A 57,671-nucleotide genomic window follows, 5' to 3' on the forward strand; every position below is an offset into this window, starting at 1 on the left:
TTATCCCTTCGCCGCCCGGCGGGGGGGGGGGGGGGGGGGCCGGCGCCCCCCACCCCCCCCCCCCCCCCCCCCCCCCCGCCCGCCCGCCCGGCGCCCCCCCGGGGCCGCCCGCCCGCCTCGTGCACGGACCGGGGTCCGTGGGGAATCATCCCGTCGCGGAACCCGCGGACCCGCCCGTGAAGTCGATCCGGACCTCGTTCGAGCAGTGCCGCGTGCCCACGTCGCAGAGCCGGTACGTGTACACCGGCCTGCCCCGCACAGCGATCCGGTCCGTGTGGCGCCCGGTGTTGGGCACGGTCGCCACGACCCTGCCGTTCCGGACGACCTCGACCTTCGCGGTGGCCGCGCCGTCCCAGGTGAGCGCCGTGCGGTGCACGCCCCGGACCACGTCGCCCGTGGCCTTCATCTCGTACCGCGCTCCCGTCCGCACCTTGACCACCTGACCGGGGCCGGTCATCGTGCCGAAGTACGCGTAGTCGCCGCGCGGGTCGACGACACCGGAGATCAGGGCGTCCTCGTCATCGGCGAGGGTGGTGTATCCGGCGCCCTCGAAGCGCTCCAGATCGACGTTGACGACCCGTCCCGGCACGGTCAGGGTGCCGAAGGAGGCGTACCGCCCGCCCGGGTCCATCACGGCGGAGAAGAACGCCGCGCCCCCGGGCGGGGAGATCGTCCCGGCGTGCTCGAAGGCCGCGAGGTCCACCCGGGCGACCTTGCCGCCCCCGCCGCCCTCACCGGTGCCGAAGTAGGCGTACCGGTCGTCCGGGGCGATGACCGCCGAGCGCAGATAGGCCTGGTTGTCGGGCAGGGCGAGCGAGGCCGTCTCCTTCATGGCGGCCAGGTCGATCTTCGCCACGCGTCCCTGCGGGTAGGTCAGGGTGCCGAAGTAGGCGAACGCGCCCCGGGAGTCGATGACGCCGCTGCTGAGGAAGTCCTCGCCCGCGGGGAGCGTGACCGCGTCGGCCCGGGTGAAGGTGGTCAGATCGACCTTCACCACCCGGCCCGGACTGGTGCCCGTACCGAAGTAGGCGTATGTCCCCGACGGGTCGATCACGGCCGAGCGCAGATTGTCCTCGCCCGCGCCGAGCACGAGGATCTTGTCCATGGTGAACGTGGCGAGGTCGATCCGCACGACGCGGCCGGGGTTCGCCGCGACCGCGAAGTAGGCGTACGTCCCGGCCGGGTCCATCACCGCCGCCTGGAGCAGCTTCTGTCCGACCCCGACCGAGACGGTGCCCACCCGCTCGAACGTCCTGAGGTCGATCTTGGCGATGTGCCCGGGGAGCGGATCCCGCGCGTTGGAGGTGCCGAAGTAGCCGTACCGGCCCTCGGGGTCGACGACCGCGACGTCCATGTTCTTCTCCGTCCCGCGCATCCGCAGCGTCCCCGTGCGGGCCGGGATCACCGAGCCGGTGCCGCTCACGGCCACCCGGCGCGGCCGGTACGTGGCGTTGTCGAGCAGCGAGATCGTGCCCTTCCGCTCTCCGACGGCGGTCGGCCGGAAGGAGATCCCGACCGTGCAGTGCTCCTTGCGGGCCAGGGTGAACGGGGCGGAGCCGCAGGTCCCGGCCTCGTGGACGAACGCGCCGTCGTGGTCGGTGACCGACCACACGGTCACCGGGCGGCTGCCGTTGCTGGTCAGCGTGACGGTCACCGGGCCTCCGGTGGTCCCGATCGGCACCGAGCCGAAGTCCGTCCGCCCGACCGTCAGATCGAGGACCTTCCCGGGGCGGGCGCCCAGCGCGAGATCGGCGCTCTCCGTGGCGCCCTCGGCGACGGTGACGTCCGCCGTTCCCGTGGTGTACGCGGGGGCCGCGGCCGACAGGGTGTACGCGCCGACCGAGGCGGGGAACGTGTAGCGGCCGTCCGCCCCGGTCGTCCGCTCCAGGCCCACCGGGCGGCCCTCGCCGTCCCGGAGCGCCACGGTGGCACCGGCGAGCGGCTCGCCGTTCGTCGCGTCGGTGACCAGACCGGTGACGGTGCCGGTCGCCCCGCGCGGCGCCTTCGTCACGGCGGCATGGGCGTCCAGCCGGCCCTGGCCGTAGACGTTGTTGTCGCCGGCCGTGCCGCCGCACGAGACGTCGTCCACGTCCACGGCGGTCTCGTCGAGCAGCCGGCGGGTCTCCTCGATGTCACGGGCGACCGACGGCGCGGCCGACCACAGCAGCGCGATGGCCCCGGCCACATGCGGTGCGGCCATCGAGGTGCCGCTGCCGACGGCGTACTTCCCGCCGGGGTAGGCCGAGCGGACCGCCACACCGGGCGCGGAGACGTCCGGCTTGATCAGTCCGTCGCCGAAGGCCGAGGGGCCCCGGCTGGAGAAGGAGGCGACGTTCCCGTCCGGGTCGAAGGCGCCGACGCCGTAACTCTCCGGCATGTTCCCCGGGTTGCCGTCCGTGGAGCAGGCGGGTCCCTCGTTGCCGTTGGAGAAGACCGGGAAGATCCCGGCAGCCACCCAGGCCTTCACCGTCTGCTGGAACCACGGATCGTTGCCCGCGGCCGAGCTGCCCCAGGAGTTGTTGATCACGTGCGGGCGCAGATCGGGGCGCGGGTTCTTCCCGCGCGCGTCGGTCGGGGCGAGCATGAACTGCCCGGCGGCCAGCAGCGAGCGCTGGGTGCAACTGCTGAACTCGCACCCCTTGGCCGAGATCCACCGGGCCTCCGGGGCGACCCCGACATGGTTCCCGGGACCGTCGTCGCCGACCATCGTGCCGAGGGTGTGGGTGCCGTGGCCGACGTTGTCGCAGGGGGTGCTGTTGATGACGCCGCAGACGATCGCCGGGTCGTACCAGTTGTAGTCGTGGGTGAAGGTTCCGTCGCCGTTGTTGCCCCGGTACTGCTTCACCAGCGCCGGATGGTCGAACTGGGCGCCGGAGTCGATGCTGCCGACGACGATGCCCCGACCCTTCGCGCCGTACTCCTCCCACACCTTCGGGGCGCCGATCCGGTCCACGCCCCACTCCACGTCGTCGACGGCCGGTTCGGCGGCCGTGGCGGTGAGCTTCGGCAGGGCGTAGGTCCGGTCGGCGGCGACCCGCTCGACGCCCGGCAGCTTCTCGATCCGGGCGAGCAGGGCGGCGTCGCCGGTGACCTGCACGGCGTTGGCGAGCCAGTAGGGCGTGTACGTGTACGCCTCGGTGCGCGCCGGCCGGTGCGCGTCGGCGTCGCGCACCGTCTCGATGAGCCCGGCCTGGCTGGCGGACGCGGTCTCCACGAGCCGCTCGCGCACCTCACGGCCCTGCCGGGTCCGGTCCTCGATCCGGGCCGCGCCGCTCAGATCGGCACGGTCCTCGAAGTAGACCCAGAACGTCGACCGGCCCTGGGCGGCCAGGTCCTCGGTGACCTCGGACTCGACGGCGGGGCGGTCGCCCCGGGGCGCGGGGGCGGGAGCGGCCTGGGCGACGGCGGGGAGCCCGGCCGCCGCGAGTCCGACGGCCAGGAGCAGGGCCCGCAGGCGGGGTACGGCGGCGCGTCGGCGACCGGGTCCGTTCTTCCATGGGAGTGTCACAGCGGTTCGAACCCTTCCTCGTACGACTCGTGGTCGTGGGCATGGCCCTCGGGCCGGCCGTCCGGGGGCGGCAACGGGGGTTCCGGCGGGGGCGGTGGGGCGTCGGGCCCGGGGTCGGGCGCGGCGCCGTCGGGCGACGGGTGGTTCATGACCGCTCAGCCTCGGGGCGCCGCGCCCGCCGTGCGAGTGTCCGGATGACCCAATCAATGGGGGCCGCCCGTGGAATGGGCCGTCCGGGGAGGGGGAGCGGACGCGGTACGCCGCTCAGGCGGGGGCGGAGCCGTCCCCGTCGGCCGCGAGCAGTCCGGCCTCGGCCGCCGCCATGGCCGCCGCCGTCCGGGTCGTGACCCTCAACTTCCGCATGGCCGAGCCCAGATGGCGGCCCACGGTCCGGGGCGACAGGAACAGCGCCTCGGCCGCCTCACGGTTGGTCAGCCCCCGGGCCACCAGGGCCAGCACCTGGCGCTCCCTCGGCGAGAGCGCGTCCCCGTAACCGCGCCGCCCGCGCCGCCAGGGACGGACGACGTCGTCCCCCGCACCCCGCAGCACACGTGCGATCCGGTCCCCGTCCCGGGCGGCCCCCAGCGCCGTGAGCCTCGGATGCGCGGCGCGCAGCACATCGAGCCCGTCCTCGCGGCCCGCCGCGACCAGACAGCGGCCGAGCCCTTCGAGGGCCAGCAGTTCGTCGTACGGGCGGGGGAGCGCGGCCCAGACCTCGGCGGCGGCCCGGTAGTGGCCGGCGGCCCCGGCGGGGTCGCCGCCGTGCTCGGCCAGGACCGCCGCGCAGAGCGACGAAGCACCCGCCGCGGCGGGCGCGCGCGACGGGCCGGTGGCGGCACGGAACGCGGCGGCGAAGGAGACGGCCTCGGCGTCCCGCCCCGCGCGGACCAGCGCCTCGGTGTGGACGGGCGCGAGATCGGCGAACCACAGCCACACGCCCTTGGCGGCGACGGCCCGCGCGGCCGGCTCCGTCAGCTCCAGCGCCGCCCCCGGGTCCCCGTCCCGGAGCGCGCGGCGGCCGAGCAGCGCCCGGGGGAGCAGGGCGACCGGCTCGGCGATGCCCAGCGCGTCCAGTTCGCGGGCCGCGCCGCGCAGTTCCGTGCCGTCGTCGGCGGCGGCCGGTGCGGTGACTCCCGTGACCAGGCCCGCGAGCACCCGGGCCACCAGGGCGTCGTGGAGCTCCGTCGTCTCCGCGTCCGCCAGCCGGCGCATCGCGGCGGGGAGCCCGTCCCAGTCACCGGTGTGCCAGGCGAGCAGGGCCTCGATCAGCCGCGAGCCCTCGGCGACCCGGTGGTGCTCGGCGTCCGGGATGAGAGCGGCGGCCGCGCGCAGCAGCTCCCGGGTCTCGTCGTAGCGGCCCCAGGGCAGGGCGGCCGCCGCCACGTTGAGCAGACCGGTGGCCAGAACGCCCAGATCGCGCGGGCCCGCGTCCTCCGGGCGGCGCAGCTCCCGTACCGCCGTCCACGCCGAGGCGTCGCCGAGCAGCAGCAGGGTCGCGGCGCGGGCGGTGGAGACGGCGATGCGCAGATGGGCCGACTCGGCGCGCCGGGCCCGGTCCTCCGCGCGGCGCAGCCAGTCGAGATGGCGGCCGGCGGGCCAGTCCGGGACCACCGGCATGGCGAGGCTGCACATGGTCACCCCCGCCAGGTCCGGGCGGTGCCGCAGCTCGGGCACGGCCGCCTCGAACTCGGCGAACGCGGCAGGGCGGCGCCCCGCCCGCCACAGCACCCGGCCCAGCAGCAGCCGCAGTTCACCGCTGTCGGCGCGGTCCAGGCGGGGATCGTCGATGACCGAGCGGATCGCGTCCACGGCCGTGTCCATGAGGTCGCCCAGGGCCGCCCCGCCGTAGAACACCGCCTCGCCCAGCTTGGTGGCGAGCCGGCGGCGCCGGCCGGCGGGCCCCTCCACGCCGTCGCCGGGGGAGACGGGGTCCGGATCGGTGTCCAGGAGCTGGAGCAGCAGGGCGACGGCGTCGCGGTCGTCGCCGGACTCCAGCGCCACATCGGCACCGGCCTCCGCGTACCGCGACCAGGCCACCGGATCGCCGGACTCGCGGCTGTGGTGAGCGAGTCGTTCGAGTGCGTCCGGGGCCCGCCGCTGCCAGGCGGCCGCCGCACGGGCGTGCAGGGCGCGGCGGCGGGAGACGGGCATCGAGGTGCCGACCGCCTGCGCGTCCAGGCCGTGCCGGAACACGAAGCGGCCGGCCCCGCTCTCCTGGAGCAGCCCCGAGGAGAGTGCCACGGCGAGCCCTTCGGCCGTCCCCTCGGGCGTCGTCCCGGCCACCTCGGCGAGCAGCCCCGCGTCGGCCGGGACACCGAGGACCGCGGCCGCCTCCAGCAGCCCGCGCCCCGTGCCCGTGATCCGGGTGAGCCGTTCCAGGACGGAATCGCGCACGGTGGCGGGCACTTCGAGGTCGTCCAGGACCCGACGGATCCAGCGGCCCCCGCGCCGGACGACGTCGCGGCGGTCCGCCAGCAGCCGCACGCACTCCTCCACCGCCAGCGGCACCCCGTCCGTGCGCTCGCGCAGGAACGCGGCGAAGTCCGCCGAGACCCGCTCGCCGTCGAACATCGAGCCCACGAGCCGGCCGGTCTCCGCGGCCGACAGCGGTCCGAGGGCGATCCGGACCCGGCGCACACCGACCGGGGCGCGCGAGGTGAGCCGCAGCAGCGAGGGGGCCTCGGCGATCTCGTCCGGACGGAGGGTGACCACGAGCGAGCGGGTGCCGGTGCCCGAGGCGACCAGGGTGAGGAGCAGTTCGATCGTGGTGGTGTCGGCCCAGTGGGCGTCCTCGACGACCAGGACGTCCACGGCGAGCCGGTCCAGCAGTTCGGCCAGGGCGCGGAAGAGCCGGTGACGGGTGGCCCCGGCCGTCTCCAGTGGGTCGAGCGGCGGCGGGAGCAGCGCCGCCCATTCCGGGAAGAGGGGGCGCAGCGCGCCGGCGATCGGGCTGAGCCCGTCCGGGACCCGGTCGGGGCTGAGCCGCCTGACGCCGTCCACGACCGGTCCGAGCGGGAACGGTTCGGAGAGCGGCGGCGCGGTGCACCACAGCACGGTCCCGGTGGTGGCGCCGAGGACCTGGCGGACCAGCCGGCTCTTGCCGATGCCGGGTTCGCCCTCCACCACGACGAGGGCCGGGCCCCCGGCGACCGCCTCGCCGAGGGCCGCGACCTCCGGCTCCCGGCCGACGAAGTCCGGCCCGCCCCCGACCGTCACACCGATTCCCCCTCGCCGTCCCGCCCCGGGCCGTCATGCCCTCGACCGCCCGCCCGCCCGTTCCAGCGGTGATCATGACAGAGCGGCCGGGGGCGGGACAGAGGGCGGACAGAGGACCGGGCGCCGGTGGCCCGTACCCCACGAGCCGGGGGCCGGGCCGCGCGGCGACGCCGGAACGCGCTGCCCCGCGGACGAGCCGCCGTCCCGGGCCTACCCCGCCGCCAGTTCCCCGAGCAGGCGCCACGTCCGGCGGCGGTTCGCCTCCCCGGCCAGGTCCGTGCCGGAGAACACCACCTCCGTCGCCCCGGCGTCCCGGTAGCGCCGCACCTCCTCGGCCACCGCCTTCTCGCCGCCGATCACGGCCACGTCCCCGGCCCGGCGGGCCCCGGAGAGCTCGATGACCCGCGCGTACGAGGGGAACTGTTCGTAGAACGCCAGCTGCTGCGTCGCCAGCGCGCGGGCGTTCTCGGGATCGTCGGTGACCACGCCGTGGACCAGGGCCACGATGCGCGGCGCCGGACGGCCGGCCGCCTCGGCGGCGGCGGTGACGGCCGGGACGATGTGCTCGGCGAGCGCCCGGGGACCCGCGAGATAGGGCAGGATCCCGTCCGCCAGTTCGCCGCTCGCCCGGAGCGCCTGCGGACCCATCGCGGCCACGAGGAGCGGGACCCCGCCCTCGGCGCCCGGGACGCGGGCGGGGAGCGGGGTGGAGGCGGTGATCAGCTCGCCGTGGAAGTCGGCCGTCCCCTCCTCGGTGAGCTGCCGCAGCGCGGTCAGGAACTCCCGCAGCCGGGCGATCGGCCGCTCGTAGGGGATGCCGAAGCCCGTCTCCGTCAGCGGTTTCGTGCCGAGCGCCAGACCGAGGTGGTAGCGCCCGTGGGTCGCGGCCTGGGCCGTCTGCGCCTGACTGGAGACGATGAGCGGATGGCGCCCGAAGACCGGGATCGCCGAGGTGCCCACCTGGAGGCCGGGCACCTCACGGCCGACGATCGCCGCGAGCTGCGGGGAGTCGGCGCCGAAGGTCTGCCCGAACCAGGCGGACCGCAGCCCCGCGGCGGCGGCCTCCCGGGCGAGGTCCACGGTGGCGTCGATCTGGTTCTCGGACGCGGTCGCGCTGAGCGCTACTCCTAAGGTCATGCAGGGGGAACCGGGCGCCGGCACCCCCGCATTCCGGATCGCGTATGTCGGGTTCGTGTCGGTCGTATGAACCCGTTCGAACACCCCCGGCATGATCGAAAGAGCGACGGGTTACCATATGAGCGCCGCCTAGCTCGAAAGATAAACCTGTGACTGTCAATGACGACTCGTTCACCAACTGGATGCACCGCGAGGAGATCGCGGAGTCGATGATCCCGATCATCGGGAAGCTGCACCGCGAGAGGGACGTCACCGTCCTCCTCCACAGCCGCTCCCTGGTGAACAAGTCGGTGGTGAGCATCCTCAAGACCCACCGCTTCGCCCGGCAGATCGACGGCGAGGAGCTCTCGGTCACCGAGACGATGCCCTTCCTCCAGGCCCTCACCACGCTCGACCTGGGCCCCTCGCAGATCGACATCGGCATGCTCGCCGCCCTGTACAAGGCCGACGACCGCGGTCTGTCCGAGGCCGAGTTCGCCGCCGACGCCGTCGCCGGTGCCACGGGCGAGAACAAGATCGAGCGCCGCGAGTCCCGCGACGTCGTGCTGTACGGCTTCGGCCGCATCGGCCGGCTCCTCGCCCGGCTCCTCATCGAGAAGGCCGGCTCCGGCAACGGACTGCGGCTGCGCGCCATCGTCGTACGCAAGGGCAAGGGCCAGGACATCGTCAAGCGCGCCTCGCTGCTGCGCCGCGACTCGATCCACGGACAGTTCCAGGGCACCATCACCGTCGACGAGGAGAACAACCGGATCGTCGCCAACGGCAACGAGATCCAGGTCATCTACTCCGACGACCCCACGTCGGTCGACTACACGGCGTACGGCATCGACGACGCCATCCTGATCGACAACACCGGCAAGTGGCGCGACCGCGAGGGCCTCTCCCTCCACCTGCGTCCCGGCATCGCCAAGGTCGTCCTCACGGCCCCGGGCAAGGGCGACGTCCTCAACGTCGTGCACGGCGTCAACCACGACATGATCAAGCCCGACGAGCAGATCATCTCCTGCGCCTCCTGCACCACCAACGCGATCGTGCCGCCGCTGAAGGCCATGGCGGACGAGTACGGGGTGCTGCGCGGCCACGTCGAGACGATCCACTCGTTCACCAACGACCAGAACCTGCTGGACAACTACCACGGCTCCGACCGCCGCGGCCGTTCCGCGCCGCTCAACATGGTGATCACGGAGACGGGCGCCGCCTCGGCCGTCGCCAAGGCCCTCCCGGACCTGGAGGCGACCATCACGGGCAGCTCCATCCGGGTGCCCGTGCCGGACGTGTCGATCGCCATCCTCAGCCTGAAGCTCGGCCGCGAGACCACCCGCGACGAGGTCCTCGAATACCTCCGCGACGTGTCGCTGACCTCGCCGCTCAAGCGGCAGATCGACTTCACGACCGCCCCCGACGCGGTGTCCAGCGACTTCATCGGCTCGAGGCACGCCTCCATCGTGGACGCGGGCCCCACCCAGGTCGACGGCGACAACGCCATCCTCTACCTCTGGTACGACAACGAGTTCGGCTACTCGTGCCAGGTCATCCGGGTCGTGCAGTACGTCTCCGGCGTGGAGTACCCGACCTTCCCCGTTCCGGCGAACTGACCGCCGGACCCCAGGCCCCGGTGGCCCGCTCGCACGAACGGGCAGGCCACCGGACTTACCTCGCAGGTCCCGCAGGGGCCGGTCCCACCCGTCACGGGCGGGACCGGCCCCTGCCGGTGTTCAGCCGCCGGAGCGCACCACGGACGCCGCCGGAGCCGGGGCGTACCCGGCCGCCCGGGTGGTGAACGTGCCCCGGCCCTGCGTACGGCTGCGCAGCGCCGTGGCGTAGCCGAACAGCTCCGCCAGCGGCACGGTCGCCGTGACGACCACCGCACCGGCCCGCGCCGCCGAACCGGACACCCGGCCGCGCCGCGCCGCCAGATCGCCGAGCACCCCGCCCACCGACTCGTCGGGCACGGTCACGGTGACCTCCGCCACCGGCTCCAGCAGCACCATCGCGCTGGCGCGGAGCGCCTCCCGCAGCGCGAACCGCCCCGCCGTACGGAACGCCATCTCCGAGGAGTCCTTCGGATGGGTCGCGCCGTCGGTCAGCGTCACCCGCAGCCCGGTCACCGGATGGCCGCCGAGCGGACCCTCCGCCAGCGCGTCCCGGCAGCCGGCCTCGACCGCCCGTACGTACTCCTGCGGCACCCGGCCCCCGGTCACGGACGAACGGAACGCGAACTCCGTCCCACCCGCACTCCCGTCCTCCGGCGCCTCCCACGGCTCGACGTCGACGACGACATGGGCGAACTGCCCCGCGCCACCGTCCTGTTTGACATGCCGGTACACCAGACCCGACACGCCCCGCCCGACCGTCTCCCGGTACGAGACCTGCGGACGGCCGACCCGCAGCTCCAGCCCCAGATCCCGGCGGATCTTCTCCGCCGCCACCTCCAGATGGAGCTCGCCCATGCCGGAGAGCACGGTCTGACCCGTCTCCGGATCCGTGCGCACCAGCAGCGAGGGGTCCTCCTCGGCCAGCCGGACCAGCGCGGCCATCAGCCGTTCCGTGTCCGTGCTCCGCCGCGCCTCGACCGCCACCGAGACCACCGGATCGGCCACCACGGGCGGTTCGAGGACCAGCGGGGCGTCCGGCGCGCACAGCGTGGCCCCGGCCCGCGCGGCCTTCGGACCGATCACGGCGACGATGTCCCCGGCCACCGCCGTGTCCACATCGACATGGCGGTCCGCCCGGACCCGCAGGATCCGGCCGATGCGCTCCGTACGCCGCGTCCCGGCGTCCAGCACCGATTCCCCCTTTCCGACCGTGCCCGAGTACACCCGCAGATAGGTCAGCCGGCCCGTCGGCCCCGCACTCACCTTGAACGCCAGCGCCGCGAACGGCGCCGCCGGATCGGCGGCCCGCTCCTGCTCCCCGTCACCGGCCGCGCCGCGTACCGGCGGCACGTCCAGCGGCGAGGGGAGGTACGCGACGACGGCCTCCAGCAGCGGTTCGACCCCCCGGTTGCGGTACGCCGAACCGCACAGCACCACGACGCCCTCACCGGTGCGGGTCAGCTCCCGCAGGGCGGCGGCCAGTGTCGTGTCCGCGAGCGCCGCACGCGCGCAGAACTCCTCCAGCGCCTCCGGATGCAGTTCGGCGACCGTCTCCTCCAGCAGCCGTCTGCGCCGCCCGGCCTCCTCCCGCAGCTCCTCGGGAACCTCCCCCTCCTCGTACGTGTCCCGGCCGTCGGCCCAGACGAGCGCCCGCATCCGGACCAGGTCCACCACACCGGTGAAACCGTCCTCCCGGCCGATCGGCAGCTGGACCACGAGCGGAACGGTCCGCAGCCGGTCCCGGATCGAGGCGACGGCCGCGTCCAGGTCGGCGCCGGCCCGGTCCAGCTTGTTGACGAACGCGATGCGCGGCACCCCGTACCGGTCGGCCTGGTGCCAGACGGACTCGCTCTGCGGCTCCACGCCCGCGACGGCGTCGAAGACGGCGACCGCCCCGTCGAGCACCCGCAGGGAACGCTCCACCTCGTCGGCGAAGTCGACGTGCCCCGGTGTGTCGATGAGGTTGATGCGGTGACCCGCCCAGGAACAGGTCACGGCCGCCGCGAAGATGGTGATCCCGCGGTCGCGCTCCTGGGAGTCGAAGTCCGTGATCGTGGTGCCGTCGTGGACCTCGCCGCGCTTGTGGGTCGTGCCGGTGGCGTAGAGGATCCGCTCGGTGACGGTGGTCTTGCCGGCGTCGACATGGGCGAGGATGCCCAGGTTGCGCACCCGGTCGAGCGGGCTGGTGGGCTTGCGGTGGGGTTCGGTACGCACGGTCCGTGCCTTTCGGGGTGATCCGGAAGAAGACGGCGCGAATGCCCGGACGAAGCGGCCCCGGCCGGGACCGGAGGATCCCCTCGACCATCGCGCGGCACGGCGTCAAAGGCCGGTGCCGCGATGGACGGTGCGTCAGGAAGCAGGTGGGGATCAGGCGTTCGTCAGGGTGTCCGGGGCCGGCCGCGCAGCCGGCGCCGGGCGGACCTGGACACCAGGATCACCTCGTACCGCGACGGGGGCACGACGACGGCGGTGCGCTCACGCATGGCCGGTCTCCCCTCGATGATCACGGTGTGCACGGCGGCGAGCTGCCGCGGTGCGGGTGCGCAGCGAGTCTACGGAGCCGGTCGCGGCGGGGGGAACCGGTTTTCCGGCGCTGTGGCGGTCCCGTCGCCGTACGGGGACGGACCCGTGGCGCGCGGCGCGCAACCACGCCGTGCGCCCCGGGGTGTCTCCCCAACGACCGCCGAGCGCCGAGGAGGTGGGCGCCCGTGCTGCGTCTACCGGAAGCGCTGACCCGGGCGGCGCCGCCCCGCTCCCGGGCGCCGCGACAGCCCGCGCGGCGCCGACGGCCTCCACCGGCGGGCACTGCGCAGGGCGCTGCGCCCGCAGTCGCGCCATTCGGCGGGCGAGACCCCTGAGCCCTGGGGATTGCGGGTGATCAGCGCGTTGACCGGGGTGTGCGGGTCGAGCGCCAGGGTGCGGGCCACCAGGACACCGATCACCAGCGGGGCCAGGCTGACGGCCAGTGCGGTGCCGGTGCCGGCCATCTTCCGGATGCGCGCGCGGGGTGCTTCGGGAGCCATGGCCCCATTCCAGCGCCGACGGGACACGGCGGGATGGGGCGGCGTACTCAGACCGGACGGCCCGGGTACTCACCCGGGCTGTCCGCCTGCCGTCGCGGCCGTTGCGCGCTACGCGGCGGCCGTTATGCGTTACGCGCTACGCGTTGGTGCCGGGGCCCGATCCCGTGCCCGAGGCCGCCTTGATGCCCTTGGTGATCCTGTCCAGATCGGACAGGGCGGGCGCCTTCGGATTGATGTCGAAGCCGGAGCGGACGACGATCAGCATGTCGGGGGAGTGCGGCGAGGGGAAGGCCAGGGACTCCACGTACCCGTCGTCGCCGGTCTTCGTCACCACCTGCCAGCGCACCCGGTAGCCCTGCTGCCCGGCCACGGTGACGCTCTCGGACTTCAGCTGCCGGTGCGAGGTGATGCCGCCGTAGATCTTCTCGCCGTACGACTCCTCGGCGTTGGCCGCGATGTCCTTCTCGGCCGTCGCCTTCGCGGTCTTGGTGGTCAGCTTCAGCGCCGCCGCCGGAACGGAGAACACCCCGCCGCGCACACAGCTCTCGCCGCTGTCACCGGGGCAGGTGTACGTGCCGGTCGTCACCCCGGCGCCCATGCCCGACTCGCCCTTCCAGCCGTCGAGGACCGGAATGCTGATGCCGCTCGCCAGGTCCGTGGCGTAGCCGTCCTCGGTCTTCGGGCGCTGCTGGTCGGGGGCCTGGTCCCCGCCGCCGTTCCCGTTGCCCCCGCCGTCCTCGCCGCCGCCCCGGCCGCCCGGTCCGCCGGGCTGCCGGCTCGGCGCGGAGGAGGGGCCGTCGGACGGGGCCGAGGCCTTCGCGTCCGACGCCGTGGAATCGTCGTCGAGGAGCACGACTCCGCCGCCGATGGCGGCCAGGACCACCACGGCCGCGGTGATGCCGACGCCGATGCGTATCCGGCGGCTGCGGACCGCGGACGGCGGGACCCTGAGGTGATCGGTCCACTGCGTGCCGTCCCACCAGCGCTCCTGGAGGGGGCCATAACCTGTGTACCCGGGGTCTGGATGCCAGCCGGGCGGGCTCGTCTGCGTCACGCGGGCCACCGTATCCGGGCTGCGTGAGAATCCTATGAATCGGGTCGGACGGGCCGGGGTTTGCGCACCGCGACCCGGCCCGGACCGTCCGGCAGGGGCGATTTCGGGCCACTCCCGTCCGATGTCACGATTGTCCGCTTCGGTGTCTTGTCGGTGCCCGGCGCCCCGCGCATGCTGGTGCCCAGTCACCCGGCGTCGCCCCGTGTGCGCCGCGGTGGCCCCGTCGCCACGGCCGAGGCACGCCAGGGAGAGGGACCCGCATGGAATCCGGACGCTGCCCCGTCCTCGACTCGTCCGGCACCCGCCTCCACGCCGAGGCCGCCCGGCTCCGTACCGAAGGCTCCGCGACCCTCGTCGGGCTGCCCGGCGACGTCGTCGCCTGGTCGGTGACCCGGCACGACGTCGTCCGGCGGCTCGCCGCCGACCGGCGGGTCTCCCGCGACGCCCGCCGGCACTGGCCCGCGCTCGCCTCGGTGCCCCAGGAATGGTCCCTGAACGTCTGGGTGCGCGTCGTCAGCGCCTTCACCTCCTACGGCGACGAGCACCGCCGGCTCCGCAACCTCATCGCCACCGCCTTCACGCCCCGGCGCACCGAATCGCTGCGCCCCCTCGTGCGCGCCCTCGTCGACCGGCTGATCACCGGCCTTCGGACCACCGCCCCCGGCGAGAGCGTCGATCTGCGGGCCCGGTTCGCCTATGTGATCCCCACCGAGGTCATCTGCGATCTGTTCGGGGTGCCCGCCGCCATGCGGGCCCGGATGCGGCGGGTCATCGACGCCGCGCTCGACACCGGTGCCCCGCCCGAGCGCGCGGCCGCCGACTACGGCGAACTGCTCGCCTGCATGGCCGATCTGATCGCCGCCAAACGCGCGGAGCCCGGCCCGGACATGACGAGTGATCTGATCGCCGCCCGGGACGGCGAGGCGAAGCTCGACGAGGAACAGCTCGTCTCCACCCTCCTCCTGATGATCGGCGCCGGATCCGAGACCGCCGTCAACCTCATCTCCAAGGCCGTCGTCGCCCTGGTCACCCACCCGGATCAGCTCGCCCTGGTGCGCTCCGGCGGCATCGGCTGGGACGCCGTGATCGAGGAGACCCTGCGCCTCGAAGCACCCATCATGCACATGCCGTTGCGCTACGCGGTCGAGGACATCGACCTCGGGGACGTGGTGATCAGGAAGGGCGAGGCGATCCTCCTCGCCTTCGGCGCGGCGGGCCGCGACCCGGCCCTCCACGGCGACACCGCATGCGAGTTCGACGCCACCCGCGTCTCCCCGGACCATCTGGCCTTCGGCCACGGCGTCCACTTCTGCCTGGGCGCGCCCCTGGGCCGGATGGAGGCGGACATCGCGCTGCGGGCACTGTTCGACGCCTTCCCGGACCTCGCCCTGGCCGTACCGGAGGACCAACTCCGCCCGCAGGCCTCGTTCATCGCCAACGGATACCGCGAACTGCCGGTGGTCCTGCGGCCGGTGGCCGCCCCGGCGGACGCGCGCCGATGACCCGCGGGTGCGCGGCCGGGCACACCGGACCGGCCCATCTGGTCTAGACAATTGATGCGGTCGCTCGCTAGCATCCGCCGCGAAGCGGCCCGCCGCCGACGACCGCGCCGGGCCGGGCGCGGCAGGAACGAGGAACCATGGAAACGACCGCTGCCGACCGCAAGTTCGCCGAGGACTACCGGCACGCCCGCGAGATACCGCGCGACGGGCTCACCGCCTGGCGCGCCGCCGTGGCCGCCGAGGTCGATCTGCGCCCCGGCAGCACCGTCGTGGACGTCGGCGCCGGAACCGGCGCCTTCGCCTCCGCGTTCGCCGACTGGTTCGGCGCCCGGGTGCTCGCCGTGGAGCCCTCCGACGCCATGCGCGCGCTGATCCCGCGCACCGACGACATCTCCGCGCACGACGGCCGCGCCGAGGCGCTGCCCCTGCCGGACGACTGCGCCGACGCGGCCTGGCTCGGCTCCGTCGTCCACCACATCGGCGACCTGGAGGCCGCCGCGGCGGAACTGCGCCGGGTGCTGCGGCCCGGCGCCCCCGTACTCGTCCGCAACTCCTTCCCCGGCCGCTGCGCGCGTGATCTGCGCGTGCGCTTCTTCCCCGGTGCCGAACGCATCGTCGACGGATATCCGACCGTCGAGGAGACCTGCGCGGCCTTCGCCACCGCCGGCTTCTCCCGGGTCGCCCTGCACGCCGTACCGCAGGAGAGCGCGCCGAGCCTCGCCGACTTCGCGGACCGCATACGGCGCGACACCGACGCCAAGCTCCGCGGCCTCACCGACGCCGAGTTCGAACGCGGCATGCTGCGGCTGCGCAGCGCCGCCGCCGAGGAACCGGGCCGCCCGGCCGTCAGCTGGATGGACCTGCTCGTCCTCTCCTGACCCGGCGCGACGTCCGGCGAAACCCCCGTGCGCCCGGAGCGGGCGACCGCCTAGGGTCACCGCATGGACCGGATGAACCGTATGACCGAGAACGACGAGGCGGCCGTCCGGGCGGCCGTCGCGGGTGAACTGCGGCTGCTCGACCCGCGCGTGCGGGCGTCGGACGCCGAGGTGACGGCCCTCCTCGACCCCGAGTTCCTGGAGTTCGGAGCCTCGGGGCGCCGCTACGACCGCACCTCGGTCCTGGCCGTCACCTCCGCCCCCGACGACGACACCGTGCCGGCCGTCGTGAGCGAGATGTCCGGCGTGCGCCTGGCCCCGGACGTCGTCCACCTGACCTATGTCGCGGAGCACGGCGACCGCCGGGTCAGGCGAAGCTCCCTCTGGCGCTGTTCGCCGGACGCCGGCTGGCGCATGTACTTCCACCAGGGCACCCCCACCCGCGAGGGGCGCCCGACCGCCTGAGGTGGATGCGGCGGTATGCCCTTACTCCGGTCCGACCACATGATCTGTGTGACATAGTCGGATTCATGGATTCAGGCCGGAGCGGGGAGCAGGGGCGGCGGATGCCTGTCGAATGGCAGCCCGTACGGCAGTCCCGCACCCATGAACTCGTACTGCAGAGCATCGAGGAGCAGGTCTTCGCGGGGAAGCTGCGGGCCGGCGACCGGCTGCCGCCCGAGCGCGAGCTGGCCCCCGTCTTCGGCGTGAGCCGCTCCGCCCTGCGCGAGGCCCTCCGGGTCCTGGAGACCATCGGCGTGCTGGTCGCCCAGCCCGGCCGGGGCCCGGACTCCGGGGCCCGGATCGTGCGCAACCCCGACGACGCGCTCGGCCGGCTGCTGCGCCTCCACTTCGCCCTCGGCAGCTACAGCCTCCACGACGTGATGGAGGCCCGCGTCGCCCTGGAGCGGGCCAGCTTCGCCGCCGCCGCGACGCACGCGGCCGAGGAGGACCTGGCGGAGGCGGGTGCCGCGGTCGACGGCATGGCGCGTGCGGACATCGCGCCCGAGGAGTTCAACGAACTCGACACCCAGTTCCACGTCAGGGTGGCCAGCAGCTCCGGCAACGCCCTCACCTCGACGCTGACGGCCGCGGTGCGCGAGTCCGTACGGCCGCTCATTCTGAAGGCCCTCGAAGAGGTCGACGACTGGCCGGCCACCCGGGCCGCCCTGAACGGCCAGCACGCCGAACTGCTCCGGCTGGTGCGCGCCGGCGACGGGGAGGCAGCGGCGGACCTGGCCGAACGCCATATCCGAGGCTTCCACGGCACGCTGGTCGACGAGGACCGGACCGGTGCCGCCGGCGACGGGGCCGACGGCACCGCGTAGCACGGGGCCCTGCCCCGTTACGGCAGCATCCAGGACAGGACCGGCGTGGACTGGAGGTAGACCAGCACGCAGAGGACGGCCAGCATCCCGATGCTGTATCCGGCCACCTTGCGAAGCAGGATGCGCTCCGAGCCGGGCATGCCCACCGCCGTCGCCGCGATCGTGAGGTTCTGCGGGCTCACCAGCTTGGCGACCACACCGCCCGAGGTGTTGGCGGCCACCAGCAGCGTCGGATCGATCCCGGCGGTCTGGCCGGCGGTCTGCTGGAGGTTGGCGAACAGGGCGTTGGCCGAGGTGTCGGAGCCGGTCACCGCGGTGCCCAGCCAGCCGAGCGTCGGCGAGAGCAGGGCGAACAGACCGCCCGCCGTCGCCAGCCAGGTGCCGATGGCCACGGTCTGGCCGGACTGGTTCATCACGTAGCTCAGCGCGAGCACGGTGGCGACGGTGGCGATGGCCACCCGCATGTTCTTCAGCGTGCGGCCCGCGGCGGACAGCGCCATGCCCCCGGTCATCGGATAGCTGTCCCGGTCCTTGGCGAACCGGTAGACCAGCGTGACCAGGACGCCCGAGAGGATCAGCAGCGTCCCGGGGTTGCCCAGCACCTCCAGCTTGTAGATCGCGCTGGAGGACGGCTCGCCGCCGGTCGTGAGCAGTTCGCCGTAGAGTCCGGGCCACTCGATCGTCAGATTGGCGTGGGCGAGCAGCGCCGGCACGTCGATCCCGCCGACGTTCAGCTTGGCCAGCGCGAAGATGACGATGACCAGCAGATACGGCAGCACGGCGTAGACGACGCGGTGCCGGGTGAGCGCCTCCGTCTCGACCTGTGAGCGCTGGCCCTCGGGGGTGGCGGGCTTCCAGAAGCGCAGCATCAGCACGGCCGCGCCGAATCCGGCGAGCGAGGCGACGACGTCGGTCAGCTCGTACGCGAAGTGGCCGGAGCACCAGAACTGGGCCAGCGCGAAGACCGCGCCGGTGACCAGGGCGATCGGCCAGAGCTGGCGGATGCCCCGGGTGCCGTCCACCACGAAGAGCAGCAGCAGCGGAACGAACAGCGCGAGCAGCGGGGACTGGCGGCCGATGACCGCGGCGATGTCGTCGGCCGGGATGCCGGTCAGATTGCCCGCCGTGGTGACCGGGATGGCCATCGCGCCGAAGGCCACCGGAGCCGTATTGGCGAGCAGGACCGTCACCGCCGCCTTGACCGGCGGCAGACCGAGCGCCATCAGCATCACGGCGGTGATGGCGACGGGCGCGCCGAAGCCGGCGAGCGCCTCCAGCAGACCGCCGAAACAGAACGCGATCAGCATGGCCTGGACGCGCAGATCGCCCCGGCCCACCGAGCTGAACGAGCGGCGCAGGTCCTCGAAGCGGCCGCTGACGACCGTCAGCTCGTAGAACCAGATCGCCGCGACGACGATCAGCATCACCGGGAACAGGCCGAAGACGAGCCCCTGGGAGGCGGAGAGCAGGCCGAGCCCGACGGGCATCCCGAAGCCGAACACGGCCACCAGCAGGGCCGTGGCCACCGAACCCAGGGCGGACACCAGCGCCGAACGCTTCGCCACCATCAGGAGCACGAAGAACATGGCGAGAGGGATGAGGCTCACCAGCGCGGTGGCCACGAGGCTGTCCGCGACGGCATGGACATCCGGTGTGTACGAAGCAAGCACGGCGGCGGGTGGTGCGGAGGCCACGGGATGACTCCTCGCTGAGTGGTACGGGGCAGGGCGGAGCGAGCCGGGGGAGGGGCACCGGATTCCCGTTTCGGGGAGCGCGGGGGCACATGAGTGCACCGGCGGCGCGAGGTGGGGGGTGGCAGCCGGCGGCTGGTTCCGCGATCAGTAGGACACTGCATATGTCGTATGTCAATAAGGTCTGACCAATTGCCGAGTAGTTCACTTTCCGGCGGTGCGAAGGTGTCAAAGGGGAGAAAGCGCTTGCTCGCCCGGGGTTGAGCGGGAAGTCGGCTGTGCTTCGCTCTCGGCGAATCGGACGGAGGGTAGTATGGTCGGACCACAACTTGCGACCCGGGGAGACTCCTATGCGTATCGGACTCTTCGCCACCTGTCTGGGAGACACGCTCTTCCCCGAGGCGGTGAAATCCACCGCGGTGCTGCTCGCCCGCCTGGGCCACGACGTGGTGTTCCCGCCGGGGCAGACCTGCTGCGGCCAGATGCACGTCAACACCGGCTACCAGCGCGAGCCCGTCCCCCTGGTCCGCAACTTCGCGGAGCAGTTCGGCGACGCCTCCATCGACGCCGTCGTCATGCCGTCCGGCTCCTGCGCGGGCTCGGTCCGCCACCAGCACGAGATCGTCGCCGAACGGTACGGGGACGCGGCGCTCCGCGCGGGCGTGGCCACCGTCAAGGCGAAGACGTACGAGCTGTCCGAGTTCCTGGTCGACGTGCTCGACGCCACCGACGTCGGCGCGTACTTCCCGCACCGCGTCACGTACCACCCCACCTGCCACTCGCTGCGCATGCTCCGGGTCGGTGAGAAGCCGCTGCGGCTGCTGCGGGCCGTCGACGCGATCGACCTCGTCGAACTGCCCGAGGCCGACGCCTGCTGCGGATTCGGCGGCACCTTCGCGGTCAAGAACGCCGACACCTCCACCGCGATGCTCCAGGACAAGATGCGCAACATCGCCACCACGGGGGCCGCCGTGTGCACCGCCGGTGACTCCTCCTGCCTGATGCACATCGGCGGCGGACTCTCCCGGATCAGGTCCGGCACCCGCACCCTGCACCTCGCACAGATCCTCTCCTCCACCCGCACCGCGCCGTACACCCCGACGGAGGCCGCCCGATGAGCAGCAGCACCTTCCTCGGCATGCCCGCGACCCCGCCGCGCTCCCCGTACGGCACCGGAAACCTGCGCGGCGACCGGAAGTTCCCCAAGGCCGCCCACGACGAACTGGGCAACGAGCAGCTGCGCCGCAACCTCGGCCGCGCCACCCACACCATCCGCGCCAAGCGGCTGGCCGTCACCGCCGAACTGCCCGACTGGGAGCGGCTGCGCGACGCCGGTTCGGCCATCAAGACCGACACCATGAACCGCCTCCCCGAACTGCTGGAGGAGCTGGAGCGCAAGGTCACCGAGCACGGCGGCACCGTCCACTGGGCCCGCGACGGCGTCGAGGCCAACGAGATCGTCGCCCGGCTGGTCAAGGAGACCGGCAGCGACGAGGTCATCAAGGTCAAGTCGATGGCCACCCAGGAGATCGGCCTCAACGAGCACCTGGAATCCGTCGGCATCACCGCGTACGAGACGGACCTCGCCGAGCTGATCGTGCAGCTCGCCCACGACAAGCCCTCGCACATCCTCGTGCCCGCGATCCACCGCAACCGGGACGAGATCCGGGAGATCTTCCTCAAGGAGATCCCCGGCGTCGACCCCTCCCTCGACAACGTGCCCGCCCACCTCGCCGCCGCGGCCCGCGCCTATCTGCGCGAGAAGTTCATGACGACGAAGGTCGCCGTCTCGGGTGCCAACTTCGGCATCGCGGAGACCGGCACCCTCTCCGTCGTCGAGTCCGAGGGCAACGGCCGCATGTGCCTGACCCTGCCCGACACCCTGATCACCGTGATGGGCATCGAGAAGGTCCTCCCGCGCTACCAGGACCTGGAGGTCTTCCTCCAGCTGCTGCCGCGCTCCTCCACCGGCGAGCGGATGAACCCGTACACCTCGATGTGGACCGGCGTCACCCCCGGCGACGGCCCCCAGACCTTCCACCTGGTGCTCCTCGACAACGGACGCACGGCGGCCCTCGCCGACAAGGTCGGCCGGGAGGCGCTCAACTGCATCCGCTGCTCGGCCTGCCTCAACGTCTGCCCCGTGTACGAACGCGCCGGCGGCCACGCCTACGGATCGACCTACCCCGGCCCCATCGGCGCCGTCCTCACCCCCCAGCTCGCCGGGATGGACGCGGCCAAGGACGACCCCAACAGCTCGCTGCCCTACGCCTCCAGCCTCTGCGGCGCCTGCTTCGACGCCTGCCCCGTCAAGATCGACATCCCCTCGCTGCTGGTCGAACTCCGCCACCAGCACACCGAACAGGCCGGAACCACCGCGGAGAAGCTGGCGATGAAGGCGGCGGCCGGGGTCATGGGCCGGCCGGCCCTGTTCACCGCCGCGCAGAAGGCGTCCGGGCTCGGGCGCGTCATCGCCGGACGCGACGGGAAGATCTCCCACCTGCCGCCGCCGTTCAACGGCTGGAGCGACAGCCGCGACACCCCCGCACCGCCCAAGGAGACCTTCCGCTCCTGGCTCGCCTCCGACGAGGGCCGCGCCACCATGCGGGCCGCGGCGGCCGAGGGACCCGTACCGAACCGGCAGCAGGAGGAAGAGAAGTGACGACCGCCCGCGCAACCGTACTGGGCCGCGTCCGGGACGCCCTGGCCCTCGCCCCCGTGGCCGGCACCGACGTGCCGCGCGCCTACCGCACGGGCCGCACCCTCCCCGACGACGAGCGCCTCGCCCTCTTCACCGACCGGCTCGTCGACTACAGGGCCCAGGTCCGCACCACCACCGCGGACCGCACGGCCGAGGTCGTGGCCGACGTGCTGACCGGCCTGGAGGCCCGCCGGATCGGCGTGCCCCCGGGGCTCGACCCCCAGTGGCTGACCGCCTACGACGGCGAGGTCCAGCAGGACGCCGCCGGCATCCCGGCCCCCACGCTCGGCGACCTCGACGGCGTCGTCACGGCCTCCGCCGTCAGCTGCGCCGAGACGGGCACGATCTTCCTCGACGGCTCGCCCGACCAGGGACGCCGCGCCCTCTCGCTGGTGCCCGACCTGCATGTGTGCGTCGTCGATCTGTCGACGGTCGAGGTCGGCGTGCCGGAAGCCGTGTCCCGGCTCGTGCCGGAACGGCCGACGACCCTGATCAGCGGCCCCTCGGCCACGTCGGACATCGAACTCGAACGCGTCGAGGGCGTGCACGGGCCGCGCACCCTGGTGGTCGTCATCCGCACCGACGTCTGAGCCCGCGGGGTGCGCGGCGGTCGGGCCGCGCACCCCGCTCCTCCCTCTGCTCAGCCGTGGGTGACGGTCAGTGGGCCGAAGGCGATCCGGGTCCTCGCCGCGCCCCCGGCCCAGGTCACCTCCACGGTGCCGCCGTCGACGCGCACCTCGTCCACCACCGCGTCGAGCCCGGACGCGTCCGGCTCGGCGGTCAGCGAGGCCAGCGCCACGAGGATCTGCGTACCGTCGGAGTCCGCGCCCAGCCGGGGGACTACGGCCCACGGGGTGTACGCCGTGCCCTGCGGCGCACGGACCTCGTCCCGCTCCTCCCAGCCGTGCAGACCGTGCAGCGACGAAGTGAGCCCGGACTCCGGGCCGGTGGCCCAGCCCGTCTCCTCGATCCGGGCCCCGGGCGGAGCGCAGCACACCCGGTGCACCCGCAGTTCGTAACGGCCGCGCACCACCGTGACGCTCTCCACGCGCAGCCCCGGCTCGGTCGACGCCCCGTGCGGGAACACCGGCATGTGCCAGGAGGCGGCCCAGGCCCAGCCGTCACCGCCGCCCGCGCCCAGCGGACGGATCGCGCGGCGCCTGCTGCGCAGACCGTCGACGACCACGGCCAGATGGTTGTCGGCGACGTTGGCACGCGCGGTGGGGCCCGTGACCGTCGAATACGCCTGACGGCTGTACAGCGGATCGTCCTGCGCCGCGTGTTCGCCCTCGTGCGGCCGGAGGTGGTCGCTGCCGTGGTTGTGCAGCCGGACGACGCCGTCCGCCCGGGTGGACTGGACGAGCAGCCCGGGGGCCGGCAGGGCGAGCACCCGGTCGGGGCCCTCGACGGGCGCGGCCTCCTCGGTCGCCGTCCACAGCGGGTGGTCCGCCGGAGCGAGCAGCGAGACGAAGGCCTTGGACGCCCAATAGGGGGAGGCGGGGCCGGAGTAGGGCTGGAGCGTCGCCTCGTGCGGGCCGTGCCAGCCGAGGCTCAGCAGACCGTCGGTGCCGGCCGCGCCCCGGTCCAGGAAGTAGCGCAGTGCTCCGCTGATCACCCGGCGCGAGGCCCCCGCCGTCAGCGGGGTGTCCCCGGTCACCGCCCCCAGCCCGACCGCCGCACCCGCCGCGAAGCGGTAGGTCAGCGACCGGCCGAAGTACACCGGCGCCCCGTCCCCGCCGAACAGCAGGCCGAAACTCTCCAGGTGCTCCCGCAGCCGCGCCCCGTACAGCGCGGCGGGCTCCGTCTCGCCGGACAGATGCGCGTCGAGCACCGGATAGAGGTGCAGCGCCCAGCCGTTGTAGTGGTCGAAGGCGCGGCCGTCGCCGTCGGCGTACCAGCCCTGCCCCCGGTACCAGACCTCCATCAGCGCACGTGCCCGCTCCCGGGCGCGTGCCGTCTCGGCGTCGCCCCGGCCCACGGACTCCAGGAACCCGGCCACCGTGTACGGGAACAGGTACCAGTTGTTCGCCGCGGGCGTGTGCCGCAGTGCGCCCCGCAGCCACTCCTCGGTACGGTCCCGCACCGCCGGCTCCAGCCTGTCCCAGAGCCACGGGCGGGTCAGCCGCAGCCCGATGGCGACCGAGGCGGATTCGACCATGGGCTGGCCGAAGACCCTGTGGTCCCGGATCAGCGGCCAGGACTCGGCGTCGTCACGGCCGGGTGTACGGGTGCCTGCCGCGAGCCCGTCCGCGTACCGGCCGATCCAGCCGTGCGGGTCCGCGCCGCCCGCCCCGGCGACGCGGAACGCGGCGGCCAGAAAGGTGCGCGCGTACCCTTCGAGGCCGTCGGACCGCACCCCGGAGGCGGACGGGCGGCCCGGCAGGTCCAGCAGCGCTCCGCCGGGGGTGGCCCACCGCCAGGCGGCCTTCAGCAGTCCGTCTGCGGCCGCCTCCCAGTGCGCCCGGGTGTAGCCGGTCCGCGGGCTGAGCACCCGGTCGTCGGCGGGGAGTTCCAGCGGGAGGTGCGGATGCGGAGCGCTCATGCGAGGAACGCCAGCCTTTCGCGTCGTACGGGATGGGCGAAGCCGTCGCCCGCGGCCCAGCGCTCCGTCTCGGCGATCGCGAGATCGACCAGGCGCTGCCACTCGTTGCCCTGAGAGCCCGCCAGATGCGGGGTGATCAGGGCGTTCTCGCAGTCCCAGAGCGGGTGCCCGGCGGGCAGCGCGTCCGGGTCGGTGACGTCCAGGACCGCCCGGATCCGGTGCTGCCGGAGCACGTCGACGAGTGCGTCCTGATCGACGACCGCGCCCCGGGCGGTGTTGACGAGCACGGCGTCCGGCCGCATGGACAGCAGCAGTTCACGGCTGACGAGCCCGCGCGTCGCGGGCAGCAGCGGGGTGTGCACGCTCACCAGGTCGCTCTGCGCGAAGAGTTCCGGCAGTGTGACCGATCGGACGCCCAGCTCTTTCGCTTCCGTTTCGGAGACATACGGATCGTGCAGCAGCACCTGGAGGTCGTAGGGGCGCAGCAGCTCCACGACCCGGCGCCCGATCAGCGAGGCGGACAGGATGCCCACGGTGCGACCGTAGTTGCCGAGGGCGGGCGACGTGGTGAGCGAATCGTCGCGACGGCGTTCGGTCCGGTAGGCGTGTGCGCGCTCCAGGGCCCGTTTGCCGGAGAGCAGGATCATCGCGACGGTGTACTCGGCGACCGGGAGCGCGTTGGCGGCGGCGGCCGACGAGACCTCGATGCCGCGCTCCCAGCAGGCGTCCGTGATGTGGCCGCGCACGCTGCCCGCCGTGTGGACCACGGCCCGCAGCCGCGGCGCGGCCGCCAGCACGGCGTCGTCCAGAGGCGGACAGCCCCAGCCCGTGACCAGCAGTTCGGTGTCCGCGAGCACGGCCCGCGCCCGGTCGGTGGTGAAGTCGTCGAGTACGGGCAGCGGCGCGAGTTCGCACACCCGGGACAGGGCGGCCAGCGCGTCGGGGCCGAGCAGCGCGGTCGCGGTGTCCGCCCGCATGGCGAGCGCGGCGCGCGGCCGGTGGCCCGCGCCGGCCGGGACGGGAAGGGTGCCGGTCATCGTTCTCCTCCGCGGCTTCCGATGTGAAGTCACGAGGAATCCTGATCGTTTGATCGATCTTGGTCAAGCAATCGATCAAAAGAAAGTGGAAACGATCAAACGATCATTTCGAAAGGCGGGGGCCTTTCGTTCACCGATCCGCGCACCTTGAGCGTCGGCAGCAGCTCGATGCGGCAGACCGGTCCCGTGGTGCCCGGCGGTCCGGACAGCCGACGCAGCAGCAGTTCGGCGGCGGTCCGGCCGATCTCCATCTTCGGGGGCGAGACCGCCGTCAGCGGAGTGCTGCCCAACGCCGCCACCACGTCGTCGTACGCCACCACCGAGCAGTCCCGGGGCACCTCCAGCCCGTTCTCCACGAGGCGCTGCACCAGCATCAGGGCGTCGATGTCCCCGTGCAGCACGGCGGCAGTGGCCCCGCGGCTGCGCAGTGCCGCACCGAGGTCGAGCGGTGCGCCGACCGGTGTGCGCGGCGGCCCGGAGGGGCCGTGCTCCGCGGCGTCCGGCGAGCTGAGCACCACCGACCAGTCCGTCACCTCCGGCCGCTCCGCGGCGATCTCGGCGAACGCCGCCCGCACCGTCCGGGCCGTCGGACTGTCGTCGCGGGCGGCCAGCACGATCCTTCGGTGACCCGCCGCCACCAGGTGTTCCACGGCGAGATGGACTCCGTACCAGTGGTCGGAGCAGACCGAGTCCAGTGCGTGCAGGGCGCTGCCCGGACGGGGCCGCCGCTCCATCAGCACCGTCGGCACACCGAGCCGCGCGAGCCAGGCGTGGTCCAGCTCCTCGGCGTGCGTGCTCGGCCACCTCGGGGCGATCAGCAGGCCCCGCGCCCCGTCGGCCAGCGCCCGTTCCACGAGCCGCCGTTCCGCGCCCGGCCCCTGCGGTGCGATGTGCAGGGCGATCCGGATCCCGGCCTCCTCCAGTACGCTCCGCGCCCCGTGCAGCGTCTCGTGGAGATACGAGTGGCGCTCCGGGACGACCAGGGCGATCGCTCCGCCCCCGGCCGGATCGCCCACGCGTGGCGCGGGCACCGAGGCCTGAGCGGTCCGGTCGTCGAGGGGCCGGGCGACCCCGCGTCCGCGCCGCAGCAACCCGTCACGGTCCATCTCGTCCACGTCCCGCCGGGCGGTGACGGTCGATACACCCAGTTCGGCCGCGAGCGCGGTCACTTGGACGGCGCCCCGTGACTCGACCATCGCCAGAATGCGCTGACGCCTCAGTTCCATCTGCTCCTGCATGGTGCAGGCCCCCTTGCCGTGCGCTGGGCGACTTTCGTTTGGCCGCTTTCGTTTGAGCGTTTGGCCGCAGCATATCGATCAAACGAAAGGACTCGGCCCGAACCAACCCCTGCACATACGTACTACGCTCATCCCTCGGCATGGACACGCTCACCCTCTGGCAACTGGCGGCACTGGCCGCGGCATCCGCACTCGTCGGCTTCTCCAAGACGGCCGTCAGCGGTGCCAACACGATCAGCCTCGCGGTCTTCGCGGCGGTACTCCCCGCCCGGGAATCCACCGGAGTGCTGCTCCCGATCCTGATCGCGGGCGATGTGCTCGCGGTGCTCAGCTACCGGCGCCACGCGCACTGGCCGACGCTGCTACGGGTCTTTCCGGCCGTGGCCGTGGGCGTCGTGGCGGGAACGGTGTTCATGCTGTGGGCCGACGACGCGGCTGTCCGCATCTCCATCGGCGCGATCCTGCTCTTCATGGCAGGGGTGACCATGTGGCGGCGGCGCACCGCGACGGAGGCCGGGGAACCCGAGGCGGCGGGACCGCCGACCGCCGCGGGGCGGCTCAAGGCCCGCGGATACGGGGTGCTCGGCGGTTTCACCACGATGGTCGCAAACGCGGGCGGCCCCGTGATGTCGCTCTATCTGCTCTCGGCGGGCTTTCGGAAGCTCGGCTTCCTCGGGACGTCCGCGTGGTTCTTCCTCATCGTGAACACGTCCAAGGTGCCGTTCAGCGTGGGTCTCGGCCTGATCGACGCGTGGTCGCTGCTGCTCGACGCCTGCATGCTGCTGTTCGTCCTGCCGGGTGCCTGGATCGGCCGGCGCTGTGTGGACCGGATCAACCAGCGGCTCTTCGAGCGTCTCGTCCTGGGCGCCACCGTCCTCGGTGGCCTCCAGCTCCTCCTGAATCCGTGACGGGGCCCCGCCCGGCCGATGCCGGACGGGGCCCCGTCACGGGGAGAGCGGGCGGTCAGACGATGTCCTCCTCGATCTCCGCCTGCTCGCGGGCGTTGCCGTACGCCTGCGGGGTGCCGTACGAGCGCCGTGCCACGAACCACCAGACGGTGGCCAGGACCAGTACGGCGACCAGCGCGATCGACGCGTAGTTCATCGAATCGATCGTCACCGGCGAGGACTGCGGCAGCAGGAACAGCACGGTCACGATCGCGACCCAGACCACCGCGATCCAGCCGATCGGCTTCGACCACCGGCCCAGGTGCCACGGCCCCCGTTCGAAGCGGCCCCCGGCGCGCAGCTTCAGGAAGATCGGGATGGCGTACGCGGGCGTGATCCCGATGACGTTGATCGCGGTCACCGCGCCGTACGCGGTCGCCGAGTACAGCGACGGCAGGGCCAGCACCCCGGCGACGATCACCGACAGCCAGACGGCGGGCACCGGGGTCTGCGTCCGGGCGCTCACCTTGCGCCACAGCTGCGAACCGGGCAGCGCGTTGTCGCGGCTGAAGGCGAACACCATGCGGCTGGCGGCGGCCACCTCGGCGTTGCCGCAGAAGAGCTGCGCGGCGATCACGATCAGCAGCATCGCCGTGGCCCCCGAGGTGCCCAGCGCGTCGATCAGGATCTGGGCGGGCGGCACGTTCGTCGAGGTGCTCTGCGTACCCGCGTAGTCCTGGATCGCGAAGGTCAGCCCCGCGAGCAGGACGAAGCCGGCCACCCAGGACACCCAGATCGCCCGGACGATGCCCCGGGCGGCGGAGACCGAGGCGTTCGACGTCTCCTCGGACAGATGGGCGGAGGCGTCGTAGCCACAGAACGTGTACTGCGCCAGCAGCAGACCGATCGCCGCCACGTACAGCGGATTGTGCCAGCCGGTGTCATTGACGAACTCGGTGAAGACGAACGACGGCGACTGGTGGTGCGAAGGAACGATCGCCAACACCGAAACGATCACCGCGACACCGGCCAGGTGCCACCAGACGCTGATCGAGTTGAGCACGCTCACCAGACGGACACCGAAAAGGTTCAGAACGGCGTGCAGCAGCAGAATGCAGACAAAGATGATCATCGTCTTGCCCGGCGTGGGCGTGAAGCCCCACTGCAGGTTCATCAGGGCGCCCGTGAATAACGCGGCCCCGTAGTCGATTCCGGCGATCGCACCCAGGAGACCGAGCAGATTCAGCCAACCGGTGTACCAACCCCATTTACGCCCGCCGAGCCGGTCGGCCATGTAGTACAGCGCCCCGGACGTCGGGTACGCGCTGGTGACCTCCGCCAGCGCCATGCCGACACAGAGCACGAAGAGGCCGACGCCCGCCCAGCCCCACATCATCACGGCGGGCCCGCCGGTGGACATGCCGAAGCCGTACAGCGTCATGCAGCCCGACAGGATCGAGATGACGGAGAAGCTGATCGCGAAATTTCCGAAGCCGCCCATGCGACGGGCCAGCACCGGCTGATAGCCGAGCTCGCGCAGGCGCTGCTCCTCGTCCTGGGGCGGTATGGCCTCGGAGCCCTTCTGGGCCGAGGTGGTGACGGACATGGGGACCTCCGTGAGCGGTGAGCGAAAAGGGAGATTCATACGAAAGCGAAAAGGAAAACGAAAGCAAAACGGTCAAACGGAAGGAACGAGGTGCGCACCCGATGCATCCGTTCACCGTCCCGGACGGCTCAGCCGTGCGGCCCCCGCCCGGGGTCCCGCGCCGCCGTCAGCGCCCGGCTGCGGGCCCGCAGGAAGACCTCCTCGGCACCGCCCGGTTCCTTGGGCGAGCGGGTGCGGTACGCCCAGGGGAGCGACGTGAAGTACGGCCCCAGCTCGTGGAACACGGGAGCGGCGTCGGCGAAGCGCAGCGCCCCCCACAGGGCGTGCGCCAGATGGTTGAGGTCGAGCAGGGTGTGCGTGGCCGGGGGAGTGAGGCGGAACCACCGTTCCAGGGCTCGTTGCGCCTCGCGTTCGGCGTCCTCGGTGACCCAGTGGAGGTCGAGCGCCTTCTCGTGGCCGTTCTCCCGCCGGTAGCGCTCGACCCGCACATACAGCGGCAGGACGTGGAGGGCCGATCCGTCGGGTGCCGACGAGGACGCCCATTGCACGAAGTTGACGGCTTCGGAGAGCGAGCCGCCGGCCTTGCGGGCGTACACGAACTGGAGCATCCGGTGGTAGGCCTCGCGGTTGTACGGGTCGCGTTTGTCGGCCTCCGCGAGGAGCCCCCACGGTCCGGGGAAGAGCATCGGGCCCGGCGGATGGAGCCGGTGCTCCTCCAGCCGCTGGCGTTCGTCCAGTTGGGAGAGGGCCAGCAGGCACACCCACGGAACGGGGTCCGCGGGCGAGGCGTGCGCGGCCGAGCGGCAGGACTCCCAGGCCTCCTGCCACAACTGCTGGCCGCTGGGGTGGCCGGAGCGGCGGGCCCGGACCGCGCGCTCCACGCAGACCCGTGCCCGCATCACGGTCCCCGCGACGCTGCGCGGTTCCTCGGTCAGCCAGGCCTGGACCGCGTCCGATCCCGCGGCGACGGCCCCGAGCACCTGGGTGCGCTGGGTCCACAGGGTCCAGTCGGGCGTGCTCTCCAACAGGTCGCGCATGGAGATCCAGCGGCCTGTGCGTAAGTCCTGTAACGCCGAGCGCAGTGGGCTGTCGTGGCCGGCCGGGTGGTACACCGGCCGGAATTCACTGTTGGCCATTCACGTACTCGGTGTGCGGTGTCGGTGTCATCGATCCTCGGGGACGTGGGGGGTCAAGCAGCAGTTGAAATATGAACTGCTGTAAAGCGTCCGGTTGTTGCTCGGCGGTGAGTGTAGAGCCCTTCGTGCCGAACTCCCGAACGAATCCTGGATCTGCTCCAAATCATGTGCGCGGAAAGGGCGATGGGGATTCAAGGTCGGCTTCCGGGCACATCGTCCGGAGCCGCTTGACGTAGCTGCCGGGCTGCACCACTCTGGGTTCCCGCGACCGAAGATCACGATTCCGTTCAGGCCCCGTGCTTGCGTACCGCAGGAGATCCGATGTCAGGCCCGGTGCTCGCCGTGGACCAGGGAACCTCCGGGACGAAGGCGTTGGTGATCTGTCCGGAGCGCGGCGTGATCGGTTCCGGATCCGCGCCGGTGCGGCCCAGGTACGGCCCCGGCGGCGCCGTCGAGGCGGACCCCGCCGAACTGCTGGGCTCGGTCCTCGACGCCGGGGCGATGGCCCTGGCCGACGCGGGCGAACCCGTCGTCGCGGCCGGCCTCGCCAACCAGGGCGAGACCGTGCTCGCCTGGGACCCGGCCACCGGCCGGCCCCTCACCGACGCGATCGTCTGGCAGGACCGCCGCTCCGAGGAGCTGTGCCGGGAACTCGCCGAGCACGAGGACGAGCTGAGGCGGCTCACCGGCCTCCCGCTGGACCCGTACTTCGCCGCCCCGAAGATGGCCTGGATCCGCCGCGAGCTGACCCGCGACGGCGTGGTCACCACCAGCGACTCCTGGCTCGTCCACCGGCTGACCGGTGCCTTCGTGACCGACGCCGCCACCGCCGGACGCACCCAGCTCCTCGATCTCGACGAGGCCGGCTGGTCGCCCACCGCCCTGGACCGCTTCGGGCTGGCCGGCGAACGCCTGCCCGCCGTCGTGGACGCCGCCGGAACCTTCGGCACCACCACGGCCTTCGGCGACGAGATCCCGCTCACCGGACTCCTCGTCGACCAGCAGGCCGCCCTGCTGGCCCAGGGCGCGCTGGAGCCCGGCACCGCCAAATGCACCTACGGCACCGGCGCCTTCCTCCTCGCCCAGACCGGCGCCGTCCCGCGCCGGGGCAGCTCCGGCCTGGTCAGCTGCGTCGCCTGGCGGCTCGGGGGCCGTACCAGCTACTGCCTGGACGGCCAGGTCCTCACCGCCGCCTCCGCCGTCCGCTGGCTCACCGACCTCAAGGTCATCTCCGGAGCCGCCGACCTCGACGCGGTCGGCGGCGGCGTCCCCGACGCCGGCGGCGTCACGTTCGTCCCCGCCCTCGCCGGACTCGCCGCTCCCTGGTGGCGCGGCGATCTGCGCGGATCGCTCACCGGGCTGGGCCTGGACACCACCGCGGGCCATCTCGTGCGCGCCCTGTGCGAGGGCATCGCCGCCCAGGTGGTCGCCCTGGCCGACGCGGTCGCGGACGACCTCGGCGCCCCGCTGTCCGCGCTCCGCGTCGACGGCGGTCTGACCCGCTCGTCCCTCCTCATGCAGACCCAGGCCGATCTGCTGCAACGCCCGGTCGAGGTGTCCGCGCTGCCCGATGTCACCGCGCTCGGGGCCGGCGCCGTGGCCCGGCTCGGCATCGATCCCGCGCTCACACTCGCCGAGGCCGTGCCCGAGTGGCACCCGGCCGCCGTGTACGAACCGCGGATCGGTCCCGACGAGGCCGCCGAACGGCTCGCCGGCTTCCGCGCGGCCGTCGACACCCTCCTGGAACGGTCATGAACACGGCCCCGCACGACCGGAGCCCCCTCCCGCCCGCGTCGGCACGTACGGGGTCCGCACCGTGACCCCCACCGTCACCACCGCCGGCGACCCGCTCCCGGAACCGCCCGACGGCGCCCCGTACGACGTCACCGTGATCGGCGCGGGGGTGGTCGGCACCGCGCTCGCCCGCGCGCTCGCCCACCACCCGCTGCGGATCGCCCTCGTCGAGGCGTCGGACGACATCGGCACCGGCACGTCCAAGGCCAACACCGCGATCCTGCACACCGGTTTCGACGCCGTCCCCGGCTCCCTGGAAGCCCGTCTCGTTCGCGAAGGGCAGCGCAAGCTCGCCGCGTACGCCGCCGCCACGGGGATCCCCGTCGAGCGGGTCGGCGCCCTCCTCGTCGCCTGGGACGACGAACAGCTATCCGCGCTGCCCGCCCTGCTCGCCAAGGCGGAGGCCAACGGCTACCACGCGGCACGGATCCTGGACGCCGACGAGGTCGCCGCACGCGAACCCGCCCTCGGCCCGGGGGCCCTCGGCGCGCTGGAGATCCCCGACGAATCCGTCATCTGCCCCTGGACCACCCCGCTCGCCTTCGCCACCCAGGCCGTGCGCGCCGGTGTCCATCTGCATCTGGACTGCCCGGTCACGGCCATCGCCACCGGCAAGGACGTGCACACCCTGACGACCTCCCGGGGGCCGCTGCGCACCCGCTTCCTCGTCAACGCCGCCGGACTGCACGCCGACGTCGTCGACCGCATGCTCGGATACGACGCGTTCACCGTCACCCCGCGCCGGGGCCAGCTCCTCGTGTTCGACAAACTCGCCCGCGACCTCGTCCGCCACATCCTCCTCCCCGTCCCCACCGCCGCCGGAAAGGGCGTGCTCGTCGCGCCGACCGTCTTCGGCAATGTGCTGCTGGGACCGACCGCCGAGGACCTGGACGACAAGACCGCCACCGAGTCGACCGGGGAGGGCATCGCGCTGCTGCGGGAGAAGGGCCGCCGCATCCTGCCCCGCCTCCTCGACGAGGAGGTCACCGCCGTCTACGCGGGCCTGCGCGCCGCGACCGGCCAGGAGGACTACCGAATCCAGGACCATCCGGAGCGGCGGGCCGTCACCGTCGGCGGCATCCGCTCCACCGGCCTCACCGCCTCCATGGCCATCGCCGACCACGTCACCGGCCTACTGGCCGGCATCGGCCTCGACCTCGGCGAGCCGGCCGCACTCGCCCCCCTCACCATGCCGTACCTCGGCACCGACGACCGCCGCCCGTACCTGAACGCCGCGCTCGTCGCGCGGGACCCGGCGTACGGCACGATCGTCTGCCACTGCGAACGCGTCACCGAGGGCGAGATCCGCGACGCGTTCGCCGCCACCCTGCCGCCCCGCACCCCCGCGGGCCTCGCCCGCCGGACCAGGGCCGGCAACGGACGCTGCCAGGGCTTCGCCTGCGGCGCCGGACTCCGCGCGCGGTTCGAGGGGACGGGGACATGACCCACCCCGACAGGCCGAAGGAGACCGCGTCATGACGCGCCGTGAACGGACCGTCGACGTCCTCGTCGTCGGAGCCGGACCGGCCGGGCTCGGCGCCGCCGCCGCGCTCGCCGCGGCCGGTGTACGCCGGGTCGAGGTCCTGGAACGCGAACAGGCCGCGGGCGGCGTCCCGCGCCACTGCCACCACCCGGGGTTCGGCTCCACCCGGGCCGGCGGCGGCAGCAGCGGTCCCGAGTACGCCCGGCGGTGCGTCACCGCCGCCGAAAGGGCCGGGGCGACCCTGCGCACCGGCGTCACCGCCACCGGCTGGGCCGGACCCCGCACCCTCGACCTCACGGGCCCCGGCGGGCTCGAACGGATCACCGCCGGCGCCGTCGTCCTCGCCACAGGAGCCCGCGAACGCCCGCGCAGCGCCCGGCTCGTCCCCGGCACCCGCCCCGAGGGCGTCTACACCACGGGCGAACTCCAGCAGGCCGTCCACCTCCACCACCAGCACATCGGCCGCCGCGCCGTCGTCGTCGGCGACGAGCCGATCGGCGTCGCCGCCGCCGGCACCCTGCGCGCCGCCGGGGTCCATCTCGTCGCCCGCGTCACGGACCGCCCGCCCGCGCTGCCCGCCGCCCTCGCCCCGTGGCTCGGCGCCCCGCTCCTCACCCGGACCACCGTCACCGCCTTCACCGGACGCACCCGGCTCACCGGAGTCGCCCTGCGCCACGCCGACGGCCGTACGACGACCCTGGCCTGCGACACCGTGGTGTTCACCGGCGACTGGATCCCCGAGCACGAACTGGCCCGGAGCGGGGGCGTCCCGCTCGACCCCGGTACACGGGGCCCCGCCCACGACGCGGCCCACCGCACCGCCCGGCCGGGCGTCTTCGCCGTCGGCAATCTGCTCCACGCGGTCGAACGGGCCGGCACCGCGGCCGCCGAGGGCCGGGCGGCCGCCGCACCCGTACTGCGGTATCTGACCACCGGCGACTGGCCGGAGAACCGGCCCGCGCTCACCGTCGAGACCCCTCTCGAATGGATCGCACCCAACCTGATCGACCCGGAGGCGCCCCGTCCGCTCGACGGCCGCTTCCTCCTGCGCGCCTCCCGGCGGCTGACGGCCCCGCTGATCACCGCCCACCAGGACGGACGGGAGCTGTACCGGGGGAGGGTCCTGCGGGCCGTTCTGCCGGGCCGCTCGCTCCCGCTGCCCGCCCACTGGCTGGACCGTGCCGATCCGCGCGGCGGCCCGGTCCGCGTCACCGCCGGACCGCCGGCCCGGCCGCTCAGGGAATGAGCAGCCAGTCCGAGCCGATCGCCGCGACCAGACCGAGCCCGAGCAGCCAGCTGCCGAGCCGCGTCCGGCCGTTGCGGCTGAGTTCGATGACGATCCCGCAGAGGATCAGCGCCAGTCCGTACACCCCGACCACCAGCACCGAGGACCGGCTGGCGATCCGCAGCGCGAGGACGACCGCCATCGCCGCCATGCCCACCGACGACAGGACGATACGGAGCCGTCTCGCCTGCCGGGGCGTCAGTCTGCGCTCCCCGACGGCTCCGGCCGGCCCCCCGCTCGCCTCCGCTACGCCCCCCTCGCCGACGTTCCCCGCGGTCTCCTCGTCCTCCGACTCCGCGACGGAGTCCGCGCGCCCGGTGGCCTTCGTCTCCTCCGCCGCTGCGGCAGCGCCGGTCTCCTCGGCCTCCGCCGACTCCTCGGGGGCGGCTATCGGGGTGTCCACGGACTGGTCCTGGTCAGAAGTGCTCATGACGCCGGATGGTAATGGCTCCGACCGGCCCAGTTCACCGCTCTCGGTCAAGGAGAGGGAAAGGAAGGAGAGTTGGCGGCCCCTATCCCTCCGCCGCGTCCGTACCCGCGCGCAGCCGCGGGGCCGAGGCGGCCGGGTCGACGGCCCGCGCCGGATCCCCCTCCACCCGCGCGGCCAGCTCCCGCGCCCAGCCCGCCAGCCCGCCGAGGTCCATCCCGTACGCGGCCGGCGCGACGCCCTCCGGCACACCGCCGGCGTGCGCGTACGCCTCCAGCGCCCCCGCCCCGCGCCGCAGCAGCCGCGCCCCACCGGTCGCGTTGCCCCGGGCGGAGTGCGTCAGCCCCACCGCCAGCTGGGCCAGCCCCCGCCACAACTCCCGCTCCGCGGGCGGGCCCGACTTCCAGGCGTCCTCGAAGACCTCGTGCGCGTGGAACGGCATCCCCGCGTCCAGCAGACGCTGTGCCTCCCGTACGGTTTCGGCCGGAATACGGAGGACGCCCTCGGGCTGCCGCGCCACACCGGGCGTGCCGTACGGCAGGGGCCGGCCCAGCCCGTCCCGGGGGCGCGCGTTGTGCGCCCGGCCTTCGGCGTCCCGGTCCCTGCGCGATGCGTTCATCCGTCGATTGTGCCCCGTACCTGCGGGGAACTGGCCGAACCACTGTCGGTGACCCCCCGCGCACGATTAGGCTCGACCGTCAGTGATCCGACATTGGGGGAGTAGGCATGAAGCCGTCCCGGCCGCTGTACGAGCGCGAACCGGAACTCGCCGCCGCCGCACAAGCCGTTGACGCGCTCTGCGGCGCGCAGGCGGCCGGCGGGCTGCTGGTGTTCAGCGGCGAGGCAGGCATCGGCAAGACCGCGCTGCTGGGCGAGATCCAGGCCATGGCCGCCGACCGGTGCACGATCTGGTCCGCACGCGGCGGCGAGACGGTCACCTCGGTGCCGTTCCATGTCGTCCGCCAACTGCTCCAGCCGGCGCTGGACCAGCTGCCCGCCGACGACGTGAGAGCCCTGTTCGGCTCATGGTTCGACATCGCGGCCCCCGCCCTCGGACTGGCCGAACCCTCCGACCTCCAGCCCGACCCGCAGGGTGTGCGCGACGGACTCGACCACGTCGTCGCCCGGCTCGCCTCGCGGATGAGCCATCGCCCGCTGCTCCTCGTCATCGACGACGCGCACTGGGCGGACGGTGAATCCCTGGCCTGGCTCGCCTCGTTCACGGCCCGCCTCGGCGAACTGCGCGTCCTGGTCGTCCAGGCGCACCGCCCCGAGGAACTGTCCGCGCGCGAGGGCGAGGGCACGGTCGCCGGCGGACATCCCGCCCAGGTCCGCGTCGCGCTGCGGGCGCTCACCCCGGACGCCACCGCCGAACTGGTACGGGCCACGCTGGGCGAGCACGCGGACGACCCGTTCTGCCGCGAGGTGTGGGCCGTCACCGGCGGCAACCCGTACGAGGCCGTCGAACTCGTCGCCAAGGTCCAGGACAGCGAACTCGTGCCCCTGGAGGAGTCCGCGGGGATGCTGCGCGAACTCGGCGCCTCGGCCCGGGGCAGCGGCCTCGTCGCCCGCCTCGAACGGCTCGGGACCAACGCCAACCGCTTCGCCTGGGCCGCCGCCGTCCTCGGCACCGACATCTCCCAGGACCTGGCCGCGACCCTGGCCGGCATGACCTCGGCCGAGGCCGCGGACTGCACCGCGCGGCTGCGCGAGGCCCGCATCGTGAGCGGCTTCGACCCGCTGGAGTTCGTCCACCCGCTGATCGCCTCGGCCGTGTACCGGCTCCATCCCGCCGGCCACCCGGACCGCCATGCACGGCCGGGCCGCCTGGGCGATCACCCGTGCCGGCCTCGGCCCGGCCGCCGCCTCCCGGCACCTCCTGGAGGTCCACCCGGACGACGACCAGGAACTGGTCGCCCAGCTCCGGGCCGCCGCCACCCAGCATCTGGCGGTCGGCGCCCCCGAGGCCGCCCGCCGCTGTCTGGAGCGCGCCCTCCAGGAACCGCCGCGCCACGACGTACGCGCCACGCTCCTGTACGAACTGGGCTGCGCCACCCTGCTCAGCTCCCCGGCCACCACCGTGCGGCACCTCAGGGCGGCCCTCGACATGCCGGGCCTCACCGACGACCTGCGGGTCGACGCCACCTTCCGGCTCGCGGCCGCGCTCTCCCACAACAACCAGCTCAAGGAGGCGGCGCTCGCGCTGGCCGCCGAGGCCGAGCGCACCCCGCCCGGCCCGGGGCTCATGCGGCTCCAGGCCGCCCACTTCCTCTGGGAGGGCATGCAGGCGACCGAGGAGGACGGCCCCGGCCGCTCCCGCCGGCTCGCCGCCAACGCCGACCACCTCAAGGGCCGGGACAACGCCGAACGGGCGCTGCTGACCCTCCGCGCCTTCGACGCGATGCTGCGCGGCGAGAACTCCGAACTGGTCGTCGACCTCTGCGAACGGGCCCTGGTCAACGGCCATCCGGCCCGGGGCCTCGGCTGGACCGACACCGAGTGGGGCTTCGAACTCCCCACCCTGCTCGGCATCACTTATGCCTTCACCGACCGCCTCGACCGCGCCGAGGAACTCTTCGGCGAGGCCGTGCGCGCCTTCGAGATCTCCGGCTGGAGCGGCGCGCATCTGGCGTTCGCCCACACCCTGCTCGGCCTGGTCCACCGCCGTCGCGGCCGCCTGGCGGAGGCGGAGGGCTTCCTGCGCGAGGGACTGCGCCTCGCCGACCGCGTGGGCAGCGGACTGCCCGTCCACTGGGACGCCGCCTGCCTCCTCATCGACACCCTGCTGGCCCGCGGCAAGACCGCCGAAGCCCGCAAGATCGCCGACCTGTACTCCTTCGGCCTGCCCTACCCCAGCGCCATGGTGCTGCCCGACGCCCCCTGCGTCCGCGGCCGTCTGCTCCTCGCCGAAGGCCGTACGAAGGAAGCCGTCACGGAACTGGAGGCGGCTGGCCAGTCCCTCGAACCGCGCGGCCGCTTCAACGGCATCTGGGGCCCCTGGGCCGGCGACCTGGCCCGCGCCCTCGCCGAGGACGACCCCGGCCGCGCCGCCCAGCTCGCCAACTCCGCCCGCGTCCACGCCGAGCGCTTCGGCACGGACACCGCCATCGGCGAGGCCCTGCGCTGCGTCGCCCTGTTCGCCCGCCCGGAGGAGGCCGCCCACCTCCTCGGTGAGGCCGTCCGTCATCTGGAGGCCTCGCCCTCCGGCTACGAGCTGGCCCTCGCGCTCTACGACCACGGCGTCGCCACCCGTTCCCCGCGCCAGCTCGCCCGCGCCCAGAAACTGGCCACCGCCTGCGGCGCCGAGACCCTGGCGACCCGCGCCCAGCAGGCACGGGCGTCGATCCGGTCCTCGGAGTGAGGTAATGTTTGTCCTGCGCAGCCGCCCGGCAGAGTCGGGTGACTGACAGCGGGACGTGGCGCAGCTTGGTAGCGCACTTGACTGGGGGTCAAGGGGTCGCAGGTTCAAATCCTGTCGTCCCGACTGGAGACAGTCGCAGATCAGGGCCGGTTTCGGAGACATCCGAAACCGGCCCTTGATCATTCTGTGGAAATGGGCCGAGAGCGCCGCCCCAGTGCCCCGCTCCTGTCGACGAGATGCCAAGGACCGGTCCGCGGTCGCACGGATGCGGGGGCCCCGGTCGCGTCGGAGCCCCCGCGTCGCGCGGGTCAGCTGGTGGGGAAGGTGTCCGGGGTGCTGATCCGGGACTTGAGCAGGGCGCCCGACTCGGTCAGCACGCCGCTGCTGCTGTAGTCGCCGCCGTCGCAGGTGCCGGGCTTGAAGGCGGCGCTGCTCTCGTCGGCGTCCGAGTAGGTCCAGTTGGCGTAGCTGATCTTCAGCTGGTCGAGCAGGTCCAGCCAGGCGGTGGTGCTCGAACGGTCCAGCGCGCCGCCGCCGGTGGCGCTGACCGTGCCGAACTCCGTGACGAAGAGCGGGAGCTGCGAGGCGGCCCGGCTGACTGTCGCCCGGTAGTTGTCCTTGTGGCTGGCGGCGTAGAAGTGGAACGCGTACATGATGTTGGTCGCGTTGACGGGGCTGTTGACGACCTCGCTCTCGTTGGAGCCGTCCGAGACGCCGAGTGACGACCAGCCGCGCGTGCCGACGATGACGACCGCGTCCGGGTCGGCGGCCCGGATGACCGGGATGACCTGCTCGGCGTAGTTCTTGATGCCCGCCCAGCTCACACCGTTGGGCTCGTTGGCGATCTCGTAGATGACGTTCTTCTTCGAGGCGTTGCGGGCGGCGACGGACGCGAAGAAGGTCTTGGCGCGCTCCAGGTTGTAGTTCGGATCGCCCGGTGTGAGGGTGTGGAAGTCGATCAGGGCGTACATGCCACGGGCCTCGGCCATGTCGACCAGGCTGTTGACCTTGCCGGTGAAGCCCGCCGGGTCGGTCTCGTAGCCGTCCTCCTGCACATACATGGCGGTGCGCAGCAGGTCCGCCTTCCAGTCGTTCGCCAGCGCGTCCAGCGACGCGTTGTTGTAGCACTGGCTGAACCACTGGAGGCCGTGCGTGCTCATGCCGCGCAGCTGGATCGGGCGGTTGTACTGGTTGCACAGGTTCACACCGCACACACGGAGCTGGCCGTTGGTCTCCACCGGGGTGCCGTCGCCCGTGGCGGGCGGCGGGTCGTCGTCGCCCCCGCCGCCGACGGTGCCCGTACAGGCGACGCCGTTGAGCGCGAAGCCCGTGGGAGCCGGGTTGGCGCCCGAGAAGGAGCCGACGAAGCCCAGGTCGGCCGTGGCCCCGGTGGCCAGGGTGCGGTTCCAGTCGACGCCGGCGGCGGTGACCGTGGAACCGGACTGCGACCAGGTGGCGTTCCAGCCCTGGACCATCTTCTGGCCCGAGTCCGGCAGGGTGAACGTGAGCCGCCATCCGCTGACGGAGTCACCCAGGTTGGTGACCTTCACCCCGCCCTGGAAGCCGCCCTGCCACTGGCTGGAGACCGTGTACTCCACCTTGCATCCGGTGGCGGCCGCCGCCGGGGGGCCGGCCAGGACCATCAGGCCCATGCCCGTGGCACCGGCCGCCAGTAGAGCCAAGAAGCGTTTCACAGCATTTCTCCTCGTTCGAAGGGGAACAACTGAGGAACCACTGGATGGGAGCGCTCCCAGAACCCATCGGCCCGAGACCGTACACGCCGCCGGAGCCCGCGCATAGTCATCCAACGCTGTCATGCACAAATAAAGTTGGGAGCGCTCCCAGAATGAGGGTGCGCTCACGCCGTCAATTGATCCAACTCCTTCGGCCGTCCACCCTCCGGGCCGTAGGATCGGTGGCTCTTGGGGGTGGTCCATGCTGAACAGGGGTTCCGGCACGCCGACGCTGGAAGAGGTGGCGGCGCTCGCCGGGGTGGGCCGGGGGACGGTCTCCCGAGTGATCAACAACGCCGCGGGCGTCCGGGAGTCCACCCGGCGCGCTGTGCAGCGCGCCATCGACGAACTGGGTTACGTGCCCAACCTGGCCGCGCGCTCCCTGGCCGGGCAGCGCGCGGGCGCCGTCGCCCTGGTCATGACGAAGACGGACTGGCGGCTGTTCGGGGAACCGTTCTTCTCGGAGATCGTGCGCGCGGTCGGGGACGCCCTGGACGAGCGGGGCGTGCAACTGCTGCTCACCCTCGTCCGCACGGACACCGAACGGCAGCGGCTCCTGGAGTACGTGCGGGGCGGCCGGGTCGACGGTGTGCTGCTGATGTCGGTCAGCGCCGAGGACCGGCTGCCGGACATGCTCGCGGACGCCGGGGTGCCCACGGTGCTGTTCGGCCGCCGCTCGGGCGACGAGCGGGTCACCTATGTGGACGCCGACAACGTCGGCGGTGCGCGGGACGCCGTCGGCCATCTGGTGCGCGGCGGGCGCAGGACCATCGCCGCTATCGCCGGTCCGCCCGAGATGTACGTCGCCCAGTGCCGGCTGCGCGGCTACCGCGAGGCCCTGCGCGAGGCGGGCTGCGCCGAGCCGCCGTCCCTGGTGGCCCAGGGAGACTTCACCGAGGTCAGCGGGCGGCGCGCGATGGCCCGCCTCATCGAGCGGCATCCGGACGTCGACGCCGTGTTCGCGGCCTCGGACAGTATGGCGGCCGGGGCGCTGGCCGCGCTGCACGCGGCGGGGCGGCGGGTGCCGGAGGACGTGGCGGTGGTCGGCTTCGACGACTTCGAGCTCGCCGAGCAGACCGATCCGCCGCTGACCACGGTCCGTCAGCCGATGGAGGAGATCGGCCGCGCGATGGTGCGGCTGCTGCTGGAGGAGATGAGCCGGCCGAAGGTCGCCTGGCACCACGTCATCCTGCGGACGCGGCTGATGGTGCGTCAATCGGCCTGATTCTCCGCGCAGTTGACGGGCGGCTATGGGCTGCGTGCGGGCTGCGGCCCGTTTCGGCCGATGTCGTCCGCAGGGTTGTCAGGGACACGACTGCCTCCTACAGTCCCCTACCAACGCATATATGGGAGCGCTCCCACCCGTACGCCCCCCGCCTCCCCCCACGGCCCCCGCACCCGCAGAAGGAGACACCATGGCACGACGCAGAACACAACTCGCCTCCCTGGCGGCGGTGCTGGCGACACTGCTCGGCGGTATCGCCTTCACCCTGCTGGGCCAGGGCAGCGCGCAGGCCCACGGTGTCGCCATGTCACCGGGGTCGCGCACCTACCTCTGCTGGCTGGATGCCAAGACCAGCACCGGTTCCCTGGACCCGACCAACCCCGCGTGCAAGGCTGCCCTCGCGGAGAGCGGCGCGACCTCCCTGTACAACTGGTTCGCCGTGCTCGACTCCAACGCCGGTGGCCGGAACGAGGGGTACGTGCCGGACGGCACGCTGTGCAGTGCCGGCGACCGCTCCCCGTACAACTTCACCGGCTACAACGCGCCGCGCGGTGACTGGCCCCGTACACACCTCACCTCGGGCGCCACGATCGAGGTCGACCACAGCAACTGGGCCGCGCACCCGGGTGCGTTCCGGGTGTACATGTCCAAGCCGGACTACTCGCCCACCACCGCACTGGGCTGGGACGACCTGGAGCTGATCCAGACCGTGACCGACCCGCCCCAGGTGGGCTCGCCCGGCACCGACGGCGGTCACTACTACTGGGACCTGACGCTGCCCTCGGGCCGCTCGGGTGACGCGGTGATGTTCATCCAGTGGGTGCGCTCGGACAGTCAGGAGAACTTCTTCTCCTGCTCCGACATCGTCTTCGACGGCGGTCACGGCGAGGTCACCGGCATCCGCGGTTCGGGCAGCACCCCCGACCCGGACCCCACCGACCCGACCCCGGACCCGACGGATCCGACCGAGCCGCACACCGGGTGCATGGCCGTCTACACCGTGACCAACTCCTGGAGCGGTGGCTTCCAGGGCTCCGTCGAGGTCATGAACCACAACACGACGGCGCTCGACGGCTGGGCGGTTCAGTGGAAGCCCGGCACCGGCACCACGGTCAGCAGCGTGTGGAGCGGGGTACTGAGCACCGCGTCCGACGGCACGCTGACCGTGAGGAACGCCGACTACAACCGGTCGATCCCGCCGGACGGCAGCGTCACCTTCGGCTTCACGGCGACCTCGACGGGCAATGACTTCCCCGTCGGCTCGATCGGCTGCGTCACCGCGTAGCCCCTGACGCGGAGGGCGGCGGTTCCCGGACGGCACGGGAGCCGCCGCCTTCTTGTCCCGGCCTTGACCCGTGACCGCCCCGCCACACCTCCGCGGGCCCCGAACGGCCGGGTACGGTGGACTGCGTCCGATCATGTTCCGCCGGACGGGCCGGAGGCTGTGTGGCTCTCGACATCAATGAACCGTTCGGCCAGAACTGGACGCACGCGGCGCAGTTCGGCATCGCGTTCGTCCTGTCGTGCGCGATCGGGATCGAGCGCGAGATCCGCCAGAAGGCGGCCGGCCTGCGCACCTACACGATCGTCGGGCTCGGCGCCGCGCTCTTCACTCTGGTCAGCAAGTTCGGCTTCTCCGACGTCGTGGTGACCGGCCAGGTGGAGCTGGACCCGTCGCGGGTCGCGGCCCAGATCGTCTCCGGGCTCGGCTTCATCGGCGGCGGCGTGATCTTCGTCCACCGGGGCTCGGTGCGGGGTCTGACCACGGCGGCCTCCATCTGGCTCACCGCCGCCGTGGGCTGCGCGGCCGGCGCCGGGCTGCCCGTGCTCGCGACGCTGGCCACGCTCGCGTACTTCCTGGTGTCCTACGGCGTCCGCCCCCTCGCCCACCGGCTCCCCGCCCTGCGCAACGCGTCGATCGGCTACCGCATCACGTACACCGAGGGCGTCGGAGCCCTGCGCGAACTGGTCAACCACTGTACGGAGACCGGGTTCGCCGTCTCCGAGCTGACCACGCTCTCCGGCTCGGGCCGATACCGGCGGCGGCGCGCGCAGCCGGACGCCGAGGGGACCGTGGAGATCGCGCTGAGCGTGCAGGGACGGGGCGACCCCGACGCGCTGACGGCACGGCTGGCGGGCACGGCCGGGGTCCTGGCGTGCAGCCGGAGCGACCTCAACGACGAGTGAGGGCCGGTCCCGCCGCCCCGGGTGCTCGTCGGCTCGGCTCCCGTGCCGAGGAGGCGGGGAGCCGTCCTGCCGGGATCGAGGACAACGCCGTTCTGCGAGCGCGGTGCTGCGGGCGGGGATCTCATACCCCGAACTGATAGCGGCCGCCTGCCGGGCCTTGCGTAGAAGAAACGTACAGCCTCGCCCGGAGTTCACCTGAACGCCCCTTCGGGCGCCCGGCGCAGGCCGGGGACGGTTCGACACTTGTGGCGAACCGGGAGCTGCCGCCGGTCGGACAGCCGGCCAACGAGGCCGTGGAGGCGGGCTCTTGCGCCGATTGGCCGGGCGCACTTCCCGGGGGCGCACCGTGGTCGCGGCCGGGCGACGGTTCTCGCGGAGTGAGGCCCCGTGGGGGCGCGGGGCCGTCCGTGAGGGTGAGGCGCGCTTCGAACCGGGTGCAAGCCCCCAGGCCTCTCATGGTCACACATTGTAGTGAACGGATTGCCGTGTGGTCGAAGTCAGGCCTCTGACCATGCAATTCTCTTGGTGACTGCCCATCGGGCATATTCATTCGGACACAAGGAGTAACCATGTCGCCGAAGAGGGTTTCACCCGACGACGCTGCCGCGCCGCAGCCGACCCCCGCCGCCTCGCCCCAGCCCACGAACCTGACCGTCGAAACGACGAAGGGCCACCTCCTGACCGGGCTGCACGCGACCGGCAGGTGCCGGCTGACGAGCAAGGGCAAGCCCGTTGCCTACCAGGACATCGACTGGTACGCCGGTGCCGCGGGCGAGCACCTGGGCACCTCGCAGACCGATGGACGGGGAATCGCCAGCATCGAGGGAGGCAGCATCAGCGACATCGGCACCTCCATCACCGGTGAGATCGGCGGCTACTCCGCCAAGTACCTCGGCAACGAAGAGTTCCTTCCCTCGGAGGGGCACGGGCGGGTCGTCCCGGTCTTCGGCATCAGCTGAGGCCGGCCCCGCCGCACGGGTGCCGGGCGCGGAGCCGGGCACCCGTCACCCCCCCCTCGTTCGCACTGCGACCAGGGCGACTGCCGCCCTCGCGCCGACGCGAAGACTCCATCCCCCCACACAGGAAGGGCACGCATGAACAAGCCCACCTCCATCGGCGCCCTGCTGGGTGCCGTCGTTCTGGCCACCACCGCCGCCCTCACCCCGGCGGCAGCGGCCGGGAACCTCATCAAGAACGGCACCTTCTCCGACCCGAACGCCCCGGCCGGCGGCTACGTCGAGTACGAGGACGGCGAGAACATCGGTGCCTGGCAGGTCGGTTCCTCCACCCCGCGCGGGGGTGTGACCTTGTACAGCCGCGCCCTCACCCAGTACACCTACCAGGCGGTCGACATCGGACCGGGAACCCTCTCCCAGGACTTCGAGGCCGACCAGGGCTCCGTCGTCGGCGTCACCTGGAAGCACGCCCGCAACACCGACCCGGCATGCGCCAAGGACATGGGCGACCAGTCCTACAGCGCCCAGGTCGTCCCCCCGCCCAGCTCCGACCCCGTGGGCGACTCCTACACCCCCATCGGCCCCCGCTTCGCCCCGGCGAACAAGGGCCTCCAATTCCTCGCCGGGGAGGACCACTTCACCCTGGAGTTCGCCGGACGCGCACCCGGCGGATGCGGCCCGCTGATCACCGACGTCGTCGTCAAGGTCATCGGTTACGTGCACTGACAGGGGTTCGGCACCTGACCGGCCGTACCCGCGCGTGGGGTACGGCCGGGTCCCGTCAGGCGGGGAGGGCGTCGACCGTGGGCGCGACCGGTGCGAAGAGGTCGGCGAGGGCGGTGAGGGCTGCGGTCTTGAGGGTGGCGGCCGGGACGACCGTGCCGTCGGGTGCGGGGAGGCCGCGGGTGGCGGTGGCCTCGGCGACGACGGCGGGCCGGTAGCCGAGGTTGAAGGCGCCCTGGGCGGTGTGGGTGACGCACATGTGGGTCATGAACCCGGCGAGCACCAGGTCCTTGCCGCTGCCGGGCTCCGCGCCGAGGGCGGTGAGGGTCTTCTCCAGGTCCGTGCGGTGGAAGGAGTTGGGGAACTGCTTGACGACCACCGTCTCGCCCTCCCGGGGGGCCACTTCGTCGCTGAGGGCGCCGATGTGCTCGCGGATGTCGTACGGGGAGCCCTCGCCGCCGTCGTGGATGACATGAACGACCGGGGTGCCGGCAGCCCTGGCCCGTTCCAGCAGGCGGGCGCAGGCGGCGACGGCCTCCTCGGCGCCCTCCAGGGCCATGACACCGGTGCGGTAGGTGTTCTGGACGTCGATCAGGATCAGGACGGACTCGCTCAGGCGGGGAAGCCGGGAGTCCAGGCCCGAGACCTCGCGGAGCGTCGCGGAGGGCTGGTTGACGGTCATGGTGGTGCCTTTCTGTAGGAGGGCACGGCGGAGTGTCCGCGGTGCCCGGGTGCGGGGGAGCCGCCGGTGGCGGCGGGGCGGGAGGGGCCGGTGCGGTCAGGCCGCGCCGGTGCGGAAGCGGCGGCGGTAGGCGGCCGGGGTGGTGGCGATCTGCCGCCGGAACACGCGGTGCAGGGTCTCCGCGGATCCGAGACCGGCCGCGGCCGCCACCCGTTCGAGCGGGTCGTCGGTGGTTTCGAGGAGCCGGCGGGCGGTCTCGATGCGGGCGGACTCCACATAGGCGGCGGGGGAGAGGCCGGTCTCCTGCTTGAAGACGCGGGCGAAGTGCCGTTCGCTCAGGCGCATACGTGCGGCGAGCACCGGTGCGGAGAGGTTCTCGTCGAGGTGGTCGGCGATCCACAGCCGCAGTTCGTCGATGTCGCGCCGCGAGGCGGCCGGTCGGCTGAGGGGTACGGAGAACTGGCTCTGACCGCCCTGCCGCTTGAGGTACATCACCAGTTGCCGTGCGACGGCCAGGGCGGTGTCCTCGCCCATGTCCTCGGCCACCAGGGCGAGGGCCAGGTCCAGGCAGGCGCTGATCCCCGCCCCGGTCCACACCCGGCCCCGGTCGGCGCGGACGAAGATCGGGTCCGCGTCGACCGTGACCTCGGGGTGGGCGGCCGCGAGCTGGGCGGCGGTCGACCAGTGGGTGGTCGCCGTCATGCCGTCCAGGATTCCCGCCGCGGCCAGCAGGTGCGCGCCCACGCACACGGACGCCACCCGCCGCGCGTGCGGGGCGGTATCCCGTACCCACGTCACGATGTCCGGGTCGATACGGGCGACGGGCCCGTCGTCGGTCATGTCGACCGCGCCGGGCACCAGCAGGGTGTCGACGTTGCGGCCCACCTCGTCGAAGGTCAGGTCGGTCAGCAGCCGCACCCCGGCCGAGGTCCGCACCTCGCCCGCCTCGGGACCGGCCAGCCGCACCTCGTAACCGGCGCGGCCCCCGGACACCCGGTTGGCCAGGGCGAAGACCTCTGCGGGACCTGAGACGTCGAGCAGGTCGACTGCGGGGAAGACCGCGATGACGACGCGGTGGGCGGGGGACATGCCTCCATCGTCGCCAACCGGGGCGGTGGCCGCAATGACGGTTCCCTGTCACATCCGGACACCGGTGCGCGGCGCGCGGGCGTTCCGCCGGCAGGCGACGCCGTGCCCCGGCCGCCCGGAACCACGGGGCGTCTCACCGTACGAAGTAGTCCGCGCACCGGTAGGGCCCCTGTTCCGGACCCTGCGACGGCGACAGGGTCACCTCCACCTCGTCGCTGTCGGTCCCCGGGGCGGCCACGGACCGGGCGCTCGCCAGGGTGCACACCAGCTGGCCCGTGCCGAGGTCGCGTCCCGTTCCCCCGTAGGAGCCGTCTATCTCGACCGTGACCCGGGCGCCCTGGACGGAGACCGTGTAGCCGCCCAGCTGGAGGAGGTTGACGAGCCCCTCGGGAGGGTCGAGGAGCAGTTTCAGCACCCCGCCGATGTCCGGGCCGATCTTCCGGTCGATCAGCGGCACGGGGCGCAACCCGCTCGACGCGACGTAGTAGAGCCGCATCCCGCGCGTCAGACCGGAGGCGGGCTCGCCCGCGCCGATCACGCCGGTCGGCCGGACCCCGCATCCCACCAGGGCGATCCCGAGCGCGGCGGCCAGGACCCCCTGCCGCACTATTCGCATGCCGTGTCCTCTTCCGGGCGTCGCAGGGGCAGTCTCAGCGTGAACACCACGCCGCGAGCGGCGTCCCGGCCGCCGCCGACCGGGGCGGTCCGGGCGTCCGGGTCCGGCGGACCGTGTCCGTCCGTCACCTCGATCGTGCCGCCGTGCAGCCGGGCGTTCTCCAGCGCGATCGCCGTCCCCAGGCCGCTGCCCTGCCCGCTGTCGTCCGCAGCGCCGCGCGTACGGGCGGCGTCCGCCTTGTAGAAACGGTCGAAGACCCGCTCGCGCACCTCCGGGGGCAGTCCCGGGCCGTGGTCGGCGACGGACAGCAGCGCCCACTCCGCGTCCCCGGTACGGGAGGTGCGCAGGGTCACGGTGACCGGCGGGGCGCCGTGCCGCAGCGCGTTGCCCACCAGATTCGCCACGATCACATCGATCCGGCGCCGGTCCACCACCGCGCGCAGCTCGTCCGGGAGCTCGGTGCGGACCCGGTCCGTCCACCCGCGCAGCGCCAGGGAGGCCCGGACGGCGGCGGCGAGATCGGTTCCGGCGGCGTTCAGCCGGACGGCCCCGGCGTCGAAGCGGGAGATCTCCATCAGGTCCTCCACCAGCCGGGCGAGTCGGGCCGTCTCGGCGCCGACGGTGCGGGCCGCCTGCGCGGCGTCCGGCGGCAGTCGGCCGGCGTCCTCCTCCAGGACCGTCGCCACCATGGTCATCGCCGCGAGAGGGGTGCGCAGTTCGTGGGAGACGTCCGCGACGAAACGGCGTGCCTTCGCCTCCTGCTCGCGCAACCTGGCGTCGGACGCCTGGAGGGCGTCGGCGGTCTCGTTGAACGTCCGGGCCAAGTCGGCGAGTTCGTCGCCCCCGGTGACCTCGACCCGGCTGCCCAGATCGCCGGAGGCGAGCCCGCGGGTGGCCCGGCCCAGCTTGCGCACCGGGCGCAGGACCGTCCCGGCCGCCAGCAGCGCGAGGACGGCGGCGAGCAGGATCACCGGCACGGTGCCGTTCCGTACGGAGTCGAGCAGGGCGGCGGTGTCCGCGCTCTCCGCCCGCAGATCGGTCAGCGTGTAGACCTCCAGGCCGGAGGCGCGGCGGTCCCCGTCGACGTAGCGGACGGGGGTGCCGACGACGAGGTACGGCTCCCCCTGCCGGCGCACCCGCTGGAAGGCGATGCGGTCGCCGGCCGTCACGGAGGCGCGCAGGCCCGCGGTGATCCAGGGGGTCGCGGTGCCGAAGGTGTCGGAGGTCGCGGTGAGGGACCGGTAGCGGGCCACGACCGTGCGCCCGCCGACGCGCTCCGAGACCCGTGCCGCGAACCGGGACAGCGATTCCTGGTCGGGCGGCAGGTCGACATCGGCGGCCACCGTGCCGACCTGGGCCCGGAAGTCGTTCACCGTCGCGTTCTGGGTGCGCTGGAGGACGGCGGTGCGGGCGTCCCGGTAGGCGAGGGCGGTCGCGGTCGCCGCGCTCAGCAGGGCCACGACGACGAAGGTGATCACGAGCCGCAGACGCAACCCGCCGGTGAACCGCCTGGGGCGTCCGGCGCCACCGCCCGCGCGCCCGTCGGCCCGGCTCACAGCGGTCCGAAGCGGTAGCCGAAGCCCCGCACGGTCTGCACGAACCGGGGTTTGGCCGGTATGTCCTCCAGCTTGGACCGCAACCGGGCGACCGCCGCGTCCACCAGCCGGGAGTCGCCCAGGAAGCTGTGGTCCCACACCGATTCGAGCAGTTGCTCGCGGCTGAGGACCCGGCCGGGCGCGGCCGACAGCTCCAGCAGCAGCCGCAGCTCGACCGGCGGCAGCGGTACGGGGACGCCGTCACGGGTGACCGTCAGTCCGGCACGGTCGATGACGAGTCCGGCGTGGTCGCTCTCCCGGTCCCGGCCCGCCGGCGGCTCCACCCGGCGCAGCGCGGCCCGGATGCGGGCCTCCAGCACGGGCGCGGTGACCGGCTTGACCACGTAGTCGTCGGCGCCCGCCTCCAGCCCCGTCACGATGTCGTGGTCGTCGCCGCGCGCGGTCAGCATGATGACCGGCAGGACGGCCGTCCGCTCCCGGATGCGTCGGCACACCTCGAAGCCGTCCATCCCGGGCAGCATCAGGTCCAGCACCGCCAGTTCGACCTTCCGGCCGTCCGGGCCGTCGAGCAGGGCGAGGGCCTGCTCACCCGTGGCGGCGGTCTCCACCCCGTACCCGTGCCGGCGCAGCACCAACTCCATTCCGTCTCGTACCGACGCGTCGTCCTCGATGAGCAGCACATGCGGCATGGGCACGATTATGGGCGCCCCCCGCGCCGCCCCACGCTCCTTCGGGGCAGCGGAAGGCGCAGGTCAGAGCATTGTTACGTTCCCATCATGGAACCATGGACGGCCCATCACGCTGGGTGGTGACCGTGGGACCCATGAGCTACGCAACGCGGCCCCGGGCCGCCCTGCGGCTGCGCGCCGCCACCCTGATGACCCTGCCCGTCCTCGCGCTCGCGGCCGCCTGCGGCGACGACTCCGGCGCGGGGAACGAGAAGAGCCCGCCCATCGCCGACGTCCCGTCCGCCCGCCCCTCCTCCGGGACGCCCGAGTCCGCCGGAGGCACCGGAACCCCCCGGCCCGCCGCCAAGAGCGCCTACTACGACGCCCAGTTGACGTACGTCCGGTGCATGCGCACCAAGGGCGGCTACAAGGACTACCCCGACCCCAAACTGAGCGGGTATCTCGACTGGGCGAAGATCGAGAAGGTCGTCGAACGATCCGGCGAGCAGGAGGCGTGGAAGGGCGGCAGGAACGGCGTCTGCGTCCCCGAGATGCAGGCCGCCATGGACGTGGAGCCCGAGGTCGACCAGCAGAAGGCGTACGAGTCGATGCTCGCCCACGCCACGTGCATGCGGGACAACGGCGTCTCGCGTTTCACCAACCCGACCATGAACGGCGGCCAGGCCATCCCGGGCGGTGACCCGAATCCGGCCTCGCCGGTCCTCGACGTCGGCTCGCCCACGTACAAGAAGGCGCAGGAGACCTGCCGGCCGAAGCTGATCGACAGCGTGGAAGGCATGCAGTGAGACGGCGCACCGCACTCCTCGCACTCGGCACGGCCGGTGTCGTCGCCACCGGTGGCGTGCTGCTGCTCGGCGAAAGCGGCGGCGCCGCGCCGGCCGCCGGCGGCGATCTGCCGCCCGCCACCGCCGCCGTCGTCCGTACCGACCTCGTGCGGTCCACGACGGTCGACGGGAAACTCGACTTCGCGCGCCGCCGCCCGGTCAAGGCCGCCGTCGAGGGCACCGTCACGGTGGCCGCCGCCGAGGGCTCCACGGTGACCGCCGGACAGGCGCTGTACGAGCTGAACGACAAGCCCGTCACCCTCCTGCGCGGCCCGGTCCCCATGTTCCGGGAGATGAAGAACGGCGACCGCGGCAGCGATGTGCTCCAACTGGAGCGCAACCTCAGGGAACTGGGCTACGGATCCGGGCTGTACGCCGACGTCTGGTACGGCCCGGACACCGCGGCCGCCGTCAAGCGGTGGCAGAAGTCCCTCAACCGGCAGCCCACCGGCCGCGTCGGCGCCGGCGACGTCGTCTTCCAGCCCGGACCGGTCAAGGTCGTCTCCGCCGACGCGGCGCTCGCCGACCGTGTGGCACCCGGCGACACGGTGCTGACCGTGGCCTCTCCCCAGCCCGTCGTCCGGGCCGAACTGGAGACGGCGGACGCCGCGTTGACCGCCTCCGGCACCAAGGTCGAGGTCACCCTGCCGAGCGGGCGGACCGTCACCGGCAAGGTCGCCGGGACGGTACGTCCCGAGGCGGGCGCCTCCGAGGACGCCTCCCAGGAGGGCATCACCGTCGAAGTCGTCCTGGACGGCGGGGCGAAGGCCGCCTCCGGCGAGGACCCCCGGGCGAGCGCGAGCGTGCGCTTCGTCAGCGAGGCGCACACGAACGTCCTCGCGGTTCCCGTGGAGGCGGTCGTGGCCCTGCGGGGCGAGAACGGCGGCTACGGACTCCAGATCGTCCAGGGCACCACGTCCCGGATGGTACGGGTGGAGACGGGCATGACCGCCGACGGCCGGATCGAGGTCAGCGGCGCCGGACTGCGTGAGGGGATGAAGGTCGGGGTGGCGGCGTCATGACGGCACTCCCCGCACCCGGGACGCACGGTCCGGCCGCGCCCCCGGAGCCGCTGGTGGTCGAACTGCGGGGTGCCACCAAGGCGTACCCCGGGGGCGTCCACGCCCTGCGCGGGGTGGACCTCGCGGTGACGGCCGGCGAACTGCTCGCCGTCGTCGGCCCGTCCGGCTCCGGCAAGTCCACGATGCTCCACATCATGGGCACCCTCGACAAGCCCACCAGCGGCACGGTCAGGATCGCCGGACACCCCGTGGCCGAACTGTCCGACGCCCGGCTCTCGGCCCTGCGGGCCCGCCACATCGGCTTCGTGTTCCAGCACTTCCACCTGGCGGCGGGCCGCGACGCGGTGGACAACGTCGCCGACGGGCTGCTGTACGCGGGGATACCGCGCGCGCGACGGCGGGTGCGGGCACGGGAGGCCCTGGCCAGGGTGGGACTGGACCACCGGGCCTCGCACACGCCCCACGAACTGTCCGGAGGCGAGAAGCAGCGGGTGGCCATCGCCCGCGCCCTGGTGGGCGAGCCCCGGCTGCTGCTGGCGGACGAACCCACCGGGGCGCTGGACACCGCGTCCGGCGGGATCGTCATGGAGCTGCTGCGCGAGCTCAACGCGGGCGGCACGACGGTCTGCGTGATCACCCACGACCAGGAGATCGCGGAGGCGCTGCCGCGACGGGTGCGCTTCAGGGACGGGGAGATCGTGTCGGACACGGGCCGTCCGCCGTCCCCGCACGGGCACGGAAGCGGTGCGCCGGAGGGGACGTCATGAGAGACGGTCTCCGGCCCGCCCGGCTCTCGCCCGGCGACGTCCTGCGCGTCGGCGCCGTGGGGCTGCGCGCGCGGCGCGCCCGGGTGGTGCTCTCGGCGCTCGGCATCGCCATCGGCATCGCGACCATGGTCGCCGTGGTCGGCCTGTCCGAGTCGAGCCGCGCCGACCTGATGGCCCGGCTCGATCGCCTCGGCACCAATCTGCTGACGGCGGAGGCCGGCAGGAGCCCCACGGGGGAGGAGATCAAGCTCCCCAAGAACGCGGTGGCGATGGTCGCGCGGATCGGCCCGGTGCGGCAGGCCACCGCCTCCGCCGACATCGACGCCCGGATCCGCCGCAGCGACGTGGTCCCCGAGGAGCGCTCCGCCGGGGTCACCGCGCAGGCGGTCCGCCGCGACCTCCTCGCGGCTCTCGGCGGCGAGGTGTCCCGGGGCGTCTGGCTGGACCCGGCGTCCGAACGGCTGCCGACGGCGGTGCTCGGCTCGCTCGCCGCGCGACGCCTCGGCATCACCCGCACCGGCGAGACGATCATGATGAACGACACACGGGTCGCCGTCGTCGGGATCCTGAAGCCCCTCGAACTGGTCCCCGCCCTGGACCGCGTGGCCATGGTCGGATTCCCCTCCGCCGAAAGGTACTTCGGCTTCGACGGGCATCCGACCACCGTCTTCGAGCGCTCCACCGACGCCTCGGTCGAGGACGTACGGGCGATCCTGGCCCGCACCGTCGACCCCGGCCGGGAAGGCGGCATCAAGGTCTCCCGTCCCTCGGACGCGCTGGCCGCGAAGACCGCCACCGACGAGGGACTGACCACGCTCATGCTCGGACTGGGCGCGGTGGCCCTGCTGGTCGGCGGGGTGGGCGTGGCCAACACCATGGTCATCTCGGTGCTGGAGCGCCGCCAGGAGATCGGGCTCCGGCGTGCGCTGGGCGCGACCCGGGGCGCGGTCCGCCTCCAGTTCCTCACCGAGTCGCTGCTGCTCTCCGCCCTCGGCGGGGTGGCGGGCGCGCTCCTGGGCACGGCCGCGACGTACGGCTTCGCACACGTCCAGGGCTGGACGGCGGTGGTCCCGCCCGAGTCCCTGGCCGGGGGTGTGGCCGCGACCCTGGTCATCGGCGTGATCGCGGGACTCTATCCGGCGGTCCGGGCGTCCCGCCTGCATCCCACGGTGGCCCTGAACACCTCCTGACCGCCGTGCCGGAGCGGCACGTGGTGCCGGACGCCCCGATCGCGTCCGCACGCACCGTCGGCACCCGCGGGCACCGGGCCGGATCCCTGGGGGTGCCGACGGTGTTCCGGGTCGGTCTGTGCGCCGGGCCGGGCCGGGACAGGTCGTACGGCACCGGAACGGGGCGGTCGTACGGCACCGGAACGCGGCAGGGCGTACGGCACCGAAACCGGGCGGCGCGTACGGGAATCGGCCGGTCCGCGTGGCCGAAGGCCGTCAGGCGGATCTGGCCGACAGGCGGGTTCTCGCCCGTCGGGTCGCGCCCTAGACTGCGACCGCTCCGAAACCGGACGATCTTCTGAAGGGTGTGCACCATGGGACGAACTCTCATGACCGCGGTGGTCGCCGCGGCACTGGTGGTGTCCGGGGGCGGCGTCGCCTCCGCTTCCGGTTCCGACTCGGCCTCCGTCACCCCGCCGCGCACCACGCACGGTCCGTGCCAGTACACCGTGACTCCGGACGAGCCGGCGGCGCGCCGGGTTCCCCTGCCGCGCGATCCGCGGCACACCCCCGCGCACGGCACCGTACCCACGACGGTCCGCACCAGCCAGGGCGCGCTCCCGCTGCGGCTGGACCGGGCGAAGGCGCCGTGCACCGTGCAGAGCTTCGTGCACCTGGCGCGGCACCGGTTCTACGACCGGACCGTGTGCCATCGGCTGACGGCGTATCCGACGCTCAAGGTCCTGCAGTGCGGCGACCCCAGCGCCACGGGCGAGGGCGGACCCGGCTACAAGTACAAGGACGAGCTGCCCGTGGACCTGCCGACGGTGCCGGGCGACACGACCGGGACCCGTCGCCTCTACGGGCGCGGCCTGCTGGCGATGGCCAACGCCGGTCCGGACACGAACGGTTCGCAGTTCTTCGTCGTCTACGGCGACTCCGTGCTGCGGCCGGACTACACGGTCTTCGGCACGGTCGGCCCCGACGGCCTGAAGACCCTCGACAAGGTCGCCGCCGGCGGCATCGTGCCGACCGCGGAGGATCCCGCGCCCGTCGACGGAACGCCCGCGCTGCGGACCGAACTGTTCAGCGTCCGGCCGTCCCACCGGTTCTGACACACGGGGCCCGGCCGGCGCGTCCCGGCCCGCGTACGGGCGGGCGTCCCCCCGGCCGGGTCCTCCACCGGGGCCCGGCGGTCGCCCGACCCGGGCCGGGCCCGGGGTTTGCGGGCCGGCCCGTGACGTCCCCTCCCGGCCGGCCGTTCGTCACGAGCGTCCGGCCCGTTCAGCGTCCGGTCGACGGACGCGCGGCCCCAGGGCACGGTGCGTCACCGTCCCGCCCACCTCACCCCGCCCCGCGCCCCGCGACGCCATGCTCGCGCTCGCGCGATCCGCGCGGTCGGTTCGCGTTCACGTAACGGTCGTGGACCGGTCCCCGTCCCCGAGATCCGCGTTGTCAGTGGCGGCACCTAGAGTCTCTCTCACTCGTCACGGTGTGTTGCCGCCGACGGGTTTCATCAGCGTGCCGCCGGTCCGGCGGCCGTCGGGAACGACGGGGAGAACAGCGCATGGGGTGGGTTCCTGCGGGCGACTACGAAGTCGCCCTGGAGGCGGGCAAGGTGGTCTGCCGCAACGAGAAGGGCCGACGGCTGAAGTCCGTTCCGGCCAAGCTGAAGGACGATCCGGCGGTCGTCGGCCTCCGGCAGCTGACCGAGTGGCTGACCCGGCACGAGCAGCGGTGCCTGACGGACGTCGAGCAGTGGATGGTGCGGTCGCTGCCCGTTCCCACGGCCGTGCTGGCGCGGGTCTGGCCGGATCCGGCCTGGCAGGAGGCGCTGCGGGACACGGTCGTCACCGGAGCCGACGGGGGCGTCGCCGGATTCCTCCGTGATGTCGACCCCGACCGCGGACTCGGCCTCGTCGACCTGGACGGCGACACGGTCCGCATCACCCCGGACGTGGTCAGCGTGCCGCACCCCGTGCTCCTCGACGACCTGGAGGACCTGCGCGAGTTCGCGGTCGAGCTCGGGGTGAGCCAGAACGTGGAGCAGCTGTTCCGCGAGGTGTGGCACCGGCCGGAGGGGCTGGCCCCCGACACGACGTCCGTGGACACGTACGCCGGCGGTGCGTTCAAGGAGCTGCGCTTCCTGCACGGCCGCGCCACCCAGCTCGGCTACCGGGTCCGCGGTGGATACGCGGTGTGCCCCGTTGTCGAGAACGGGGCCACCGCGGAGGCCCGCATCTGGATCGGCGAGCACGACGGCTACGACGCGTACGACACCGAGACGGGCCCGCTGGGCTGGACCGATCCCACGGGACGCGCGCTGACGGCGGCCGAGGTCGGCCCCGTCGCGTGGTCCGAAGGCATGCGCATGGCGGCGGCGCTCTACGCCGGCCGCGATCTGGCGGACGAGGAGCGGGCGGCATGAGCACCACGACGACGAACACCCACGCGACCACGGCGGCCGCCGTGCCCTCGCCCCGCGGCCCCCTGGGGGAGCCCCTCACCGAGGCCCGCGCGACGGCCCTGCTGGACGCCGGAGCGATCCTGCCCGCCGGCACCACCGACCGGGACGACGCCGACACCCTGACGGCACGCACCTACACCCACACGGCCCTCGGCGACCGCCCGGTGGTCCGGCTCGTGCCCGGCACCCTCGGCGAGGCCGAGGACCTGGCCCTGGACTTCCTCGGCCTGGCCCGGACCACCGAGGCCCCCGTCGTCGGCCAGGTCCGCCGGGAGACCCTGGGCTTCCCCGCCTGGGCCCTCGTCAACGACCCGGCCAACGGGCACCACGCCCTCGCGCTGGTCAAGGACATCGAGCGGCTGGGCCGCCAGGCCAAGACCCGTGCCGGAGCGGCCAAGGACGGCTTCGACGCCCTCGGCACCCGCCTCGGCCGGGCCGTCCCCCACTTCCTCCCCACCTACTACGAGCAGGTGGCCCGCCTCTTCCTCCAGGCCGAGAACACCAGCTACGCCGCCTCCTTCTTCGGCAAGGCCCGCGAGGCCGAGCGGGTCCACGGACTCGCCGTGGACGAGGACCGGCAGCGGGCCGTCTTCCTGGAGTTCGCCTTCGCCGGCGCGCTGACCGTCAAGGCGCTGCGCCAGTACGTGCGCGACCTGGTGGCCCGGCTCGCACCGGAGGACGCCTGGGCCCAGTTCCGCCGTCTGCTGGTCGAGCGCTGCGCTGCCGGCATGCCACCGTACGCCGCGCTGCCCCAGGACGTACGCGCACTCGTCAAGGCCGCGGGGCTGGACCGCGAGACGGCTGAACACGACCTGGTGGCCGACTTGATCGACTCCCCGGGCGTCGTCCGCGCCCCGGCCTCGTTCTGGACGGCCTACCGGCCCGCGCTGCTCGCCCTCGCCCGGCAGGACGCCGCCGTACGGGCCCGGCTGCTCGGCTTCTTCCCCGAGACCTTCAGCGAGAGCGGCAAGGACATGGAGGGCGAACGCGGCTGGCTCGCACTGCTCGCCGAGTCCGGCGCCGAGGACCTGCTGACCGCCCTCCCGGACGCCCCCGAGGGCGAGGACCCCGCCACAGAACGGCCCGTCTCCCCGGCGGACTGGCTCGCCCGCTGGGAAGCGCACCGCCGCCGCAACCGGGCCACGGCCGGCCGCAGCCCGCACACCCTCGAACTCGCCGCCCGCATGGCGGACCGGCTGCGCGCCGACGGACGTCCCGTCGAACTGTTCCAGGGCCGCTGGCAGCGCAACGCCGATCTGGACCTCCTCGACCTCTGCCTCGCCTCCGGCGTCCCCGTCGCCGAACCGGACGACCTGGAATCGGACCACGCGCAGAGCTCCGGTGTCCCCTTCGTCCCCTGGTTCACCGACACCACGCCCGGCGCACGCGACCTCGGCGCCGTCGCCGCCCACCCGGTCTTCCGCGCCCTGCTGCGCCGGACCGTCGGCGCCATCGGCGGCCATCGCGGCCAGGGGCTCGGCGCCGCCGGCATGACGAGGCTGGCGGAGCACCCCGTGCTCTCCGAGATCCTCAAGGA

The 57,671-nt window shown here is 73.2% G+C and carries 45 protein-coding genes, 1 tRNA gene and 1 pseudogene (1 of these 47 running past the window's edge); 26 read left to right on the forward strand and 21 right to left on the reverse strand.

Annotation, left to right across the window (positions count from 1 at the left end; all coding sequences use genetic code 11):
- Positions 1-145: 145 nt before the first annotated feature.
- The 4 genes from ACZ4FH_RS27090 to ACZ4FH_RS27105 form a co-directional block, all read right to left on the reverse strand.
- A complete protein-coding gene (locus tag ACZ4FH_RS27090; protein WP_467308049.1) occupies positions 146-3,508 on the reverse strand; it encodes a S8 family serine peptidase in 3,363 nt (1,120 codons plus the stop codon).
- Positions 3,505-3,657 carry a hypothetical protein gene (locus ACZ4FH_RS27095; protein ID WP_467308051.1) on the reverse strand — a complete coding sequence of 51 codons (153 nt, stop codon included), beginning with the start codon at positions 3,655-3,657 and terminating at the stop codon, positions 3,505-3,507. The genes ACZ4FH_RS27090 and ACZ4FH_RS27095 overlap by 4 nt, the downstream gene beginning before the upstream one ends.
- A gap of 115 nt (positions 3,658-3,772) precedes the next feature.
- The gene (locus ACZ4FH_RS27100; protein WP_467308053.1) at positions 3,773-6,724 is read right to left on the reverse strand and encodes an ATP-binding protein; all 2,952 of its coding nucleotides are present in this window, start codon (positions 6,722-6,724) and stop codon (positions 3,773-3,775) included.
- Between the two features lie 210 nt (positions 6,725-6,934).
- A complete protein-coding gene (locus ACZ4FH_RS27105; protein WP_467308054.1) occupies positions 6,935-7,861 on the reverse strand; it encodes an LLM class F420-dependent oxidoreductase in 927 nt (308 codons plus the stop codon).
- A gap of 149 nt (positions 7,862-8,010) precedes the next feature.
- On the opposite strand from ACZ4FH_RS27105, the gene ACZ4FH_RS27110 reads away from it, so the two are divergent.
- Positions 8,011-9,456 carry a glyceraldehyde-3-phosphate dehydrogenase gene (locus tag ACZ4FH_RS27110; RefSeq protein ID WP_467308056.1) on the forward strand — a complete coding sequence of 482 codons (1,446 nt, stop codon included), beginning with the start codon at positions 8,011-8,013 and terminating at the stop codon, positions 9,454-9,456.
- A 120-nt stretch (positions 9,457-9,576) separates the two neighbouring features.
- Here ACZ4FH_RS27110 and fusA read toward each other — a convergent pair whose 3' ends face one another.
- The 3 genes from fusA to ACZ4FH_RS27125 form a co-directional block, all read right to left on the reverse strand.
- Positions 9,577-11,670 (reverse strand): elongation factor G, encoded by a 2,094-nt coding sequence (gene fusA / locus ACZ4FH_RS27115; protein WP_467308057.1) that lies wholly within the window; start codon positions 11,668-11,670, stop codon positions 9,577-9,579.
- A 503-nt stretch (positions 11,671-12,173) separates the two neighbouring features.
- On the reverse strand, positions 12,174-12,479 hold the full coding sequence (locus ACZ4FH_RS27120) for a hypothetical protein (protein ID WP_467308059.1): 306 nt from the start codon (positions 12,477-12,479) through the stop codon (positions 12,174-12,176).
- A 136-nt stretch (positions 12,480-12,615) separates the two neighbouring features.
- The gene (locus ACZ4FH_RS27125; protein ID WP_467308060.1) at positions 12,616-13,533 is read right to left on the reverse strand and encodes a DUF2510 domain-containing protein; all 918 of its coding nucleotides are present in this window, start codon (positions 13,531-13,533) and stop codon (positions 12,616-12,618) included.
- Between the two features lie 260 nt (positions 13,534-13,793).
- Here ACZ4FH_RS27125 and ACZ4FH_RS27130 point away from each other — a divergent pair, with 260 nt between their 5' ends.
- The 4 genes from ACZ4FH_RS27130 to ACZ4FH_RS27145 all read left to right on the forward strand — a co-directional run bounded on the left by ACZ4FH_RS27130 (position 13,794) and on the right by ACZ4FH_RS27145 (position 17,241).
- Entirely contained in the window at positions 13,794-15,035 is a 1,242-nt protein-coding gene (locus tag ACZ4FH_RS27130) for a cytochrome P450 family protein (protein WP_467308061.1), read from the forward strand.
- Between the two features lie 137 nt (positions 15,036-15,172).
- Entirely contained in the window at positions 15,173-15,913 is a 741-nt protein-coding gene (locus tag ACZ4FH_RS27135; RefSeq protein ID WP_467308062.1) for a class I SAM-dependent methyltransferase, read from the forward strand.
- Between the two features lie 63 nt (positions 15,914-15,976).
- Positions 15,977-16,378 (forward strand): nuclear transport factor 2 family protein, encoded by a 402-nt coding sequence (locus ACZ4FH_RS27140; RefSeq protein ID WP_467308063.1) that lies wholly within the window; start codon positions 15,977-15,979, stop codon positions 16,376-16,378.
- Between the two features lie 101 nt (positions 16,379-16,479).
- Positions 16,480-17,241: a FadR/GntR family transcriptional regulator gene (locus tag ACZ4FH_RS27145; RefSeq protein WP_383648001.1), complete on the forward strand. Its 762-nt coding sequence runs from the start codon at positions 16,480-16,482 to the stop codon at positions 17,239-17,241.
- A gap of 17 nt (positions 17,242-17,258) precedes the next feature.
- On the opposite strand, the gene ACZ4FH_RS27150 is transcribed toward ACZ4FH_RS27145, so the two are convergent.
- A complete protein-coding gene (locus ACZ4FH_RS27150) occupies positions 17,259-18,935 on the reverse strand; it encodes an L-lactate permease (protein ID WP_467308065.1) in 1,677 nt (558 codons plus the stop codon).
- Between the two features lie 347 nt (positions 18,936-19,282).
- On the opposite strand from ACZ4FH_RS27150, the gene ACZ4FH_RS27155 reads away from it, so the two are divergent.
- Genes ACZ4FH_RS27155 through ACZ4FH_RS27165 form a run of 3 tightly spaced genes read left to right on the forward strand, consistent with a single transcriptional unit; the run spans position 19,283 to position 22,223 of the window.
- Positions 19,283-20,050: a (Fe-S)-binding protein gene (locus tag ACZ4FH_RS27155; protein WP_467308066.1), complete on the forward strand. Its 768-nt coding sequence runs from the start codon at positions 19,283-19,285 to the stop codon at positions 20,048-20,050.
- Positions 20,047-21,594, forward strand: a complete 1,548-nt coding sequence (locus tag ACZ4FH_RS27160; RefSeq protein WP_467308067.1) for a LutB/LldF family L-lactate oxidation iron-sulfur protein — start codon at positions 20,047-20,049, stop codon at positions 21,592-21,594. Before ACZ4FH_RS27155 ends, ACZ4FH_RS27160 begins: the two co-directional genes overlap by 4 nt.
- Complete coding sequence (locus ACZ4FH_RS27165; RefSeq protein ID WP_467308069.1) at positions 21,591-22,223, forward strand: LutC/YkgG family protein; 633 nt, start codon at positions 21,591-21,593, stop codon at positions 22,221-22,223. Before ACZ4FH_RS27160 ends, ACZ4FH_RS27165 begins: the two co-directional genes overlap by 4 nt.
- 50 nt (positions 22,224-22,273) lie before the next feature.
- Here ACZ4FH_RS27165 and ACZ4FH_RS27170 read toward each other — a convergent pair whose 3' ends face one another.
- The 3 genes from ACZ4FH_RS27170 to ACZ4FH_RS27180 form a co-directional block, all read right to left on the reverse strand.
- A complete protein-coding gene (locus ACZ4FH_RS27170; RefSeq protein ID WP_467308070.1) occupies positions 22,274-24,175 on the reverse strand; it encodes a DUF2264 domain-containing protein in 1,902 nt (633 codons plus the stop codon).
- Complete coding sequence (locus ACZ4FH_RS27175) at positions 24,172-25,212, reverse strand: hydroxyacid dehydrogenase (protein WP_467308071.1); 1,041 nt, start codon at positions 25,210-25,212, stop codon at positions 24,172-24,174. Before ACZ4FH_RS27175 ends, ACZ4FH_RS27170 begins: the two co-directional genes overlap by 4 nt.
- Positions 25,213-25,307: 95 nt before the next feature.
- Complete coding sequence (locus ACZ4FH_RS27180) at positions 25,308-26,450, reverse strand: substrate-binding domain-containing protein (protein WP_467308073.1); 1,143 nt, start codon at positions 26,448-26,450, stop codon at positions 25,308-25,310.
- A gap of 140 nt (positions 26,451-26,590) precedes the next feature.
- Here ACZ4FH_RS27180 and ACZ4FH_RS27185 point away from each other — a divergent pair, with 140 nt between their 5' ends.
- Entirely contained in the window at positions 26,591-27,358 is a 768-nt protein-coding gene (locus tag ACZ4FH_RS27185) for a sulfite exporter TauE/SafE family protein (protein ID WP_467308074.1), read from the forward strand.
- A 55-nt stretch (positions 27,359-27,413) separates the two neighbouring features.
- Here the strand turns inward: ACZ4FH_RS27185 and ACZ4FH_RS27190 are convergent, their stop codons facing one another.
- Both ACZ4FH_RS27190 and ACZ4FH_RS27195 read right to left on the reverse strand, forming a co-directional pair.
- Complete coding sequence (locus ACZ4FH_RS27190; RefSeq protein WP_467308075.1) at positions 27,414-28,943, reverse strand: amino acid permease; 1,530 nt, start codon at positions 28,941-28,943, stop codon at positions 27,414-27,416.
- Positions 28,944-29,071: 128 nt separating this feature from the next.
- A complete protein-coding gene (locus tag ACZ4FH_RS27195; protein ID WP_467308077.1) occupies positions 29,072-30,079 on the reverse strand; it encodes a hypothetical protein in 1,008 nt (335 codons plus the stop codon).
- Positions 30,080-30,400: 321 nt separating this feature from the next.
- On the opposite strand from ACZ4FH_RS27195, the gene ACZ4FH_RS27200 reads away from it, so the two are divergent.
- From ACZ4FH_RS27200 to ACZ4FH_RS27210, 3 genes are all read left to right on the forward strand, one after another.
- On the forward strand, positions 30,401-31,834 hold the full coding sequence (locus ACZ4FH_RS27200; RefSeq protein ID WP_467308078.1) for an FGGY family carbohydrate kinase: 1,434 nt from the start codon (positions 30,401-30,403) through the stop codon (positions 31,832-31,834).
- 61 nt (positions 31,835-31,895) lie between these two features.
- Positions 31,896-33,317, forward strand: a complete 1,422-nt coding sequence (locus ACZ4FH_RS27205) for an FAD-dependent oxidoreductase (protein ID WP_467308079.1) — start codon at positions 31,896-31,898, stop codon at positions 33,315-33,317.
- Positions 33,318-33,348: 31 nt separating this feature from the next.
- Positions 33,349-34,602: an FAD-dependent oxidoreductase gene (locus ACZ4FH_RS27210; RefSeq protein ID WP_467308081.1), complete on the forward strand. Its 1,254-nt coding sequence runs from the start codon at positions 33,349-33,351 to the stop codon at positions 34,600-34,602.
- Here the strand turns inward: ACZ4FH_RS27210 and ACZ4FH_RS27215 are convergent.
- Both ACZ4FH_RS27215 and ACZ4FH_RS27220 read right to left on the reverse strand, forming a co-directional pair.
- Complete coding sequence (locus ACZ4FH_RS27215; protein WP_467308082.1) at positions 34,592-35,071, reverse strand: hypothetical protein; 480 nt, start codon at positions 35,069-35,071, stop codon at positions 34,592-34,594. The genes ACZ4FH_RS27210 and ACZ4FH_RS27215 overlap by 11 nt on opposite strands.
- 82 nt (positions 35,072-35,153) lie before the next feature.
- Positions 35,154-35,687 carry a DUF309 domain-containing protein gene (locus ACZ4FH_RS27220; protein ID WP_467308084.1) on the reverse strand — a complete coding sequence of 178 codons (534 nt, stop codon included), beginning with the start codon at positions 35,685-35,687 and terminating at the stop codon, positions 35,154-35,156.
- A 107-nt stretch (positions 35,688-35,794) separates the two neighbouring features.
- On the opposite strand from ACZ4FH_RS27220, the pseudogene ACZ4FH_RS27225 reads away from it, so the two are divergent.
- Positions 35,795-38,429, forward strand: a pseudogene (locus ACZ4FH_RS27225) (ATP-binding protein).
- A 49-nt stretch (positions 38,430-38,478) separates the two neighbouring features.
- A tRNA-Pro gene (locus ACZ4FH_RS27230) sits at positions 38,479-38,552 on the forward strand.
- A gap of 185 nt (positions 38,553-38,737) precedes the next feature.
- Here ACZ4FH_RS27230 and ACZ4FH_RS27235 read toward each other — a convergent pair.
- Positions 38,738-40,123 (reverse strand): cellulase family glycosylhydrolase, encoded by a 1,386-nt coding sequence (locus ACZ4FH_RS27235; RefSeq protein ID WP_467308086.1) that lies wholly within the window; start codon positions 40,121-40,123, stop codon positions 38,738-38,740.
- Positions 40,124-40,364: 241 nt separating this feature from the next.
- Between ACZ4FH_RS27235 and ACZ4FH_RS27240 the strand changes: the two genes are divergently transcribed.
- The 5 genes from ACZ4FH_RS27240 (at position 40,365) to ACZ4FH_RS27260 (ending at position 45,256) form a co-directional block, all read left to right on the forward strand.
- On the forward strand, positions 40,365-41,387 hold the full coding sequence (locus ACZ4FH_RS27240; protein ID WP_467308088.1) for a LacI family DNA-binding transcriptional regulator: 1,023 nt from the start codon (positions 40,365-40,367) through the stop codon (positions 41,385-41,387).
- A gap of 190 nt (positions 41,388-41,577) precedes the next feature.
- Positions 41,578-42,672, forward strand: a complete 1,095-nt coding sequence (locus ACZ4FH_RS27245; RefSeq protein WP_467308090.1) for a lytic polysaccharide monooxygenase — start codon at positions 41,578-41,580, stop codon at positions 42,670-42,672.
- Between the two features lie 161 nt (positions 42,673-42,833).
- Positions 42,834-43,574 carry an MgtC/SapB family protein gene (locus tag ACZ4FH_RS27250; RefSeq protein WP_385113914.1) on the forward strand — a complete coding sequence of 247 codons (741 nt, stop codon included), beginning with the start codon at positions 42,834-42,836 and terminating at the stop codon, positions 43,572-43,574.
- 569 nt (positions 43,575-44,143) lie between these two features.
- A complete protein-coding gene (locus ACZ4FH_RS27255) occupies positions 44,144-44,533 on the forward strand; it encodes a hypothetical protein (protein ID WP_467308091.1) in 390 nt (129 codons plus the stop codon).
- Positions 44,534-44,668: 135 nt separating this feature from the next.
- The gene (locus tag ACZ4FH_RS27260; protein ID WP_467308093.1) at positions 44,669-45,256 is read left to right on the forward strand and encodes a hypothetical protein; all 588 of its coding nucleotides are present in this window, start codon (positions 44,669-44,671) and stop codon (positions 45,254-45,256) included.
- A gap of 55 nt (positions 45,257-45,311) precedes the next feature.
- On the opposite strand, the gene ACZ4FH_RS27265 is transcribed toward ACZ4FH_RS27260, so the two are convergent.
- The 5 genes from ACZ4FH_RS27265 to ACZ4FH_RS27285 form a co-directional block, all read right to left on the reverse strand.
- Entirely contained in the window at positions 45,312-45,935 is a 624-nt protein-coding gene (locus tag ACZ4FH_RS27265; RefSeq protein WP_467308095.1) for a cysteine hydrolase family protein, read from the reverse strand.
- 96 nt (positions 45,936-46,031) lie between these two features.
- Positions 46,032-47,024, reverse strand: a complete 993-nt coding sequence (locus ACZ4FH_RS27270; RefSeq protein WP_467308096.1) for a GlxA family transcriptional regulator — start codon at positions 47,022-47,024, stop codon at positions 46,032-46,034.
- 133 nt (positions 47,025-47,157) lie between these two features.
- Positions 47,158-47,640, reverse strand: a complete 483-nt coding sequence (locus ACZ4FH_RS27275; RefSeq protein WP_467308098.1) for a GerMN domain-containing protein — start codon at positions 47,638-47,640, stop codon at positions 47,158-47,160.
- On the reverse strand, positions 47,631-49,133 hold the full coding sequence (locus ACZ4FH_RS27280; RefSeq protein ID WP_467308099.1) for an ATP-binding protein: 1,503 nt from the start codon (positions 49,131-49,133) through the stop codon (positions 47,631-47,633). The genes ACZ4FH_RS27275 and ACZ4FH_RS27280 overlap by 10 nt, the downstream gene beginning before the upstream one ends.
- Positions 49,134-49,192: 59 nt before the next feature.
- Complete coding sequence (locus tag ACZ4FH_RS27285) at positions 49,193-49,885, reverse strand: response regulator (protein WP_467308101.1); 693 nt, start codon at positions 49,883-49,885, stop codon at positions 49,193-49,195.
- A gap of 134 nt (positions 49,886-50,019) precedes the next feature.
- Here ACZ4FH_RS27285 and ACZ4FH_RS27290 point away from each other — a divergent pair, with 134 nt between their 5' ends.
- The 7 genes from ACZ4FH_RS27290 to ACZ4FH_RS27320 form a co-directional block, all read left to right on the forward strand.
- Positions 50,020-50,670, forward strand: a complete 651-nt coding sequence (locus ACZ4FH_RS27290; protein ID WP_467308102.1) for a hypothetical protein — start codon at positions 50,020-50,022, stop codon at positions 50,668-50,670.
- Positions 50,667-51,731 (forward strand): peptidoglycan-binding protein, encoded by a 1,065-nt coding sequence (locus ACZ4FH_RS27295; RefSeq protein WP_467308103.1) that lies wholly within the window; start codon positions 50,667-50,669, stop codon positions 51,729-51,731. Before ACZ4FH_RS27290 ends, ACZ4FH_RS27295 begins: the two co-directional genes overlap by 4 nt.
- Positions 51,728-52,498 (forward strand): ABC transporter ATP-binding protein, encoded by a 771-nt coding sequence (locus tag ACZ4FH_RS27300; protein WP_467308105.1) that lies wholly within the window; start codon positions 51,728-51,730, stop codon positions 52,496-52,498. The genes ACZ4FH_RS27295 and ACZ4FH_RS27300 overlap by 4 nt, the downstream gene beginning before the upstream one ends.
- Positions 52,495-53,688, forward strand: a complete 1,194-nt coding sequence (locus tag ACZ4FH_RS27305) for an ABC transporter permease (protein WP_467308106.1) — start codon at positions 52,495-52,497, stop codon at positions 53,686-53,688. Before ACZ4FH_RS27300 ends, ACZ4FH_RS27305 begins: the two co-directional genes overlap by 4 nt.
- A 353-nt stretch (positions 53,689-54,041) precedes the next feature.
- Positions 54,042-54,782 carry a peptidylprolyl isomerase gene (locus tag ACZ4FH_RS27310; protein WP_467308108.1) on the forward strand — a complete coding sequence of 247 codons (741 nt, stop codon included), beginning with the start codon at positions 54,042-54,044 and terminating at the stop codon, positions 54,780-54,782.
- Between the two features lie 452 nt (positions 54,783-55,234).
- Positions 55,235-56,095 (forward strand): DUF4132 domain-containing protein, encoded by an 861-nt coding sequence (locus ACZ4FH_RS27315; protein ID WP_385115734.1) that lies wholly within the window; start codon positions 55,235-55,237, stop codon positions 56,093-56,095.
- Positions 56,092-57,671, forward strand: the start of a protein-coding gene (locus ACZ4FH_RS27320) for a hypothetical protein (RefSeq protein WP_467308110.1). 3,586 nt of this gene lie beyond the right edge of the window; the window shows 1,580 of its 5,166 coding nt (coding positions 1-1,580); its start codon is at positions 56,092-56,094; the stop codon falls past the right edge of the window. The genes ACZ4FH_RS27315 and ACZ4FH_RS27320 overlap by 4 nt, the downstream gene beginning before the upstream one ends.

The organism is Streptomyces sp. NPDC024555 (assembly GCF_055559335.1).

Bases quoted from the DNA above. Each gene is read 5' to 3' on its own strand.
- ACZ4FH_RS27210 (WP_467308081.1), top strand. From the start codon at position 33,349: ATGACGCGCCGTGAACGGACCGTCGACGTCCTCGTCGTCGGAGCCGGA.
- ACZ4FH_RS27120 (WP_467308059.1), bottom strand. From the start codon at position 12,479: ATGGCTCCCGAAGCACCCCGCGCGCGCATCCGGAAGATGGCCGGCACC.
- ACZ4FH_RS27220 (WP_467308084.1), bottom strand. From the start codon at position 35,687: ATGAACGCATCGCGCAGGGACCGGGACGCCGAAGGCCGGGCGCACAAC.
- ACZ4FH_RS27190 (WP_467308075.1), bottom strand. From the start codon at position 28,943: ATGTCCGTCACCACCTCGGCCCAGAAGGGCTCCGAGGCCATACCGCCC.
- ACZ4FH_RS27155 (WP_467308066.1), top strand. From the start codon at position 19,283: ATGCGTATCGGACTCTTCGCCACCTGTCTGGGAGACACGCTCTTCCCC.
- ACZ4FH_RS27105 (WP_467308054.1), bottom strand. From the start codon at position 7,861: ATGACCTTAGGAGTAGCGCTCAGCGCGACCGCGTCCGAGAACCAGATC.
- ACZ4FH_RS27255 (WP_467308091.1), top strand. From the start codon at position 44,144: ATGTCGCCGAAGAGGGTTTCACCCGACGACGCTGCCGCGCCGCAGCCG.
- ACZ4FH_RS27300 (WP_467308105.1), top strand. From the start codon at position 51,728: ATGACGGCACTCCCCGCACCCGGGACGCACGGTCCGGCCGCGCCCCCG.
- ACZ4FH_RS27195 (WP_467308077.1), bottom strand. From the start codon at position 30,079: ATGGCCAACAGTGAATTCCGGCCGGTGTACCACCCGGCCGGCCACGAC.
- ACZ4FH_RS27245 (WP_467308090.1), top strand. From the start codon at position 41,578: ATGGCACGACGCAGAACACAACTCGCCTCCCTGGCGGCGGTGCTGGCG.
- ACZ4FH_RS27260 (WP_467308093.1), top strand. From the start codon at position 44,669: ATGAACAAGCCCACCTCCATCGGCGCCCTGCTGGGTGCCGTCGTTCTG.
- ACZ4FH_RS27215 (WP_467308082.1), bottom strand. From the start codon at position 35,071: ATGAGCACTTCTGACCAGGACCAGTCCGTGGACACCCCGATAGCCGCC.
- ACZ4FH_RS27135 (WP_467308062.1), top strand. From the start codon at position 15,173: ATGGAAACGACCGCTGCCGACCGCAAGTTCGCCGAGGACTACCGGCAC.
- ACZ4FH_RS27095 (WP_467308051.1), bottom strand. From the start codon at position 3,657: ATGAACCACCCGTCGCCCGACGGCGCCGCGCCCGACCCCGGGCCCGAC.
- ACZ4FH_RS27310 (WP_467308108.1), top strand. From the start codon at position 54,042: ATGGGACGAACTCTCATGACCGCGGTGGTCGCCGCGGCACTGGTGGTG.
- ACZ4FH_RS27270 (WP_467308096.1), bottom strand. From the start codon at position 47,024: ATGTCCCCCGCCCACCGCGTCGTCATCGCGGTCTTCCCCGCAGTCGAC.
- ACZ4FH_RS27145 (WP_383648001.1), top strand. From the start codon at position 16,480: ATGCCTGTCGAATGGCAGCCCGTACGGCAGTCCCGCACCCATGAACTC.
- ACZ4FH_RS27285 (WP_467308101.1), bottom strand. From the start codon at position 49,885: ATGCCGCATGTGCTGCTCATCGAGGACGACGCGTCGGTACGAGACGGA.
- ACZ4FH_RS27130 (WP_467308061.1), top strand. From the start codon at position 13,794: ATGGAATCCGGACGCTGCCCCGTCCTCGACTCGTCCGGCACCCGCCTC.
- ACZ4FH_RS27315 (WP_385115734.1), top strand. From the start codon at position 55,235: ATGGGGTGGGTTCCTGCGGGCGACTACGAAGTCGCCCTGGAGGCGGGC.
- ACZ4FH_RS27170 (WP_467308070.1), bottom strand. From the start codon at position 24,175: ATGAGCGCTCCGCATCCGCACCTCCCGCTGGAACTCCCCGCCGACGAC.
- ACZ4FH_RS27185 (WP_467308074.1), top strand. From the start codon at position 26,591: ATGGACACGCTCACCCTCTGGCAACTGGCGGCACTGGCCGCGGCATCC.
- ACZ4FH_RS27305 (WP_467308106.1), top strand. From the start codon at position 52,495: ATGAGAGACGGTCTCCGGCCCGCCCGGCTCTCGCCCGGCGACGTCCTG.
- ACZ4FH_RS27240 (WP_467308088.1), top strand. From the start codon at position 40,365: ATGCTGAACAGGGGTTCCGGCACGCCGACGCTGGAAGAGGTGGCGGCG.
- ACZ4FH_RS27275 (WP_467308098.1), bottom strand. From the start codon at position 47,640: ATGCGAATAGTGCGGCAGGGGGTCCTGGCCGCCGCGCTCGGGATCGCC.
- ACZ4FH_RS27180 (WP_467308073.1), bottom strand. From the start codon at position 26,450: ATGCAGGAGCAGATGGAACTGAGGCGTCAGCGCATTCTGGCGATGGTC.
- ACZ4FH_RS27200 (WP_467308078.1), top strand. From the start codon at position 30,401: ATGTCAGGCCCGGTGCTCGCCGTGGACCAGGGAACCTCCGGGACGAAG.
- ACZ4FH_RS27290 (WP_467308102.1), top strand. From the start codon at position 50,020: ATGAGCTACGCAACGCGGCCCCGGGCCGCCCTGCGGCTGCGCGCCGCC.
- ACZ4FH_RS27175 (WP_467308071.1), bottom strand. From the start codon at position 25,212: ATGACCGGCACCCTTCCCGTCCCGGCCGGCGCGGGCCACCGGCCGCGC.
- ACZ4FH_RS27160 (WP_467308067.1), top strand. From the start codon at position 20,047: ATGAGCAGCAGCACCTTCCTCGGCATGCCCGCGACCCCGCCGCGCTCC.
- ACZ4FH_RS27140 (WP_467308063.1), top strand. From the start codon at position 15,977: ATGGACCGGATGAACCGTATGACCGAGAACGACGAGGCGGCCGTCCGG.
- ACZ4FH_RS27265 (WP_467308095.1), bottom strand. From the start codon at position 45,935: ATGACCGTCAACCAGCCCTCCGCGACGCTCCGCGAGGTCTCGGGCCTG.